This is a genomic window from Streptosporangium sp. LJ11, assembly GCF_051918945.1.
Taxonomy (GTDB): domain Bacteria; phylum Actinomycetota; class Actinomycetes; order Streptosporangiales; family Streptosporangiaceae; genus Streptosporangium.
Map to the genome: position 1 here is coordinate 1 of NZ_JBPXMB010000032.1, position 56107 is coordinate 56107.

General features: G+C 72.6%; 51 protein-coding genes, 3 tRNA genes and 2 pseudogenes (1 of these 56 cut by a window edge). 25 read left to right on the top strand and 31 right to left on the bottom strand.

What is annotated here, in order from left to right; genetic code table 11:
* Together ACTOQ3_RS36140 and ACTOQ3_RS36145 are read right to left on the bottom strand one after the other, a co-directional pair.
* On the bottom strand, positions 1-188 hold a 188-nt coding region (locus ACTOQ3_RS36140; RefSeq protein ID WP_440087978.1), incomplete at its 3' end, for an ATP-binding cassette domain-containing protein.
* Between the two features lie 232 nt (positions 189-420).
* The gene (locus ACTOQ3_RS36145) at positions 421-1734 is read right to left on the bottom strand and encodes an ROK family protein (protein WP_440087980.1); all 1314 of its coding nucleotides are present in this window, start codon (positions 1732-1734) and stop codon (positions 421-423) included.
* Positions 1735-1976: 242 nt separating this feature from the next.
* Here ACTOQ3_RS36145 and ACTOQ3_RS36150 point away from each other — a divergent pair, with 242 nt between their 5' ends.
* A complete protein-coding gene (locus tag ACTOQ3_RS36150) occupies positions 1977-3260 on the top strand; it encodes an ROK family protein (protein WP_440087982.1) in 1284 nt (427 codons plus the stop codon).
* Positions 3261-3300: 40 nt separating this feature from the next.
* Here the strand turns inward: ACTOQ3_RS36150 and ACTOQ3_RS36155 are convergent, their stop codons facing one another.
* Genes ACTOQ3_RS36155 through ACTOQ3_RS36170 form a run of 4 tightly spaced genes read right to left on the bottom strand, consistent with a single transcriptional unit; the run spans position 3301 to position 6788 of the window.
* On the bottom strand, positions 3301-4266 hold the full coding sequence (locus ACTOQ3_RS36155) for an isopenicillin N synthase family dioxygenase (RefSeq protein WP_440087983.1): 966 nt from the start codon (positions 4264-4266) through the stop codon (positions 3301-3303).
* 25 nt (positions 4267-4291) lie between these two features.
* Positions 4292-4741, bottom strand: coding sequence for an STAS domain-containing protein (locus ACTOQ3_RS36160; protein ID WP_440087985.1), 450 nt, complete (start codon positions 4739-4741; stop codon positions 4292-4294).
* Complete coding sequence (locus ACTOQ3_RS36165; protein WP_440087987.1) at positions 4738-5988, bottom strand: PP2C family protein-serine/threonine phosphatase; 1251 nt, start codon at positions 5986-5988, stop codon at positions 4738-4740. The genes ACTOQ3_RS36160 and ACTOQ3_RS36165 overlap by 4 nt, the downstream gene beginning before the upstream one ends.
* The gene (locus ACTOQ3_RS36170; RefSeq protein WP_440087989.1) at positions 5988-6788 is read right to left on the bottom strand and encodes an alpha/beta fold hydrolase; all 801 of its coding nucleotides are present in this window, start codon (positions 6786-6788) and stop codon (positions 5988-5990) included. The genes ACTOQ3_RS36165 and ACTOQ3_RS36170 overlap by 1 nt, the downstream gene beginning before the upstream one ends.
* A gap of 148 nt (positions 6789-6936) precedes the next feature.
* Here ACTOQ3_RS36170 and ACTOQ3_RS36175 point away from each other — a divergent pair, with 148 nt between their 5' ends.
* Both ACTOQ3_RS36175 and ACTOQ3_RS36180 read left to right on the top strand, forming a co-directional pair.
* A complete protein-coding gene (locus ACTOQ3_RS36175; RefSeq protein ID WP_440087990.1) occupies positions 6937-7227 on the top strand; it encodes a hypothetical protein in 291 nt (96 codons plus the stop codon).
* Positions 7228-7377: 150 nt separating this feature from the next.
* The gene (locus tag ACTOQ3_RS36180) at positions 7378-7881 is read left to right on the top strand and encodes an NUDIX hydrolase (RefSeq protein ID WP_440087991.1); all 504 of its coding nucleotides are present in this window, start codon (positions 7378-7380) and stop codon (positions 7879-7881) included.
* Positions 7882-7945: 64 nt separating this feature from the next.
* Here ACTOQ3_RS36180 and ACTOQ3_RS36185 read toward each other — a convergent pair.
* The 3 genes from ACTOQ3_RS36185 to ACTOQ3_RS36195 form a co-directional block, all read right to left on the bottom strand.
* Positions 7946-8018: transfer RNA gene (locus tag ACTOQ3_RS36185), tRNA-Leu, on the bottom strand.
* Positions 8019-8176: 158 nt separating this feature from the next.
* Positions 8177-8249: transfer RNA gene (locus ACTOQ3_RS36190), tRNA-Pro, on the bottom strand.
* Between the two features lie 120 nt (positions 8250-8369).
* Positions 8370-8441, bottom strand: a tRNA-Gly gene (locus tag ACTOQ3_RS36195).
* A gap of 798 nt (positions 8442-9239) precedes the next feature.
* On the opposite strand from ACTOQ3_RS36195, the gene ACTOQ3_RS36200 reads away from it, so the two are divergent.
* A complete protein-coding gene (locus ACTOQ3_RS36200) occupies positions 9240-10211 on the top strand; it encodes an alpha/beta hydrolase (RefSeq protein ID WP_440087992.1) in 972 nt (323 codons plus the stop codon).
* Here the strand turns inward: ACTOQ3_RS36200 and ACTOQ3_RS36205 are convergent.
* Positions 10188-11306, bottom strand: coding sequence for a hypothetical protein (locus ACTOQ3_RS36205; protein ID WP_440087994.1), 1119 nt, complete (start codon positions 11304-11306; stop codon positions 10188-10190). The genes ACTOQ3_RS36200 and ACTOQ3_RS36205 overlap by 24 nt on opposite strands.
* 301 nt (positions 11307-11607) lie before the next feature.
* On the opposite strand from ACTOQ3_RS36205, the gene ACTOQ3_RS36210 reads away from it, so the two are divergent.
* Genes ACTOQ3_RS36210 through ACTOQ3_RS36240 form a run of 7 tightly spaced genes read left to right on the top strand, consistent with a single transcriptional unit; the run spans position 11608 to position 19103 of the window.
* The gene (locus ACTOQ3_RS36210; RefSeq protein WP_435290283.1) at positions 11608-11832 is read left to right on the top strand and encodes a hypothetical protein; all 225 of its coding nucleotides are present in this window, start codon (positions 11608-11610) and stop codon (positions 11830-11832) included.
* 35 nt (positions 11833-11867) lie between these two features.
* Positions 11868-12989: a radical SAM protein gene (locus ACTOQ3_RS36215; protein WP_440087995.1), complete on the top strand. Its 1122-nt coding sequence runs from the start codon at positions 11868-11870 to the stop codon at positions 12987-12989.
* A 5-nt stretch (positions 12990-12994) separates the two neighbouring features.
* Positions 12995-13813 carry a sugar phosphate nucleotidyltransferase gene (locus tag ACTOQ3_RS36220; RefSeq protein ID WP_440088094.1) on the top strand — a complete coding sequence of 273 codons (819 nt, stop codon included), beginning with the start codon at positions 12995-12997 and terminating at the stop codon, positions 13811-13813.
* Complete coding sequence (locus ACTOQ3_RS36225) at positions 13810-15060, top strand: DUF6365 family protein (RefSeq protein ID WP_440087996.1); 1251 nt, start codon at positions 13810-13812, stop codon at positions 15058-15060. The genes ACTOQ3_RS36220 and ACTOQ3_RS36225 overlap by 4 nt, the downstream gene beginning before the upstream one ends.
* Before the next feature lie 7 nt (positions 15061-15067).
* On the top strand, positions 15068-15979 hold the full coding sequence (locus ACTOQ3_RS36230) for a radical SAM protein (RefSeq protein ID WP_440087999.1): 912 nt from the start codon (positions 15068-15070) through the stop codon (positions 15977-15979).
* Positions 15976-17277 carry a polysaccharide pyruvyl transferase family protein gene (locus ACTOQ3_RS36235; protein ID WP_440088001.1) on the top strand — a complete coding sequence of 434 codons (1302 nt, stop codon included), beginning with the start codon at positions 15976-15978 and terminating at the stop codon, positions 17275-17277. The genes ACTOQ3_RS36230 and ACTOQ3_RS36235 overlap by 4 nt, the downstream gene beginning before the upstream one ends.
* Entirely contained in the window at positions 17274-19103 is a 1830-nt protein-coding gene (locus tag ACTOQ3_RS36240) for a B12-binding domain-containing radical SAM protein (protein ID WP_440088003.1), read from the top strand. The genes ACTOQ3_RS36235 and ACTOQ3_RS36240 overlap by 4 nt, the downstream gene beginning before the upstream one ends.
* On the opposite strand, the gene ACTOQ3_RS36245 is transcribed toward ACTOQ3_RS36240, so the two are convergent.
* The 4 genes and pseudogenes from ACTOQ3_RS36245 to ACTOQ3_RS36260 form a co-directional block, all read right to left on the bottom strand.
* The gene (locus ACTOQ3_RS36245) at positions 19014-21851 is read right to left on the bottom strand and encodes a helix-turn-helix transcriptional regulator (RefSeq protein ID WP_440088004.1); all 2838 of its coding nucleotides are present in this window, start codon (positions 21849-21851) and stop codon (positions 19014-19016) included. The two genes, ACTOQ3_RS36240 and ACTOQ3_RS36245, sit on opposite strands and share 90 nt — an antisense overlap.
* A gap of 2 nt (positions 21852-21853) precedes the next feature.
* Positions 21854-22711: an ABC transporter permease gene (locus ACTOQ3_RS36250; RefSeq protein ID WP_440088006.1), complete on the bottom strand. Its 858-nt coding sequence runs from the start codon at positions 22709-22711 to the stop codon at positions 21854-21856.
* Positions 22712-22817: 106 nt separating this feature from the next.
* Positions 22818-23771: an ABC transporter ATP-binding protein gene (locus ACTOQ3_RS36255; protein ID WP_440088007.1), complete on the bottom strand. Its 954-nt coding sequence runs from the start codon at positions 23769-23771 to the stop codon at positions 22818-22820.
* A 245-nt stretch (positions 23772-24016) separates the two neighbouring features.
* Positions 24017-25180 (bottom strand): annotated as a pseudogene (locus ACTOQ3_RS36260) (RNA-guided endonuclease InsQ/TnpB family protein); the annotation flags it as partial.
* 134 nt (positions 25181-25314) lie between these two features.
* Between ACTOQ3_RS36260 and ACTOQ3_RS36265 the strand changes: the two are divergent.
* The 7 genes from ACTOQ3_RS36265 (at position 25315) to ACTOQ3_RS36295 (ending at position 33950) form a co-directional block, all read left to right on the top strand.
* Positions 25315-25983: an iron-containing redox enzyme family protein gene (locus ACTOQ3_RS36265; RefSeq protein WP_440088009.1), complete on the top strand. Its 669-nt coding sequence runs from the start codon at positions 25315-25317 to the stop codon at positions 25981-25983.
* Positions 25983-27173: a radical SAM protein gene (locus tag ACTOQ3_RS36270; protein ID WP_440088095.1), complete on the top strand. Its 1191-nt coding sequence runs from the start codon at positions 25983-25985 to the stop codon at positions 27171-27173. The genes ACTOQ3_RS36265 and ACTOQ3_RS36270 overlap by 1 nt, the downstream gene beginning before the upstream one ends.
* Positions 27163-27351: an aroma-sacti cluster domain-containing protein gene (locus ACTOQ3_RS36275; RefSeq protein WP_440088010.1), complete on the top strand. Its 189-nt coding sequence runs from the start codon at positions 27163-27165 to the stop codon at positions 27349-27351. Before ACTOQ3_RS36270 ends, ACTOQ3_RS36275 begins: the two co-directional genes overlap by 11 nt.
* Before the next feature lie 12 nt (positions 27352-27363).
* Complete coding sequence (locus ACTOQ3_RS36280; RefSeq protein ID WP_440088012.1) at positions 27364-30372, top strand: ATP-binding protein; 3009 nt, start codon at positions 27364-27366, stop codon at positions 30370-30372.
* Positions 30369-31196 (top strand): S8 family peptidase, encoded by an 828-nt coding sequence (locus ACTOQ3_RS36285; protein WP_440088014.1) that lies wholly within the window; start codon positions 30369-30371, stop codon positions 31194-31196. Before ACTOQ3_RS36280 ends, ACTOQ3_RS36285 begins: the two co-directional genes overlap by 4 nt.
* Positions 31180-31833 carry a GAF domain-containing protein gene (locus tag ACTOQ3_RS36290; protein WP_440088016.1) on the top strand — a complete coding sequence of 218 codons (654 nt, stop codon included), beginning with the start codon at positions 31180-31182 and terminating at the stop codon, positions 31831-31833. Before ACTOQ3_RS36285 ends, ACTOQ3_RS36290 begins: the two co-directional genes overlap by 17 nt.
* A 128-nt stretch (positions 31834-31961) precedes the next feature.
* Complete coding sequence (locus ACTOQ3_RS36295; protein WP_440088017.1) at positions 31962-33950, top strand: BTAD domain-containing putative transcriptional regulator; 1989 nt, start codon at positions 31962-31964, stop codon at positions 33948-33950.
* A gap of 296 nt (positions 33951-34246) precedes the next feature.
* Here ACTOQ3_RS36295 and ACTOQ3_RS36300 read toward each other — a convergent pair whose 3' ends face one another.
* The 6 genes and pseudogenes from ACTOQ3_RS36300 to ACTOQ3_RS36325 all read right to left on the bottom strand — a co-directional run bounded on the left by ACTOQ3_RS36300 (position 34247) and on the right by ACTOQ3_RS36325 (position 38691).
* The gene (locus tag ACTOQ3_RS36300) at positions 34247-35392 is read right to left on the bottom strand and encodes a helix-turn-helix domain-containing protein (RefSeq protein ID WP_440088018.1); all 1146 of its coding nucleotides are present in this window, start codon (positions 35390-35392) and stop codon (positions 34247-34249) included.
* Between the two features lie 114 nt (positions 35393-35506).
* Entirely contained in the window at positions 35507-36001 is a 495-nt protein-coding gene (locus ACTOQ3_RS36305) for a hypothetical protein (RefSeq protein ID WP_440088019.1), read from the bottom strand.
* A gap of 196 nt (positions 36002-36197) precedes the next feature.
* Positions 36198-37157, bottom strand: a complete 960-nt coding sequence (locus tag ACTOQ3_RS36310) for a phytanoyl-CoA dioxygenase family protein (RefSeq protein ID WP_440088021.1) — start codon at positions 37155-37157, stop codon at positions 36198-36200.
* A gap of 78 nt (positions 37158-37235) precedes the next feature.
* Positions 37236-37745 carry a GNAT family N-acetyltransferase gene (locus ACTOQ3_RS36315; protein ID WP_440088022.1) on the bottom strand — a complete coding sequence of 170 codons (510 nt, stop codon included), beginning with the start codon at positions 37743-37745 and terminating at the stop codon, positions 37236-37238.
* Between the two features lie 140 nt (positions 37746-37885).
* Positions 37886-37984 (bottom strand): annotated as a pseudogene (locus ACTOQ3_RS36320) (IS5/IS1182 family transposase); the annotation flags it as partial.
* Between the two features lie 206 nt (positions 37985-38190).
* Positions 38191-38691, bottom strand: a complete 501-nt coding sequence (locus ACTOQ3_RS36325; protein WP_440088024.1) for an SMI1/KNR4 family protein — start codon at positions 38689-38691, stop codon at positions 38191-38193.
* A 126-nt stretch (positions 38692-38817) separates the two neighbouring features.
* Between ACTOQ3_RS36325 and ACTOQ3_RS36330 the strand changes: the two genes are divergently transcribed.
* From ACTOQ3_RS36330 to ACTOQ3_RS36345, 4 genes are all read left to right on the top strand, one after another.
* Positions 38818-39204: a hypothetical protein gene (locus ACTOQ3_RS36330; protein WP_440088026.1), complete on the top strand. Its 387-nt coding sequence runs from the start codon at positions 38818-38820 to the stop codon at positions 39202-39204.
* A gap of 306 nt (positions 39205-39510) precedes the next feature.
* The gene (locus ACTOQ3_RS36335) at positions 39511-40074 is read left to right on the top strand and encodes a hypothetical protein (protein ID WP_440088028.1); all 564 of its coding nucleotides are present in this window, start codon (positions 39511-39513) and stop codon (positions 40072-40074) included.
* A gap of 327 nt (positions 40075-40401) precedes the next feature.
* Positions 40402-40536, top strand: coding sequence for a hypothetical protein (locus ACTOQ3_RS36340; RefSeq protein WP_440088030.1), 135 nt, complete (start codon positions 40402-40404; stop codon positions 40534-40536).
* A gap of 257 nt (positions 40537-40793) precedes the next feature.
* Positions 40794-41141, top strand: coding sequence for a hypothetical protein (locus ACTOQ3_RS36345; protein ID WP_440088031.1), 348 nt, complete (start codon positions 40794-40796; stop codon positions 41139-41141).
* A 127-nt stretch (positions 41142-41268) separates the two neighbouring features.
* Here ACTOQ3_RS36345 and ACTOQ3_RS36350 read toward each other — a convergent pair whose 3' ends face one another.
* Together ACTOQ3_RS36350 and ACTOQ3_RS36355 are read right to left on the bottom strand one after the other, a co-directional pair.
* A complete protein-coding gene (locus ACTOQ3_RS36350; protein ID WP_440088033.1) occupies positions 41269-42246 on the bottom strand; it encodes an aldo/keto reductase in 978 nt (325 codons plus the stop codon).
* An 88-nt stretch (positions 42247-42334) separates the two neighbouring features.
* Complete coding sequence (locus ACTOQ3_RS36355; protein WP_440088035.1) at positions 42335-42592, bottom strand: DUF1918 domain-containing protein; 258 nt, start codon at positions 42590-42592, stop codon at positions 42335-42337.
* A gap of 111 nt (positions 42593-42703) precedes the next feature.
* On the opposite strand from ACTOQ3_RS36355, the gene ACTOQ3_RS36360 reads away from it, so the two are divergent.
* Positions 42704-43081 carry an ArsR/SmtB family transcription factor gene (locus tag ACTOQ3_RS36360; RefSeq protein WP_440088037.1) on the top strand — a complete coding sequence of 126 codons (378 nt, stop codon included), beginning with the start codon at positions 42704-42706 and terminating at the stop codon, positions 43079-43081.
* A gap of 120 nt (positions 43082-43201) precedes the next feature.
* Here ACTOQ3_RS36360 and ACTOQ3_RS36365 read toward each other — a convergent pair whose 3' ends face one another.
* From ACTOQ3_RS36365 to ACTOQ3_RS36385, 5 genes are all read right to left on the bottom strand, one after another.
* Complete coding sequence (locus tag ACTOQ3_RS36365; protein ID WP_440088039.1) at positions 43202-43654, bottom strand: VOC family protein; 453 nt, start codon at positions 43652-43654, stop codon at positions 43202-43204.
* 74 nt (positions 43655-43728) lie between these two features.
* Positions 43729-44643: an ABC transporter permease gene (locus ACTOQ3_RS36370; RefSeq protein WP_440088041.1), complete on the bottom strand. Its 915-nt coding sequence runs from the start codon at positions 44641-44643 to the stop codon at positions 43729-43731.
* Complete coding sequence (locus ACTOQ3_RS36375) at positions 44640-45839, bottom strand: ABC transporter permease (RefSeq protein ID WP_440088042.1); 1200 nt, start codon at positions 45837-45839, stop codon at positions 44640-44642. Before ACTOQ3_RS36375 ends, ACTOQ3_RS36370 begins: the two co-directional genes overlap by 4 nt.
* Positions 45836-47485, bottom strand: coding sequence for an ABC transporter ATP-binding protein (locus ACTOQ3_RS36380; RefSeq protein ID WP_440088044.1), 1650 nt, complete (start codon positions 47483-47485; stop codon positions 45836-45838). The genes ACTOQ3_RS36375 and ACTOQ3_RS36380 overlap by 4 nt, the downstream gene beginning before the upstream one ends.
* A 1-nt stretch (position 47486) precedes the next feature.
* Positions 47487-48596 carry a BMP family ABC transporter substrate-binding protein gene (locus ACTOQ3_RS36385; RefSeq protein ID WP_440088045.1) on the bottom strand — a complete coding sequence of 370 codons (1110 nt, stop codon included), beginning with the start codon at positions 48594-48596 and terminating at the stop codon, positions 47487-47489.
* Positions 48597-48866: 270 nt separating this feature from the next.
* Between ACTOQ3_RS36385 and ACTOQ3_RS36390 the strand changes: the two genes are divergently transcribed.
* Positions 48867-49379 carry a ribosomal protein L7/L12 gene (locus ACTOQ3_RS36390; protein WP_440088047.1) on the top strand — a complete coding sequence of 171 codons (513 nt, stop codon included), beginning with the start codon at positions 48867-48869 and terminating at the stop codon, positions 49377-49379.
* Between the two features lie 100 nt (positions 49380-49479).
* On the opposite strand, the gene ACTOQ3_RS36395 is transcribed toward ACTOQ3_RS36390, so the two are convergent.
* Entirely contained in the window at positions 49480-50226 is a 747-nt protein-coding gene (locus ACTOQ3_RS36395) for a FadR/GntR family transcriptional regulator (RefSeq protein ID WP_440088048.1), read from the bottom strand.
* Positions 50227-50505: 279 nt separating this feature from the next.
* Between ACTOQ3_RS36395 and ACTOQ3_RS36400 the strand changes: the two genes are divergently transcribed.
* Complete coding sequence (locus ACTOQ3_RS36400) at positions 50506-51885, top strand: APC family permease (protein WP_440088050.1); 1380 nt, start codon at positions 50506-50508, stop codon at positions 51883-51885.
* Positions 51886-51922: 37 nt separating this feature from the next.
* Here ACTOQ3_RS36400 and fdhA read toward each other — a convergent pair whose 3' ends face one another.
* From fdhA to selA, 3 genes are all read right to left on the bottom strand, one after another.
* Positions 51923-53146 carry a formaldehyde dehydrogenase, glutathione-independent gene (gene fdhA, locus ACTOQ3_RS36405; protein WP_440088051.1) on the bottom strand — a complete coding sequence of 408 codons (1224 nt, stop codon included), beginning with the start codon at positions 53144-53146 and terminating at the stop codon, positions 51923-51925.
* 202 nt (positions 53147-53348) lie between these two features.
* Positions 53349-55271, bottom strand: a complete 1923-nt coding sequence (locus tag ACTOQ3_RS36410) for a SelB domain-containing protein (RefSeq protein WP_440088052.1) — start codon at positions 55269-55271, stop codon at positions 53349-53351.
* A gap of 45 nt (positions 55272-55316) precedes the next feature.
* On the bottom strand, positions 55317-56107 hold the 3' portion of the coding sequence (gene selA / locus ACTOQ3_RS36415; RefSeq protein ID WP_440088054.1) for an L-seryl-tRNA(Sec) selenium transferase. It continues 508 nt past the right edge of the window; 791 of the gene's 1299 nt are visible here — the last part of the coding sequence; its start codon lies beyond the right edge, outside the window; it ends in the stop codon at positions 55317-55319.

The following is a 56107-nucleotide window of genomic DNA, read 5'->3' on the forward strand; positions in this document are numbered from 1 at the left end:
GGCTGGTGAGCGCCCGCCAGAGTCTTGATCAGCGTGGACTTCCCGGCGCCGTTCTGGCCGAGCAGGCAGTGCACCTCGCCCGCGCGGACCTCCAGGTCGACGCCGTCGAGGGCGCGCACTCCGGGGAACTGCTTGACGATTCCTCGCATCACGAGGAGGGGTGCCGAGTCGGTTGACGGCTCCGGCATGGGGGGCCTCCGTGGATCTTCACGACAGAATCTCGATGGGGATTTTGCTGCGAACTTCTATGACAAAAGGGACTTAGTCGACAAAAGGGATCCCGCCCGTCCGGCCGGGCCGGACAGCACCAGCGTGGCGCCGCCGAGGTCGGCGTGAACGACGGCGTCACGAATCCGGTTTTCCGGTCGGACGGACGGGATGCTCAGGGGGCGATACCGGGTTCTCACGAGGTATGGCGTCTCATTCGCGCTCCTTCTCGGGTGCCGGTGTCGCCAGGCGGACATCGATGGCGGTGGGGTTGGAGAGCACCCTCTCCGTGACGATCCCGGCGGCGCCGCGCGAGGCCGCGCCGAAGCCGAGATCGGAGGCGACGAACTCGCAGCGGGCGACGGATCCCTCCACGCCCAGCCGCTTCAGCTCCGCCTGCGCGACCGGGATGAGCCGGTCGGCGAGCTTGGCGAAGTAGCCGCCGATGACGATGACGCGCGGGTTGAAGAGGTTGACCAGCGTGGCCGAGCCCCGCCCGAGCCAGCGGCCCACCTCTCCGATGGCCAGGTCGACCCTGGGGTCGCCGGCGGCCCAGCGCAGCTCGATCTCGGCCAGCCGCTCCTCCGGGTCGCGCATCACCCCGTCGTGCATGCCGTAGGCGTGGTCGGGGGTGGCCATCCGGACCAGCGCCGCCAGGCCGACCTTCGTCTCCCAGCAGCCGATCCGGCCGCAGCCGCAGCGCTCGCCGGAGGGGTCGACCATGACGTGGCCCACCTCGCCGGCGAAGCCGTCGGCACCGCTCAGCAGGCGCCCGCCCGAGATCACGCCGCCGCCGATGCCCACCTCGCCGGTGAGGTAGACGAGATCGGCCGTACCGGCCGCCACCCCGGAGGTGTACTCGGCGAGGGCCGCCAGGTTGGCGTCGTTGTCCACGCTGATCGGCACGTTCGGGGGCACTCCGGCGCGGACCAGCCACTCCGCCACGGGGACGCCGTACCAGCCGAGGTTGGGGGCGACGTCCACGGTGCCGGTGGCGGTGTCGACGAGACCGGGGACGGCCACGGTGATCCCGGCGATCCTGACCTCCAGGACGTCGAGCTCGGCCATCGCCTCCCCTATCACCCGGGCCAGCTCCGTCAGGGAGCGCTCGGAGTCGCGGCCCATGGCGTCGAAGCTCACCCGCCGGTCGATCAGCACCCGGCCGCCCAGGTCGGTGGCGAAGGCGGCGATGTAGTCGACGTTGACCTCGAGGCCGAGGGCGCCGACACCGGCGCCGTCCAGAGCGAGGGCCAGCCCGGGGCGGCCGACGGCGCCCGCGTGCTGTGGCCCGATCTCCTTGAGGAGGCCGCGGGCCTGCAGCTCGCTGACGAGGCTGGTGACCGTGGTCTTGTTCAGGCCGGTCTCCATGGCGACGACCGACCTGGAGCGCGGGCCGTACTCGCTGACGTGACGCAGCACCAGGGACAGGTTGGACCGGCGCACCGTGGCCTGGTCGGCGGGGGTGCCGGCCGACCTGTTCGAGCTCGTCGAACCGCCGTTGCGACTGCCGGTCCAGCTACGGTGCACGCCACTCCCTCAATTAATTTGCATGACTGGCCGAATTAAAGGCTCAGTTCGGACGGGGGCGCAAGGTCCGAAACGTTTCGATCTACGTAACGTTTTCGTAACACGATCGCCCATTTACTCCGGTTACGTCACACGAACGACAGATATCGAGTTGTTACCGGGCTCGTGGTGCGCGCCAGGACACCTCTGTGTTACAAATCCAATTAATTTCTATCCGAGACAAATAAAAGCCAGGTGACCGTGTGATCCAGGAGCAGCACCAGGCCCGCACGGTGGGCGGCGCGCCCCAGGCCGCGGGTCACGCCTCGCTCCGCCGGACGAACCTCTCCCTGGTCCTGCGCCACCTGCGCGAGCACGGGTCCACCTCCCGCTCCGACATCGCGGAGGCCACCGGCCTGCACCGGGCCACCGTCTCCAACCTGATGGTCGAGCTCCTCGACCGGCGGCTGGTCCAGGAGGTGGGCGTCGACCACGCGGGCGCGGTCGGCCGCCCCCGGCGGGCGGTGGCGTTGCACGGCGCGCACATCGGCGCCCTCGGGTTGGAGCTCAACGTCGACTACATCGCCGTGCACGGCGTCGACCTCGGAGGCAACGTCCTGGTCGACCGCCGCCTGGGCTTCGACGCGGCCGGCAGCGGCCCCAGCCGCTCGCTCCGCGAGCTCGGCCTCACGGCCCGTGACGCCATCGAGGAGATGACGCGCGCCGGGGCCGCCCCGGCGGGCATCGGGGTGGCGGTCCCCGGCCTGGTCGACGTCGACCACGGGGTGGTGGCCTTCGCCCCCAACCTCGACTGGCACGACGTGCCGCTGGCCGCCCGGCTGTCCTCCGCCCTCGGCCCGCTGCGCGTGCCGGTGACGGTCGACAACGACGCGAACCTGGCCGCCCTCGCCGAGTACACCTCCGGGGTGGCGGCCGGTACGGCCGACATGGTCTACCTCACCGGCGAGGTCGGCGTGGGCGGCGGCATCATCGTGGACGGCGGGCTGCTACGCGGGGCGGACGGCTTCTCCGGCGAGGTCGGGCACCTGCCGGTCGACCCGAGTGGCGGGCGCTGCGGCTGCGGGCGCTTCGGCTGCTGGGAGACGAAGGTCGGCCTGGCCGCGCTGGTGCGCATGGCGACCCCCGAGCGGGCGTACGGCCTCGGCTCCGGCCCGGTGCCCGATCCCGAGGAGCGGGTGGCCGAGATCGCCCGCGACCTCGCCGCCGGCGACAGGCAGACGCTGGTCGCGGTCGCGGAGGTCGGCCGCTGGCTCGGGCTCGGCGGCTCGATACTGGTCAACCTCTTCAACCCGCGCGTGATCGTCGTCGGCGGTTACTTCGCCACCCTGGCCGGCTGGATGCTCCCCTTCGCGCAGGCGGAGCTGGAGCGCCTGGTCGTCGCGGGCCCCGCGGCCCGCTGCCGTTTCGTCGCCTCCGACCACGGCTTCGGCGCGGCCTCCCGGGGTGCCGCGAACGTGGTGATCAACCAGATCGTCAACGACCCCACCGCGATCATGAGGCCCGCGCCGCAGCCCTCCGGAGCCTGAGGCTCGCGGTCCCCTTCGGAGCGGCCCCCCTAGCGCGAGGTCAGAGCACGTCCTCCCGCAGCCGCGGGAAGACCTTGGAGACCTTGGCCAGCAGATACTCACCGTAGGTTCCGGTGAAGACGCGCAGGTCCTGGCCGTCCCAGCGGGCACGGCCGCCGCCGGCGGCCTCCCGCGAGGGCAGCGGGGGCACCTCCGCGTCCCAGGCGGGGTCGAAGAAGAACGGGAACGACAGCCTCTCGTTCCCGCTGACGTTGCGCACCCGGTGCGGGGTCGAGCGGTAGAAGCCGCCGGTGAGCCTGTCGAGCATGTCGCCGATGTTGCACACGAAGGTGCCAGGGATCGGCGGAGCCTCGATCCAGCCGCGGCCGGCGTGCACCTGGAGCCCCCCCCCGTTGCGGTCCTGGGCCAGCAGGGTGAGCAGGCCGTAGTCGGTGTGCTCCCCCACCCCCCACCCGTCGGAGGCGGGCGGGGCCGGAGGGTAGTGGAAGATCCGGAACAGCACGGTGGGGTCGGCGGTGTAGCCGGTGGCGAAGTAGTCCTCCGCGAGCCCGAGGCTGAGCGCGACGCCACGCATGACCGACTGCCCGAGATCGGTGAGCCGGTCGAGGTATTCGAGGACCGCCTCGCCCAGCTCGGGCACCCGGGCGGGAAACAGGTTGCGGCCGTGCAGCGGCAGCCGGGCGCGGGGGTCGTCCTCGGGCAGCTCGGTCCCGAAGTAGACGCCCTCCTTCAGGTCGGGACGACCGGAGGTGAGCTCGCCGCCCACCGGGAAGAACCCTCGCCAGGCACGGCCTCCCCGCTCCATGGAGATCTCCGCCTTCACCTCGGGGGGCAGCGAGAAGAAGCGGCGGGCGGCGGTGTCGAGGCGGTCGAGCAGCGAGGGCGGCACCCCGTGGCCGGAGACGTAGAAGAACCCGGTGTCGCGGCAGGCCCGCTCGATCTCGCGGGCGACCCGCTCGCGTTCCGCGTGGGACCCGCCCCGCACCAGGGCGCTGACATCGATCACCGGTAGCCGCTCCACCTGCCCATCATCACCCATCGGTCCGTCGCCGCGAGGCGTCGGCGTCGGCGGCGTCGGGGTCGAGGTCGGTGGCGTCGGGGTCGGGGTCAGGGTCGGCCGCGGCGGGGTCCGCGAGGGCGTGGGAGTCCGGGAAATCCGTTTCCAGAGGGTGGGAGACGGCGAAGACCTGGTCGAGGCCCACGATGCGGAAGACGCGGGCCAGGTGATCGGGGATGGCGGCCAGCACGATGCCGGCGTGGGCCTCCAGGGCACGGTTGCGGGCGACGAGCAGGACGGTGATGCCGCTGGAGTCGCACGCGGTGAGGCCCGCCAGGTCGATGACGAGCCGCTGGCCCGGCAGCGGGGCGATGCTCCGGAGCGCCTCGCGCAGCCGGGGCGCGGTGAGAAAGTCGAGCTCACCGGCCACCTCGAGCACCGGGCCGGTGCCGGTGCCGCGGGTGGCGACCCTCAGCTCGCTCATCGCTCCTCCTCGCCGGCCGGGGCGGGAACGCCGAGGGCCAGGACGGCGGTGTCGTCGTCCAGGCCGTCACCGAAGGAGTCCAGCAACTCCTTCACCGCGGCGATGGCGCCGGTCGCGGTGGTGGGGGCGAGGGCCGCGGCGAAGTCCCGCAGGGCCTCCTCACTGTGGCGGTTGCCCTCGGCGTCGACGCGGGCCTCGGTCAGGCCGTCGGTGTAGAGCAACAGGGTGTCGCCGGGCGCGAGCCTGGTGGTGGTGGCCGCGAAGCGCGCGTCGGGCAGGACTCCGACGAGCAGGCCGCCGGGGGTGGGCCGGTAGTCGGCCCCGCCGTCGGCGCGCATCAGCAGGGCGGCGGGGTGGCCGCCGCTGGCGAGGGTGAGGGTGAAGCCGTCGCCGTCCGGGGTGAGCAGGCAGAAGATGACAGTGCAGTAGCGCAGGTCGTCACCGGTGTACTCCTGGCGCAGCACGGTGTTGAGGGTGGCCAGCACCTCGACGGGGTCGGGGGCGTGGACGGCCGCCGCGCGCAGGGTGTAGCGGGTCAGGGAGGTCAGCGCCGCGGCTCCGGCCCCCTTGCCGCACACATCGCCCAAAAAGGCACCCCAGCGGCCGTCGCCGAGGGGAAAAAGGTCGTAGAAGTCTCCACCGACCTGGTCGGCGGAGGCGATGTGGTAGTGCGCGGCGGCCTCCAGTCCGGGCACCGCCGGGAGGACCGCGGGCAGCAGGCTGCGCTGCAGGGTGGTCACCAGGCGCTTGAGGCGCTCGCGCTCGTGCTCGGCCTCCTGGCGGGCGCGCAGCAGCTCGCGTTCGTAGGCGCGGCGGTCGCGGGCGTCGAAGACGGTGGTGCGGATCAGCAGGGGCTCGCCGTCGGTGCCTGTCTTGAGGACCGAGGTGACCAGCACCGGCAGCCGGGTGCCGTCGGCGGCCCGCAGGTCCAGGGCGACCCCGCCGAGCTCGCCCTGCATGCGCAGCAGGGGCGCGAAGTGCGTCTCGTGGTACAGCTTGCCGCCGACGGTGAGCAGGTCGCTGAAGCGACGCCGGCCCACCAGCTGGTCGCGGGTGTAGCCGAGCCAGGTCAGCAGCGTGGTGTTGATTTTGGCGATCTGACCGTCCAGGAGAGTGGACAGGTAACCGCACGGCGCGTTCTCGTACAGGTCCTCGGCGCTGTCCTCCAGCAGCGCGTTGAACCGTGCCCGCGGGACGCTGTGGTTACCGGAATCAGTCGGTCCGGGAACGGCCCCGGTGCCCGACATCACCGGTCGGCCGCGAAGGAGGCGATCGCCTGGGCGGTGGCCTGCGGGGCGCTCAGCTGCGGACAGTGCCCGACGGCGTCCAGGGTGACCAGCCGGCTTCCGGGAATCCGGGCGTGCACGAACGCCCCCACCTCCCGGGGGGCGATGACGTCGCTGGCGCATTCGAGCACCAGCGTCGGCAGCTTCACCTTGGCCAGGTCTGCGCGGTTGTCGGACAGGAACGTGGCGCGCGCGAAGACGGACGCGATCATCGGGTCGGTGCGGCAGAAGCTGTTGGTCAGCTCCTCGCCCAGTTCGGGGCGGTCGGGGTTTCCCATGATCACCGGTGCCATCGCCGCCGACCAGCCCAGATAGTTGCTGTCGAGGGATTCCAGCAACTCCTCGATGTCGGCCTCGCTGAACCCGCCCCGGTAGTCGCCGTCGTCGAGGTAGCGCGGCGAGGGGGTGAGCAGGACCAGCTTGGCGAACCGGTCGGGCTCGCGTGCCGCGGCCAGCACTCCGATCATGGCGCTGACCGAGTGCCCGACGAAGATCACCTGCCGGAGGTCCAGTTCCCGGCAGATCCGCAGTACGTCGTCGGCGTAGCCGTCCAGGGTCGCGTACCGCTCGGCCTGCCAGGCCGACAGGTCCGACCGGCCCATCCCGACGTGGTCGAACAGCACCAGGCGAAACCTCTCGGCCAGCGTGGGCACCACCAGGCGCCACATGTTCTGGTCGCAGCCGAACCCGTGCGCGAGCATCAGCAGCGGTCCGTCTTCCTTGCCGACCATCACCACGTTGTTTCTGCTCTTTGCACCCATTGGCCCATCTTTCCACCTGCCGTGACCCCGCAGGAGAATCCGGCCGCACCGCCGGGACCGCGACCCGGACCGAACCGGCGTCCGCCCGGCCGGGCACTCGCTCGCACCGGCCCTTGTGGGATGGCGGGACCGGGCGTACGGTCCGGCCATGGACGTCGTTCACCATCCGCGCGTGGCCTGGGAGGGCGCGCGTACCTTCGTCAACGCCGCCGACGGCAACGTCTACTGGTGGCTCAGCGACATGCTCGGGCGCTCCCTCGGCGCCACGCACCAGACGAGACTTTCCGAGACGCGGCTACGCCTGCAACGCGAGGAGGCCTGGCCGGCCGAGACGGCGGCCTGGCGAGTACGCCTGGAGGAGATGCTGCACGCACGGCCTGACCTCGCACCGGTCGTGCTCCAGCTGGTCGCGGACACCTCGCGTCGCCTTTCTCCCTGAGGACGGGCGCGCTCTCCCTGAGGACGGGCGCGCGAAGGGCCGGACTCCCGCCGAGGGCGAGTGTGCGAGAAGCCGCACCGCGAGTCGGGGGCGGGACAATGCGAGGCTGGGGCGGGGCAGGGCTGGGCGATCCCTTCTACGATCGGGGACGTGACCGCCCCCATCTCACGTTCCAGTGCCCGGATCCTGCTGGTCGACGCCGACGAGCGCCTCCTGCTGTTCCGGTATCCCGCACCCGCCCAGTGGCCCGTCGAGCACTACTGGATCACGCCGGGCGGAGGAGTGGACGACGGTGAGACGCTGGTCGCCGCGGCGGTCCGCGAACTGCGCGAGGAGACGGGACTGGAGGTCACGGAAGAACACATGGGGTCCGTCGTGGCCCGCTCCTCCGGCCTCACCTGGTTCGGCGACATCCGGGTCGCCGCGGTCGACTCGTTCTTCTTCCTGCGCGTCGGCGAACACACCGTCGACGTCTCGGGACAGGAGGAACTGGAGCGCTCGGTGATCTCGGCGCACCGCTGGTGGACCCGGCACGACCTCCTGACCACCCGCGAAGCGGTCTTCCCCCTCGGCCTGGGGACCCTGCTGGCCGGTTTTCTGGCCGGAGACCTCCCCGCCGAACCCATCCTGCTCCCCTGGCACCACGACGAGTAGTGCCGGGCCGGCGGCGACGGGCGGGTGCCCGAGCACTCGGGCACCCGCCCGTCGCCGTGTCGCGTGCCGCCCCAGGGATTCGAACCCTGATCACCCAGGTCCTGAACCTGGTGCCTCTGCCGTTGGGCCAGAGCGGCCGGGCGTGCCTCGCGGCACGCCGGTGTCACGATGTCGCCGTACTGCTCGTACTGCTCCTGCTGCTCTCGTGCTGCCGTGCCGCTCCTCTCGCTCGTCATGCTCGTCTCGCTGTGCTGCTCGTGCTCGTGTCGCCCGTTTCCCCGCATTGTTCGTGTCGTCGGAACGGCAGGGCTCGAACCTGCGGCCTTCCGGTCCCTGGCCGGATGCTCTTCCTGCTGAGCTACGCCCCGTCACGCGTCCGGGCCGGCTGGCGTGGGCCGTACCGGACGCGCCGCGGTCCTGCCGACCGGGCGGGGGTCGCCACTCCCGTCGCCGAGTCCCAGTCCCATGCCCCGCTCCCGCGAGGGCAGAGCCGCAGCGGGGGTTCGAACCCCGTCCTGCCGGGTGGAAGCCGGCTGCCTTACCGATTCGGCCTCTGCGGCGTGTCTCCGGGAATCTCCCGGGGTGAATCCTTTCGCGCCCTCCGGGGAGAGTGCGTGAACGAATTCGTGTTCAACGTGCTGCACTGTGGATTTGTCGAAATCGGGAGACAGGCTCCCGCCCGCGGTGGTCAAAGCGGTGTCGTCTGGTTCCGGAAATGAAGAAACCGCCTGGACCGGTGTCTCGGGCGGCTCGGTGGTTTCCCTCGCGAGGGTCATCCACCTGGCCGTCCGGGGGCCGGAACACTGCCGCCGAGCAGCGGGAACGCCTCAAGCCCTCCCTGCCACACCGGTGATGCGCCGTAATTCACCGTCGTTCCTCTCCAGAGTGCGGAGCGGGTGCTCCGGCTTTTCTCCATTGAAGGGCAAAGGCGGCTTCCGGCGCCAATGGTTTTATCCGCCCTTTCCGTCGACGGCGTTTCTCGCGACCGATGTGGAATTCACCGGTCGCGGTCATGCCGGACCGGCTCGGATGGGCTCGGATGGGCTCGGATGGATTCGGATGGGCTCGGCCCGTCTCGGCGACCTTCGCGCCACGGGTCCGGGGCGGCCGGATCCGTCTCGCCGGTACCCGCGCACGCCGCCGCCCGCGGTCGCGGTCGCGGGTGCCCGCACGATCGACGCGGAGTCACACCGGTTCTCGCCCGCAGCCCGCAGGCCCGCAGCCCGCCGGTTGGCGGGCGGCGGGTCCCCCATCGCGGCCACCTTGCGGTTGTGAGGGAGTGCGGGGCTCACGCATGATCGACGGAAGGAGCCGATCGCGCGAACCGGCCCCTCTCTTCTTCTGATTAGGTGAGTGACATGGCGCTTCATCCCAATATCGATCCCGGACTGGCCGCCGTCCTCGAGGCGAACCCCCTGCCCGCCATGGACCTCGGCGCCCTGCGGCCGGAGGACCTGCCCGGCCTCCGGGTCCAGATGGACGCGGCGCGTGCGGCGATGGCCCCGCTCGCTCCGGACGAGCGGGTCACGATCGAGGACCGGACGGTCCCGGGCCCCGACGGCGATCCCGACATCCGGCTGCGGATCTACCGCCCGGCCGGGCAGGAGGGTGCCGTCCCCGGTCTGTACTGGATCCACGGCGGCGGGATGGTCATGGGCGACGTCGAGATGGAGGACGCGCGCCTCAACGAGTACGTCGCCGAGCTGGGATGCGTGATCGTCTCGGTCGACTATCGCCTCGCGCCGGAGAACCCGGACCCGGCGCCGGTCGAAGACTGCTACGCGGGCCTGGTGTGGACCGCCAAGAACGCCGCCGAGCTGGGCATCGACCCGGAGCGCATCGCGGTGAGCGGGATCAGCGCGGGAGGCGGCCTCGCCGCGGGAACCGTGTTGCTCGCGCGCGACCGCGGCGGCCCGGCCCTGGCGTTCCAGCTCCTGATCTGCCCGATGCTGGACGACCGCAACACCTCCCCCTCCAGCCACGAGTTCGTCGAGGCGATCGTGTGGAACCGGGCGGCGAACCTGCTGGGCTGGAAGGCTCTGCTGGGCGAGCGGGCGGGCGGCGACGACGTCTCCCCGTACGCGGCCCCGGCCAGGGCGTCCGACCTGTCGGGCCTGCCTCCGGCGTACATCGACGTCGGCGAGTTGGAGGTCTTCAGGGACGAGTGCTTCGACTACGCCCTGCGGCTGGTGCGGGCGGGCGTCTCCACCGAGTTCCACCTCCATCCGGGGGCCTTCCACGGCTTCGACGCGATGATCCCCGAGGCGGAGATCAGCCGCCAGGCCGCCGCCGAGCGGGTGGTCGCGCTACGCAGGGCCCTGTTCGGCTGACGGCCCGCCCGCCCGCCGCGGCGGCGGCGAGGCCCGCATCTCCCTGGCGGGCGGGGTTCCCGGGGAGGCCGGCGGGGACCCCGCCGGCGCGACCTCCGGAGGGTCCGGCGGCGAGGTTCCCGGGGAGCCGGGCGGCGGGATCAGCGCCAGCGCGCGAAGGAGCGGGTCGCGCTCGCCGCCGGCGCGCCTCAGCATGTGCCGGCAGATCCCGCAGATGCCGGAGAACTCCCGGTGGGCGAGGTCACGGTAGCGAGGCAGCGCGGTCAGCGCTCCGGTGCCCAGTGAGCCCAGCACCGCGAGGAACGGGTCGGCGGCGAGGTCGGCGAGCGCCCGGCGCACCCCCTCGCGGTCGCCGGCCAGGCGATGCAGGTCCGGGGGCCCGGCCCCCATGATGACGTTCTCGTCGCAGCAGGCCGAGATCCGCCCGTCGTAGCGGACCGTCGGGGTGTGCGCGATCGCACACCGGCCGAGCCGCTCGCCGGTCACGCGGCGGGGAGCGGGGAACAGGCCCCGGGCGCGGCCGTACGGCAGGGGCGCGACCGGGTGGATCTCGGCGCGATCGGGCCATCCGGCCCCCAGCGCGCCCGCGAGGAGATCACGCGCGTCCTCGATCTGGGCGGGGTCGTCCAGCACCTGGGCCACGAGCCACGCGCCCGCGTCCGCGACGGCTCGGGCCGCGGCGGCCACGGCGGCGCGCGGGCTCGTGTGGTGGGCGTCGACGCCCAGGACGACGCAGGCCGACCTGCCCAGGACGGACCGGATCCATCCGGGGGGATCTCCCCCGGCCCCCCAGTGACCGCTGGTGTAGGGGACGAGCGCCTTGCCCGACTCGTGGATCCTCCGGGCGGCGTAGGTGAGCCCGCGCCGCTCCGTGAACGGCTCCCCGCCGGAGACGCCGACGACCCGCAGGTCCTCGTCCGCGCAGAGCCCCTCGACCATCTCCTCGAAGAGGGCGTGGTCGGTGATGCGCGGGCCGTCGGTGCGGGAGTCGACCGAGCAGTGGGCGCAGCCGACGGGGCAGCGGTCGGTGATGAGGAGCAGCGCCGACCTCCCGCGTTGCCGCCGCAGGGCGTCGAGCTCGCCGAGCCTGAGCATGCCCTGACGGTACGCCGCCCGCGCCGCGCGGCGGTCGCCCGGCGGAACGGACGGGCCACCCCGCGCGGCCGCTTAGGCCGTTCCCGCGGAAATCTAGGCCGGTCGGCCGTACGCGTAGGCCGAGGCCCGCGCCGTCCTGTCCGCGGGGACGCGGCGATCAGCCGTCCGGCACCGGTCCCTCCGTCTCCCGTCCGGCCCGGAATACGCCTGCCAGGCGGTGGTTCGGGGAGCGCCGGATTCGTAACTTGATCACGTGGGAAGCCCGACCGGCCCACGAAACCCCGTCCCATGGGAGGGACCAATGAGCGAGTCTCCACGCGTCCGCGATCTCGTGCAGCGCGCCGCATCCGACCCGGCGTTCGCCGAGCAGCTGCTCAGCAACCCCGAGTCGGTCGCCACCGAGTACAGCCTCGGCACCGACCAGATCGACCAGATCAAGGAACTGGCCGGTGCCGGCCTGCTCCAGCCCGCCGTCCAGGCGCACACGGTTCCCGTCAAGGAGCCCGGTGGTGGTGGCTACTACTAAACCGCGCGGCCACTACTAGCTCTCCAGGGGGTGTCGTGCACTTCAACTCGATACTGGTCAGCGTCACCGAGATCTGCACCGTAGGCTGCCGGCACTGCGGTTTCACCGGCTCCACGCGGGACCGCCAGCCGACCGCGGACGACATCGGGCGCTGGGTGGCACAGGCGTGCGACAGCGGCATCCCGGAGATCATCTTCACCGGCGGCGAGCCCTTCCAACGGTTCCGGATGCTCAAGTCCGGGGTCGGGGCCGCCGCCGGCCATCCCGGCGCACCGCGGATCTCGGTGTTCACCAGCAGCTTCTGGGGACGCTCGCCCGCCGCGGTGGACAAGATCCTCGGGCAGTTGCCCGGCCTGACCCGGCTGTTCCTCAGCACCGACGTCTACCACCAGGAACGCGTGCCCACCCAGCACGTGGTCAACGTGATCGAAGGGGCGATCGCCCGGGAGATCCCGGAGATCAGCCTGTGCATCACCATCGCGGAGGACCACGAGGAGGAGCAGATCCGGAGCCTGTACCGGCGCTTCGAGGACCGGGTGCGAGTGCACGTGGACCGGGTGATCCCCACGCCGTTCATCAAGACGGCCCACCAGGTGGGCGTCCCCCCCGACCCGGAGAACTTCTCGGCCTCCTGCTATCTGGAGACCCCGCTGATCAATCCGAACGGCGACCTGTCGGCCTGCCACATCGGCAAGGCCGGGGCCTACGTCACGCTGTCGGACCTGGCCTACTTCATGGGCAACCTGCACGAGAAGTCGTTCCGGGAGATCCTCGACGACGCCGACCACAACTACGAGTACCAGTTCCTGCGCGTGTACGGGCCGCAGGGCGTGGCACGGATGGTCGCGTCCTCCCCCGCGGTGCGCAAGCTGTTCAAGGGGACGAACTTCACCAACGGCTGCGACCTCTGCTACAAGCTGCTCCGCTCGCTCGACGGGCGGGCCAGGCTGCGCGAGATCGCCGCCGACCCGTTCCAGCGCGAGCTGATCGACGCCGTCCGGCTGGTCCGGTTCGGCGAGCGGGCGCCGGACCCGCGGCGGCCCGCGCCCGGCGGCCCGGCGGGCCCCGCCCAGCCCGCGCCCGGCGCTCCCGTGTCCGTGGTCGGTGTCCCCCTGCCGCTGATCGACGCTCCCCAACCAGTAAGGAGTGGCATGTGACGAGCATGAACCTCGTCGGACTCGTACCCGCCGCCGGCCGGGGCACCCGGATGGCCCCGCTCCGCTACCCCAAGGAACTGCTGCCCATCGTGTACGAGCCCGCCGAGGGCGGCGCCCGGCTGCGTCCCGTCGCGGAGTACGCGCTGGAGTCGCTGGCGGGAGCGGGGGTCGCCAGCGCGATCCTGGTGGTGGCCCCCTGGAAGCTGGAGGTCGTCTCCTACATCGGGGACGGGCGCCACCTCGGCGTCGACGTCGCCTACCTCTTCCAGGAGGAGGCGCGCGGCCTGGCCTGCGCGCTCGACCTGGCCCACGGGTGGACCAGGGGACGCGACGTCGTGTTCGTCATGCCCGACACGATCTTCACCCCGTCCGACGCGCTGTCGCGGCTGCTCGGCGTCTACGAGCGGACGGGCGCGGACCTCGCGCTCGCGGTCTTCCCCACGCCCGACGCGCACCGGCTGGGCCCGGTGGTCGTGCGCGGGGACCGCGTGCACCGGGTCTTCGACAAGCCCGCCGACCCGCCTGTCATGAACACCTGGGGCGCGGCGATCTGGGGGGACGCCTTCGCGAGGCTCCTGCACGAGGAACTGCTCCGGGACATCGGCCGGGGCACGGTGAACGGCACGGTGAACGGCACGGTGAACGGCACCGCGGGCGGTCCCGCGGGTGAGCCGGTGCTCGGGCACTACTTCGACCTGGCGGTCCGCAACGGCCTGCGGGTCCGGGCGGCCGAGTTCCCCGGCGGCACGTTCCAGGACGTCGGCACGCCGTTCGGCGTCCGCAGGTCCCTGGAGGGCCCCTCACTTCTGGCGGTGAGCCCGTGAGACTCCTGTTCTTCGCGATGAGCAGCGCCGGGTACGGCGAGACGCTCATCGGCATGTCGCTGGCCCGCCAGCTCAAGCCGGCCGGGATCGAGTGCTTCTTCATCGTCGAGCCCATGTCGGAGAGGCTGCTGCGCGGCAGCGGGTTCCCGTACCTGGTGCTCGACAACTCGATGCGCGCGTTCGCGACGCTGCTGGTGGACGAGACGGTCCGCGAGTTCCGCCCGGACGCGATCATCCTGTCCGACTACTTCACCTACTGCGGCGTGTTCCCCAAGCGCTACGGCGTCGACCCGTGGTTCATCGAGCGGTACGGCCTGCCGATCATGCCGATCGACATCTGGGAGTGGGCCGGAACCGACTTCGCGGTGGACGTCTTCCACGGCAAGTCGATGGGCGTCAGCCGGAAGATCATGGACATGCCCGCCCACCTGCGCCCGGCCCCGATCTGCCACCTCGAACCGGAGCCGGGCGCGTACCCGTTCCGGCTGTGGGAGGGCAACGAGCGGGTCAGCCGCCGCACCCGCCACCACCTGCGCGAGACGTTCGGCATGGCGCAGGAGGACCGGATGGTGCTGCTCGCGGTGGCCGGCTGGCAGCAGGACAAGTACGCCGACGAGAACGGCGACCGGCTGGCCGACCAGGTCCCCGAGCTGATGGTGCACTACCTGCGGCAGCTGCCGCCCAGTGCCCGCTTCGTGTTCGTGGGCAGCGTGCCGACGGTGCTGGCGGGGCTGGCCGACCGCGCGCACGTCATCCCGGCGTGTTCTCCGCACCGGTTCAACGTGCTGCTGGGCTCGGTCGACCTGGTCCTGACGCTCAACCTGCCCGCCACCACCCTGGCCAGGGCGGTGCTGTCCGACATCCCCGGGCTGGTGCTGACCAACAAATTCGACGTACCGGATAAGCCGGACATCGACCGGGTGGAGGCGGAGCTGGGCGGCCTGTCGGAGGACGTGCGGTCGTGGCTGTCGCGGACCCTGCCCATGTATCCGTTCCGGATGTGGCCGCTGGGGTTCCACGGCTTCCTCGACCCCATCCTGGCGAACAACCCCTACATGTCGACGTTCGCCCACGCCGAGCTGCTCGACGAGCCCGCCGTGCTGTCGGCGCTGCACGGGGTGCTGTACGACCGCGGGGTCCAGGACGATCTGGCGCGCGAACGGGCCGCGTACCTGGAGAAGCTGACCGATCATCCCGGCACCCCCGAGGTCTTCGCCTCGGCGGCGAGCCGCCTGGGCCTGGTGTGAGGTGGACATGAAACAGCTGAGCATGCACGTGACCGACCTGTGCAACGAGAAGTGCGGCTTCTGCGTCGTGGGATCGCCACTGGCGAAGTCCGACAGCGTGGAGTACGAGGACCTGATCCGCTTCCTCGTCGAGAACTCCGGCCAGGACTACACGTCGGTGAACCTGCACGGCGGGGAGCCGACGATCCACCCCCGCCTGTTCGACCTGCTGCGCACGATCAGGCTGCTGGAGTACCCGCGCGTGGAGATCCAGACCAACGCGCGGCGCCTGAAGGACCCGGAGTTCACCCAGCGTCTCGCCGACAACGGGGTGGAGCTGTTCGTGGTCTCGCTGCACGGCTCCACCTCGGTCGTCCAGGACTGCCTGACGCAGACGCCGGGCGGGTTCGACGAGACGATCGAGGGCATCCGCAACGCCAAGCGGTCGGGCGTCGCGGTGCGGACCAACACCGTCATCACCCGGCTCAACATGGGCCGGCTGATGGACATCTGCCGGCTCTGCGTCGACCTGGGGGTCGACCACGTCAACATCTCCAACCTGCACCCGGTGGGCAGCGGCTTCTTCGCCCTGGACATGCAGGCGCCCACGGTCGCCGAGACCCGGACGCACCTGCTGCCGGTGATCGAGATGATGCTCGCGTCGCCGGCGCGGCTGACGCTGGAGGGCTTCCCGCTGTGCGTGGTCGCGCCGCACGAGGAGCTGGCCATCGAGGACGGGACGCGCTCGATCCGGATGATGTACCAGGGCAGTGTCGTGGACGACTACGACGCGTTCATGGACGACGAGATGCGCTCGTACGGGCCGCCCTGCGACGGCTGCCCGCTGCGGGCGCGGTGCGGCGGCGTCTACAACGAATACTCCGAGCGACGCGGCTGGGAAGAGTTCGGTCTGCGCCGGCCGTCCCCCATCGGCGGGTGACCGGGGTGTCCCGGCGGATCGCGATCTGGGCGGGCGGCAGCCTGCCCAACGTCGGCGACCGGCTGCTGGCGGCGGTGACCGAGGCCCAGCTGTCACGCCGCCTGCCGGACGCCACCTTCCGGCACTTCTGCCCGTGGAGCACCGGGAGCGGCCCCGCGCCGCTCCGGGTGGACCGGGACGGGCGCTGGCCCGGCGCGGGTTCGTTCGACGCCGTCGTGATGGCGGGCGGCCTGTGGAGCGGCCCGCCGTTCCGGCACCCGATCATGCAGGTGTTCTGCCTGGGACCCGACCCGGGGGCGTTCGATCCGGGCGTGTGGGTCGCCTGGCACGGCGTGGGCCTGCAGGACGGCACCCCGGCGCCCGCGCGTGACGACTGGCGCGGCTACCTGGGGGCGGTCCGGGAGCGGATCGACCACCTGACCGTGCGCAGCGAGGCCGCGGCCCGGCGGATGGACGCCGCGACCGGCGTGCCGGGCACGACGGTCGTCCCCGACCCGGCCTTCGCTCTGGAGCCGCTGGAGCCGCCGCCGCCCCGGGCCGCCGGAACCGGGCGGCGCCGCCGTCCGCTGATCGGTGTCGCCGTCGGCGCCCCGGGGGTGACCTCGCAGCTGGTCACCCACCTCGTCGGCCGCAACCTCGCCGCGCGCGGCGCGGCCGACCCTGCGCTGTGCGTGCCGCCGGAGCAGGTCATGGCCGAGGCGTCGGGACCCGGGGAGCGCGCCGCGGCGCTGGGATTCGTGACGGAGCTGGGCCTCACCCTGATCGAGCTGGCCTCCTTCGCCGACATCGAGTTCATCACGGTGCCCAACATCTACGGCGACGAGGAGGCCGGTGCCAGGTTCGCCCGGGCGGTGCCGCGCGCCCGCGTCCGGGAGCTCCGCCTCCCCGGCGTCTCCGACGGCGGCGGCGTGTCCGGCGCGTCCACCGGGGCCGGCGAGCTCACCGAGGCCTTCGCCCGCTGCGACCTCGTCCTCGTCTCCCGCTACCACAGCGCGATCCTCGCGCTGCGCGGCGCGACCCCGTTCGTGGCGGTCGATCCCTTCTGGAGCCGCCGCAACGGCACGAGCAAGCTGCACGAGCTCACCGCCGAGCTGGGCATGGCGCACCGCTACTGGACGCACCACGGCACGCATCCCACCGAGGACCTCCTCGGGATCGTGGAGCGCGCGCTGGACGACGACCCGATCGAGGCGGCCGCCTACCGGGACACGCACGCGCGGGCGACGGCCGCCTTCGACCGGCTCGCCGAGGGACTGCGCTCCGCCCGGCCGAGAGTGACACTGGGGAGATCGTCATGACCCTGAAGGCCGTACTCGTCTACTCCAACGACGACGGGTTCTCGCTGGGGGTGGAGCTGATCCGGGCGGCCGTGGCCGACCGGGTCTCCCCGTCGGAGGTCGAGCACCGGGTCTGGTTCCACGAGGACGTGGGCAGCCTGGCCGAGGACTACCTGGGGCACTACAACGCGTTCATGGCGCGGCTGTTCGACTACCGGCCGGACGTGATCTCCTTCTCCGCGTTCGTGTGGAACCACGACGAGTTCACCCGGATGGGGCGCATCGTCAAGCGGCACCTGCCGGACTGCCGCGTCGTGTGGGGCGGCGCCCAGGCCAACTCCCGGCGGATGGCCGCCCACCTGCTGCGCGAGTACCCGTGGCTGGACCTGGTGCTGCGCGGCGAGGCCGAGGAGGCGTACCCGCGGCTGCTGGAGACCCTGGCGCGGGACGGCGACCTGGGCGCGGTGGCGGGCGTCACCCGGCGGGACAGCGGCGAGCCCGTGCACAACGACGACCCGCCCGACGTCGACCTGGGCGCGCTGCCGCTGGTCTTCACCGCGGACAGGCTCCCCCTGGAGCCGATCCTGCGGCGCAGGCCCGACGCGGTCCTGGCGTACGAGACGGGCCGGGGGTGCCGGCAGAAGTGCAAGTTCTGCCTCTACAGCGCTCCCAAGCTCCGCGCGTTCCCCATGGAGCGGATCGAGCGCGAGCTGGCCTACCTGCTGGACGGGGGCATCCCCTACCTGCGGATGTGCGACGCGCACCTGGGCATCTCACGGCACCGGGCCATGGAGATCTTCGAGATCGTCGCCGAGCACAACCGGGGGACGGTGGTGGACGTCTACCCGGACGTCAAGCACGTCGACCTCGACTACGTGCGGGCGATGAACCGCGCAGGGTGCCGCGTGATCACCCTTGGCATCCAGTCGTCGGACGCCGACACCCTGCAACTGGCGGCCCGCAGGTTCGACCGGGGACGGTTCGCCCAGGCCGCCTCCCTCATCCGCCGCCACCACAACCACGCCCTGGCCGCGGACATCATCATCGGCATGCCGGGCGACAACGCGGACAAGGTTCGCGACAGCGTACGGTTCGCCTACGAGAGCGGCGTGGAGAAGGTGCACTTCGCACCGTTGATGGCCTTCCCGGGGACCGACTTCTTCGAGTACGCGGAGCAGTACGGAATCGAGTTCCTCGACTTCCAGCCGCCGCTCGTCGTCCGGTCGCGTGGTTTCAGCGCCGAGGACTACCAGCGGGCGATGGTCTTCGCCGGGCGGGTCGAGGCGCTCCAGGACGCCGCGCCCACGCTGCTGCGCTGCCTCATCGCGGTCCCGGGCTGCGACGTCGCGGCCTGGGCCGAGCGCCTCGACCTGGGCTCGGGTGCCGACCCGGTGCCGCGCGTCGAGGAGGCGGACCTGCCGCCCGAGGTGCGGAGCCTGCTGCTCGACGGGCTCGCCTGGGACGCCGCGGTCCGTGCCCAGCGGGCGACGACGGCGCAGGACCCGCCGGGGCTCACCGACGACGCGCTCGTCGAGGGCGTCACGCCGGACGCCGTCCACTGGGCGGACCACCCCGTCCACCTGCTGCTGCGCGACTTCACGCTGACCTTCGACGCGCTGGCCCGCGAGCGACAGGGCTACCTGTTCCCCCGGGGCGGCGCCGTGGGCTACCCGCTGGGCGGGCCGCTGCTGGCGGCCTTCGAGGCGGCGGCCCCGGGGATCACGGTCGGCGAGTGGCGGGACAAGACGCGGGCGGGCTCAGCCACCGAGCTGACCCGTGAGGTATGTGACTCCGCCTTCAGGATCCTGCACGCCACCGGGGTCGTCACGCTGCGCGGGGAGGATTGAGTCTTGGCCGGGGTCCCAGCCGGGGTCCCGGCCGCGCAGGGATCTGGCCCGCGAGTCGTACTCGCGGGCCAGATCCCTGCGCGAGGACAGGCCCAGCTTGGCGAACACGCTGGACAGCTGGGCCTGCACCGTGCGGGGCGACACGAACAGCTTCGCGCCGATCTCGCGGTTGGTCATCCCGCCGGACGCCAGCAGGGCCACCTGGCGCTCGGCCCTGGTCAGGGCCGCCCAGCCGACCCCCTCCCTCCGCGGCCCCCGGCCCCGCCCCGCGTAGGTGACGGCCTGTCCGACGTCCAGTCCGGTGCCTTCCTCCCACAGGGCGGCGAACCCGCCGGCGCCCAGCGCGGCCCGCACCCCGGCCAGGTCCGCCTCGTGCTGCGGCGCCACCGCCGGGGGCCGCGACAGCCCCAGCCGGTCGCGCAGCGACTGGGCCGCGCCGAACAGCCTGGCGGCGTGCTCGTGGCGGCGGTGCCCGGCCGCGAGCCCGGCCATGGCCTCCAGCGAGTCGGCCGTCTGGGCGCGCAGCCCCATGGCGGCTCCGGTCCGCAGCGCCGCGTGGTGCGCGGAGGCGGCACGGGACGGATCGTCGCGCCGGGTGACGCTGCCGAGGGTGAACAGGCAGCGCCAGGCGAGCGGACGGTCGTCGGTCTCCCGGGCGCGCGCCATGGCCTCCTCGGCGAAGGTGAGGGCCGCGGAGGCCGCGGAGGCACCGCCGGAGCCCAGGATCGCGGTGCCCAGCCCGGCCAGCCCCATGGCCGCCAGCCGGGCGGCGGTCCGCTCGCCCACCTCGACGACCTCCGAGAACACCTCCCGCGCCGCCTCGTACTCGCCGACGTCGAGCAGCATCCTGCCGAGCGTGTCGAGGCAGTCCCCGAGCAGCGGCGGGGAGTCCGCGGAGCGGGCGATGCGGACCGCCTCGGCGAGCCGCTCCCTGGCCGGTCCGTAGTGGCCGCGACAGGCGGCCACCTCCCCCAGCCCCCTGAGCACCGCGGCCCTCCCCCAGACGTCGCCCATCCGGTCGGCGGCGGCCAGACTCTGGCCGAGCGCGCTCTCGGCCTCCGCGTACGCGCCCTGGTAGACGGCCACCTGCGCCAGGGCGAGCAGGCCCATCTCCAGGTTCAGTTCCGAGCCGCGCCTGCGGCCGACGGCGACGCACCGCTCCAGGGCCGCGCGGGCCCCGGCGAGGTCGCCGGAGGCGAGAAGGGCGCGGCCGAGCAGGAAGAGGGGCACGCCGCTCCACGCGTGGCCCATCGGGGCCGTGCCCCGGGCGGCGAGCTCGGTGAGGGTGCGGCCCGCCGACGCGGGCTCGCCCATCGTCCGCAGGCCCGCCAGCACCGCCAACGCCCGCGTCTGCCCGGCCTCGTCCCCCAGCTCGCGGAACATGGCCAGCGCCCGGCGGCAGGCGTCCGTGGCGTCGGCGTACTCGCCCAGGGCGCAGGAGAGCACCGCGCCGCTCAGCTCCGCGGCGGCCAGCACCTCCGCGCGGACCACGCCGCCCGCGGAGACCAGCGAGGCGATCCAGCCGCGCCCCTCGCGCGGGCGGCCCCGCAGGATCCAGTACGTCTCCAGCGCGCTCGCCAGCCGCGCCCCGACCGTCGTCGGTCCTCCGGACACGCACCAGCGCAGCACCGCCCGCATGTTGGCGTAGGCGGCCTCGACGCGTTCCAGGTGCGGCGCGGCGGCGCCCGTGGCGAGCGCCTCCGCCGCCCGCTCGGCCAGTGCCGCGTAGTACTCGGCGTGGCGCGCCCGCACGGTCTCGGTCTCGTCTCCGGCACGCAGTTCCTGCCGGGCGTAGGCGCGCACGACCCGCAGCAGCCGGTAGCGGGTCACGGCGCCACCGGTGTCGCACTCGACGAGGGACCTGGACACGAGCATGGCCAGCAGGTCGACGACGGCGTCCGGCCCGATGCCCGCGCCCGCGCAGACCCCCTCCACATCGTCGATGACGAACCCGTCCTCGAACACCGCGAGCCTGCGCAGCAGCAGCCGCTCGCCGCCGGGCAGCATCTCGTGGCTCCAGCCGATCGCCGCCTCCAGCGACCTGTGCCGGGGATGGGCGGTGCGGTTCCCTCCGGCCAGCAGCCGGAGCGGGTCGTCGAGCCGCTCGGCGATCTGCGCCGGCGACAGCATGACGGAGCGGGCCGCGGCCAGCTCGACGGCCAGCGGCAGGCCGTCGAGGCGGCGGCAGATCTCCCGCACCGCGTCCGCGGTCTCCGGGGTGGCGGGCCGCCCCTGCGCGGCGGCGCGCTCGGCGAACAGGCGGGCGGACAGCACCCCGTCCAGCGGGGCGAGGCGGCAGGTCACCTCGCCGGGGACGCCCAGCGGCTCCCTGCTCGTGGCCAGCACGCCGAGCCCCGGGTGGGTGCCGAGCAGCTCCGGGACGACCACGGCGCACCGGTCGGCGACCCGTTCGCAGGTGTCGAGCACGAGCAGCGAGGGCCCCTCGCCGGGGACGACGCCGAGATCCGCGAGGCCGGAGCCTCCGGGACCGCCCGCGAGGCCGGGGCCGGGGGGAACCGGGACGACCTGGCCGTCGAAACCGGCGGCCAGGTCGCGGAACCAGACGCCGCCGGGATAGGCGTCGGCCCAGGCGCGGGTGTACGCGTGTGCCATCCGGGTCTTGCCGACCCCCGGAGCGCCGGTGAGCGTGACCAGCCGCGCCGAACCGAGCAGGTCGCGCAGGCCGGCGAGTTCGGCGTCGCGGCCGACGAGGTCGCCGGACCAGTCCCGGGGCAGGTCGCCGCCCACCGCTAGGCCACCAGACGCCGGGAGAACGACCGCAGCGACAGCGCCCCCGTGGTGAGCGTTCCCGCGGCGAGGACGGCCAGGGCGACCACCTCGGGCATGTGCGGGACGGCGGGACTCAGCGCGCCGCGCAGCGCCTCGCTCACGTAGACGAGCGGGTTCGCCAGGACGGCCGTCTGCAGCCACGGGATCGCCTCCAGGGCCGCCCAGGGATAGTACACGCAGCCGAGCATCATGAGCGGGACGATGAAGATCGCGAACAGGGTGCTGAGCTGCTGGGGCGGGAGCAGCGTGCCGATGAGCAGGCCGATGCAGGCCGTGAGGAGGGACGACAGCACCAGGACCGCGACCAGCAGCGGCCAGCGCCCGAAGTCGATGTTCGGGGCCTCTCCCGGCGCGTGCACGAAAAGCACCGCGAGGAAGACCACCACCGCCGCGATCATTCCCTGGATCGCGCCCGCGACGATCTTCTCGACGCCGACGACCCAGACGGGGATCGGGGCCAGCGCCCTGTCGTCGATCTCCTTGGTGTACGAGAGCTCCATGACCAGCGGGGTCGTCACGGCGAAGATGCCCTGGAGCACGATGCCCGAGGCGACCAGGCCGGGGACCAGGATCGTGGCGAACGTCTCCGCGCGCCCGTCCGCGGAGAGCCCCTGGCCCGCCCCGTACCCGATCCGCGGCAGGACCACGGCGAAGACGAAGATGAACAGGACGGGCTGTACCACGGTTCGGGCCATGAAGGAGCGCAGGTCCCGCCGCAGCACCCGCAGGTCGCGGGCGAGCAGCGCGCCGAAGGTGCGCGCGTAGTGGCGTGACGCGGCCGGGGGCGCGGCCGGGGGCGCGATGGTCGATGCCGTCATCGAATCTCCTTGAGCGTGGAGACCCCGGGCCTTGGCCCCGGGGCGGAACCGCGGCGCGGTGGCCGCGTAGTTCGGGTGGTTCGGAAGGTCTTCCGCGAGGAGGCGGTCAATCCCGGTACTCCCGCCCGGTCAGGGCGAGGAACACGGTTTCGAGGCTGGGCCGGACGACCCGGACGTCGGCCAGCGCCAGCCCGGCGTCCTGGCCCATGCTCACCAGGAGGGCCAGAACGCCCTCCGGGGCCGGGGTGAAGACGCGCAGCCGGTTGTCGGCGACCTCGGCGCCCGCGACGCCCGCCAGCCGCCCGGCCTGCGCGACGATCTTCTCCGGGTCGCCGTCGTAGGTCAGGGTCAGCACGGTCCGCAGGCTGGTGGACGTCTTGAGCTCGGAGAGCGTCCCGCAGGCCAGGACCGTCCCGTGGTCGACGATCGCGACCCTGTCGCAGAGCTCCTCGGCCTCCTCCATGTAGTGGGTCGACAGGACGACCGTCTGGCCCCCGTCGCGGATCTCCCGCAGGATGTCCCAGAGGTTCACCCGGGTCTGGGGGTCCAGGCCCGAGGTGGGCTCGTCGAGGAAGAGGATGTCCGGCCGGTGCATCAGCGCCCGCGCGATCATGATGCGCTGCGCCTGGCCGCCCGACATCTCGGTGACCTTGGACCCGGCGCGGGAGCCCAGGCCGAACCGCTCCAGCAGTTCGGCCGCCCGCCGCCTGGCCTCCCGCGCGGGCAGCCCGGCGTAGCGGCCGCGGAACTCCAGGTTCTCGCCCGCGGTGAGCTGCCGGTCGAGGTTGTTGTACTGGGCCACGACACCGATGCAGCGCTTGACCGCGATGGGGTCGCGCACCACGTCCGCGCCCGCCACCCTGGCCGCGCCGCCCGTCGGGGCGATCCTGGTGGTGAGCATCCCGATCGTCGTCGTCTTTCCCGCCCCGTTGGGCCCGAGGAGGCCGAACAGCTCGCCCCTTCGCACCCGCAGGGTGAGTCCGGCCACCGCCTCGGTCACCCTGGACGAGCTCACGTAGGTCTTGCGCAGTTCGCTGGTCTCGACCGCGACGTCCGCCATGTCCGGCTCCCTCTTCGGCACGTGGCGCCCAGTGTGGGAGCGCCCGGTTAAGGCGCGCCTTGACGATGGTTGGAATCCGGTTTGAGACGTCGCGCCACCCCTGTCCAGGGTGGATATCAGGCATTTCCATACCGGGTTCCAACCGTTATCCAACCGGCCGAGCCGACACTTCGTTCAGACGACGGGAGCTCGTTGACTTCCTCCCTCTTGCAAACGAGGGGGATTCCCACGATCGCCCGTGAGAGTTCCTGCTTCATCGCCGGTCGCCCGCCAGAGAGGACTCTGTGAGGTCTTACACCAGCTCCACAGGCGTTTCACCTCTCCGCCAGCCCGGCGGCGAGGATGTTCTTCGCAGCGTTGACGTCCCGGTCGTGGATGGCGCCGCAGGCGCACACCCAGTCCCGGACGCCCAACGGCATGGACTGCTGGATGGTGCCGCACGCCGAGCACAGCTTCGACGAGGGAAACCAGCGGTCGACGACGACCAGCTCCCGCCCGTACCAGGCTGCTTTGTACTCCAGCATGGTGCGCATCTGGCGCCAGGAGGCATCCGAGATGGCGCGGGCCAGGCTGTGGTTCCTCACCAGGTTGCGCACGGCGAGGTCTTCGATCACGACCGCTTGGTTCTCACGGACGAGACGCGTGGTGACCTTGTGCAGATGGTCGCGGCGGCGATCACTGATGCGGGCATGAACGCGGGCGACCGCGAGTTTGGCCTTGGCGCGGTTGGCCGAGCCCTTCTCCTTGCGGGCGAGGTTGCGCTGAGCCCTGGCGAGTTTGCGCCGGTCGGATCGCTCATGCCGAGGATTGGCGATCTTCTCTCCGGTGGAGAGCGTCACCAACGCCGTGATCCCCGCGTCAACGCCAACCGTGCCGGTCGTCGGGGTGAGCGGCCGGATCGTGTCCTCGCAGAGGATGGAGACGAACCAGCGGTCCGCCGCGCCCTTGGTCACCGTCACCGTGGATGGATGCGCCCCCTCGGGAAGGGGACGCGACCACACGATGTTCAGTGGATCGTCCATCTTCGCCAGCGTGAGCCGACCATCCCGGTAGGTGAACGCCGAGCGGGTGTACTCGGCGCTGTGCCGGGACTTCTTGCGGGACTTGAACGTCGGATACCTCGCGCGCTTGGCGAAGAAGTTCGCGAACGCCGCCTGCAGGTGCCGCAGCGCCTGTTGCAACGGGACCGACGACACCTCGTTCAGAAAGAGGAATTCCTTGGTCTTCTTCCACGCTGTCAGCGCGGCCGACGACTGCGCATAGGAGACCTTCCGGCCTTCCAGCATGTAAGCGCGGGTGCGGTCTTCGAGGGCTTTGTTGTAAACCAGGCGGACGCAGCCGAACGTGCGAGACAGCTCCGCCACCTGCTCGTTCGTCGGGCAGAAGCGGAACCTGAACGCCCGCTTCACGATCTGCGCCGCGCCTCATACTCTGCCGCAAGATCAGGTGACTGTGGGCGTGTATTCGATTTCGGCCCTGTGCAGCACAGTGGCGCGTTTCCTCTCTGGCCTGAAGTCCGGGGTCTCCGCGCTGGAGGTATCCGATGACACCCAGCATCACCTTGCGGGCGAAGATCGACCTGACCGGTCCGGCGCTCCGGAGCGCGGGGAGCTCGCTGTGGCGGGCTCCCGACCCGCGACGGCGCTACCGCGACTACCTGTGCGCGATGCACATGGTCATCAGGGCGTCGGTGCCGCTGTTGCGGGTCGCGGCGGCCAGGTCCGCGGAGCTGGGCGAGACGGAGCTGGCCGGATATCTGGACCGGCACGCGGAGGAGGAGGCCGGCCACGACGACTGGCTGCTGGAGGACCTGGCGCTGATCGACCCCTCTGCGGAGGACGCGCTGCGCGGCACGCCGCCCCCGTCGGTGGCCGGGCTCGTCGGGGCCCAGTACTACTGGGTGCTGCACCACCACCCCGTCGCCCTGCTCGGGTACATCGCGGTGCTCGAGGGCGAGGCCCCCTCCCCCGCGCTGCTCGAACACATCGAGCGGAGTACGGGACACCCCCGGGCGGCGTTCCGCACGCTGTGGCGGCACGCCGCGCTGGACCCCGGGCACCGTGAGGACCTCGACCGGATGCTCGACGGCCTGCCGGCGGTGCGGGAGCGGCAGGACGCCGTCGGGACCAGCGCCCTGCACACCGTGCGCGCGGCGGCCGAGCTGCTGCGCGAGCTGGCCGGCGAGCCCGCCGAGGTGCTCTCGTGCACCTGATGGACATCCTGGCGCTGCGCCCCGTACCCGCCGCCGCGGTGCTCATGGCGATCACGCGGCGGTGCCCGCTGCGCTGCCGCCACTGCTCGACCGGCTCGCTGCCCGCCTCCGAGGAACACCCCGGGAAGATCTTCCAGCGCTTCGCCGGGACGTTCGCGCCGGGGGACGGGCCTCGGCTGGTCATGCTCACCGGGGGCGAGCCGCTGCTCCGGCCCCGCCTGGCCCGTTCGCTGGCCGAGACCGCCGCCCGCGGCGGTGCCCGCACGATGATCCTGTCGGGCATGTTCTTCGCCCCCCGGGTGCCCCCCGCCTCCGGCGAGGCGGTCCGGATCCCTCCCGCGATCGACGCGGCGATCGACGCGGCCGACCACTTCTCCGCCAGCCTGGACGCCTTCCACGAGGAGCAGGTGCCCCGGGAGAGCGTCTTCGCGGTCATGCGGGCGCTGCTGGCGCGGGGCAAGGACCTCAGCTTCCACGTCACGGGGACCGGGCCGGGCGACCCCTACCTGCGCGACGTCACCGCGGCGATCCGGCGGGAGTTCGGCGACCGGGTGCCGATGCTGGTGGGCCGGGTGGGGCCCGTCGGCCGGGCCCGCACCGCCGCGCTCGCCATACCCTCGCTGTCCTCGCTCCCCACGGCGACGGGGAGCGAGGCCGTGCCCGGCCCACCGGCCGGGACCGCCTCGCGCACGGCGCCCGCCGGGGCCGCCGGAGCGGTGACGGCCCCGGAAGCCGGCCCGCCCGCCGGAACCGCAACCGCCGGGAGCGCGCTGCCGTGCGCGATGGCCGCCTGGCCGACCGTCGGGTTCGACGGGACGATCACCGCGTGCTGCAACCAGGACGTCGTCGACCACCGTCCCGTCCCCCGTCACCTGCGCCTGGGACACGCGGGCACCGACGACTGGGGCACGGTCAGGCGGCGCTGCCTGGAGTCCGGCGTGCTGCGCGCCCTGAGAACGTACGGTCCGCTCTGGCTGGCCGGCGCCCCGCCGGAGCGGGGGTACTGCGAGACCTGCCGGAAGCTGGACGTGCCGCCCCCCGCCCCGACGCCCGCCGCCGCCTTCATGGAGCGGCAGGTCCGCGACCTGCAGCTGGCCGGCGGCGGCACGGGGTTCGCCAGGCGGTACGGATGCCCTCCCTACGACGACCTCGTGTCACTCGGCCACCCTGAGAGGGACCATGACTTTTGACCCTGTTCACGAACTGGCCCGCGCGGGGATCGACCTCACTCTCGTCAGCCCTGAGCAGCGCGAGGTCGTCCTCGCGCTGAGCGAGGCCGAGGTCGCTCTCCTGGCCTCCATCCACGAGCGGCTGAGGGACAGCGCCCCCGAGGTCGAGGCCCACATCGTCGGCGGACTCCTGTTCTGATCGGGGACGATCATGCGATGCCCTTCCTGCCTGGCCGAGACGCCGGGGCCGCCCCGGTTCTGCCCGTCGTGCGGCACGCGCCTCATCGCGCCGGCGGCGGAGGCGCGCAAGATCGTCACGGTGGTCTTCTGCGACCTGGCCGAGTCCACCGCGCTGAGCGAGCACCTGGACCCCGAGTCGCTCCGCGCGGTCCTGATCCGCTACTTCACGATCATGCGCGACCAGCTCGCCTGGCACGGCGGCACCGTGGAGAAGTTCATCGGCGACGCCGTCATGGCCGTCTTCGGCGTCCCGGAGCTGCACGAGGACGACGCGCTGCGCGCCGCCCGAGCGGCGGTGGACATGCAGGCGGCGCTCGAACGGCTCAACGACGACCTCGAACGCGACCTGGGGATCCGCCTCAGGGCCCGCATCGGCGTCAACACCGGCGAGGTCGTCACCTCGGGTCACGCCCACGGCGATCAGGCGCTCGTCGCGGGCGAGACGGTGAACGCCGCCGCCCGGCTCCAGCAGCTCGCCGGGCCGGGAGAGATCCTGCTCGGGCCCGAGACGTGGCGCCTGGTGGGCCCCTCCGCGGTGGGCGTCGCGGTCGGGCCCCTGGAGCTGCGCGGCAAGCGGCGTCCGGTCGTCTCCTGGCGGCTGGACTCGATGCGCTCCGACGACCCGGCGGCGATCCGGCGGTTCGACATCCCGTTCGTCGACAGGAGGGAGCCGCTGCACGAGCTGGACGGCATCCTCGACGGGATCATCAGCCGGCGTCACTGCCGCATCGTGACCCTGCACGGCGAGGCCGGGGTGGGGAAGACCCGGCTGGCGCGGCTGTGGGCCGAGCGCGCGGGGCAGCGGGGCGTCCTCGTCGGTTCCGGCCGCTGCCGCCCGTACGGCGCGGGCGGCACGCTGCTCGGGGTGGCCGACGCGGTGCGCGAGCTGGTGACGGTGGGCACGCCCGACCCCGAGGCCCTGGCCGTGCTCCGCGACGGCCTTCTGAAGGACGGCACCCCCAATCCCTCCCCGCAGGAGACCTCCTGGGCCCTGCGCAGCGTCCTGGAAAGCCTGGGGCGTTCCACATACGTGCTGATCGTGCTGGACGACGTGCAGTGGGCGGACGGCCCGGTCTTCGACATGCTCGGCGACCTCGCCGAGGAGCTGCGTGACACCGCGATGATGGTGCTGTGCGTGGCCCGCTCCGACCTGTTCGACCGCATGCCGGACTGGCAGCCCGCCTCCCGGCTGGCCCTGCCCCGGCTCGGACCGGCCGACTCCCGGCTCCTGGTCTCCCAGCTGGCCGAGGTGACGGCACACGACGGCACCCTGCTGGAGCGGATCGCCGAGCGCGCCGAGGGCAATCCCCTGTACCTGGAGCAGCTCGTGGCCATGCTCGGCGACGGCGGGGAGCCGCACGGCCTGCCCCTGACCGTGCACGCGCTCATCGCGGCCCGCGTCGACAGGCTCGGGCCCGACGCCAGGGCGATGCTGGAGTGCGCCACCGTGGTCGGCAGGGAGTTCAGCGTCGAGGAGTTGCGGGCCGTCTCGGGAGCCGACGAGCCGGACGAGCTGCTGGAGGAGCTCGGGCGCAAGTCCTTCGTCGAGCACCGCACGGAGGCGACGTTCCGGTTCGCCAGCGGCCTCATCCAGGAGGTCGTGTACGGCGGCATGGCCAAGCGCCGGCGGGCCGAGCTGCACGAGAGATTCGCCGATTGGCTGGCCGTGGGAGAGGCCGGGGACGAGGCCGTCGGCACGCACCTGGAGCGGGCCTACCGGCACCGCGCCGACCTGGGCCCGCCCGACGACCACACCGTGCGGCTGAGCGGCGCGGCCGCGGCCCGGCTGTCGGGGGCGGGCACCCTCGCGCTGCGCAGGAGTGACCTGTCCAGGGCGGAGAAGCTGCTCAGCAGGGGTGCGGAGCTGCTGGGGCCCGCCCATCCCGGCTGGCCGCAGATCAGCGGGCGGGTCGCGGAGACCGCGATCACCCTGGGCGACGTCGAGCGGGGGCGGCTGCTGCTCACCGAGGTGCTGGAACGCGCGACGGGCGACGCGGACGCGCTGGTGGCCGCGCACGCCTCGCTCTACCTGAGCCACTTCGACCCCGCGGGATCCTTCGAGGTCGCGCGCCGGGCCATCCCGGTCTTCGAGACGGCCGGCGACGACCTGGGGCTGGCCAGGGCCTGGACCATGGTCGCCCAGGAGGCTCAGGGGCGCGGCAGGTTCGCCGAGACGAGGGGGATGCTGCAGCGCGCCCTGGGGTACGCCGTGCGGTCCGGCGCCGAGCTGGAACGCGCGACGATCCTGGGCAACATGGCCGCCTCCCTCTGGCTCGGCCCCGAGCCGGCCCCCGTCGCCATCTCCCGGTGCCGCGACCTGCTGGCCGCGCACGGCCGGGACCGCGGGACCGTACGTGCCGTCGTCCGCTGCCCGCTGGCGGTCCTGCTGGCCACGCGGGGGAAGTTCGACGAGGCCAGGGCCACCCTCGCGGCGGCCGAGCGGTCCTTCGCCGACCTGCGGCACGCGTACGCCGACGCGTTCATGCCGATCTTCTCCGCGGCCGTCGAGTCGCTGGCCGGACGCTGGGACGTCGCCGGGGACCTGCTGCTCCGGGCGTGCGCCAGGGCAGAGGCGCTCGGCGACGCCCAGCTCCTGGTCACCGCCTCACGCGATCTGGCCGGCACGCTGCTGCGCCGGGGGGACCTGGCCGGCGCCGAGCGGTGGGCGGGCACGGCCCTGGAGGGCTCGCCGGGGGACGCGCCGATGAACACGGCCGAGCTGCACGCGATCCGGGCCGAGGTGCTCGCCGCCCGGGGGGCCGGGGCCCCCTCCCGCGAGCTCATGGACCTGGCCCTGCGCGAGGCCCGCGGCACCGACTCCCCCACCTGCCGCGCCACCGTTCTACTCGGCAACGCCCGCAGCCTCGCCCTCCTGGGGGCGTACGAGGAGAGCGGGGCGGCCGCGCGCGGCGCGGCGGCCGAATTCGCGGCCAAAGGACACCTGGTCGGCAAGGGCTGGGCGTCGGCGGTGCGGCGATGACCGCCCCCCCGGACCTCACGTGGCGGCTCGGTGCCGAGGACGACATCACCGTGTCCGCCGCGGGCAACGCCGCCGTCACCCCGGAGTGGGCGTGGCAGGACGCCACCGGGCGCGGCGTGCGGGTCTGCGTCGTGGACAGCGGGGTCGACCGTGACCATCCGATGCTCGCCCCGGTGCACGCGACCCACGCCGTGGTGACGGGCCCGGACGGCAAGGCCGTCGTGCGGGAGAGCGACGGCGCCGACAGCTGCGGGCACGGGACGGCGTGCGCCGGGATCATCCGCTCGATCGCGCCCGGGTGCGAGCTGCACAGCGTCCAGGTGCTGGGAGCGGGGTTCTCGGGAACGGGCGACGCCCTCGTCACCGGGCTTCGCTGGGCCATCGAGCAGGAGTTCGACGTGGTGAGCCTGAGCCTGTCGACCAACAGGAGACACCTGGCCGAGCCGCTGCGCGAGCTCGGCGATCTCGCCTACTTCCGGCGGACGGTGCTCGTGGCGTCCGCGCACAACCTGCCGGTGGAGAGCTTCCCCTGGCGGTTCTCGTCGGTGATCTCCGTGGGCAGCCACGCCGAGGACGATCCCGGCCTGATCCTCTACAACCCCCGCCCGCCCGTGGAGTTCTTCGCCCACGGATCCGACGTGGAGGTGGCCTGGCCCGGCGGCGGGAGCACCCGGTGCACCGGGAACAGCTTCGCGACCCCCCACGTCGCGGCCCGGTGCGCGCTGATCCTGAGCAAGCACCCCGGGCTGACGCCCTTCCAGGTGAAGACCGTCATGTACCTGACCGCTCAGAACGTGAGGAGGCCCGATGACAGGGAACGGTGAGATGGTCGCGGCCATCTCCGCCGCGGTCGCCGGCTCGGAGAGGGAACACCGGCTCCTGCTCCAGTCGATCGTCGACACGGCGCGCGTGATCTTCGGCGCCAAGGCCAGCTCGATCTTCCTGGTGAACGAGGAGCACGGGGACCTCGTCTTCGAGGCGGTCTCCGGCGAGGGCGAGCAGGTGCTCGTCGGGCGGCGCTTCCCCGCCACGCGGGGCATCGCCGGGTGGGTGCTGAACGCCAGGGACGCGCTGATCGTCGACGACCTCTCGGCGAGCACCGTGTTCGCCCGCGACATCGCCGAGTCGACCGCGTACGTGCCGGGCGGGCTCATGGCGGTGCCGCTCGTCCACGACGACGAGGCGCTGGGGGTCCTGGAGGTCCTGGACCCCCACCCGCAGGCGCGGGCGAGCATCGACGAGCTGGCACTGCTGACGCTCTTCGCCTCGCAGGCCTCGGCGGCGCTGCGGATCGTGCAGCGCAACCGCTACGCCCGGCGGGTCCTGGACGGCACCGGAGCCGAGTTCGGCGACCTCGTGTCCATCGTCTCCGCGCTGGCGGGCGGGACCGCGGAAAGACGGCAGGCCGGACTGCGCCTGATCGGCTCGCTTCACGAGCTCCTGGTTGACAACCAGACCTGACCAATTCAGGCAGTATTCACCCATTTACTAATACTAAAGCGCATATATCATGACAATTCCATGAGGCCGCCTCACGAAACCCGATTAGCCTTCCGAAGTCGCCTGACCAGTCAATGGAGAATTCCGCCGTGGGTGCAACCGCAGTGCGTGAGGAGGCAGAGGCGGGAGAAACCACCTTCGCCGTGCTCGGCCCTCTCGAGGCCCGCCGCAACGGCAGTCTGGTTCCACTCGGGCCCTTCAAGCAACGCGTGCTCCTGTCCCTGCTGCTCTGTCACGCCAACAGGATCGTGCCGGTGGACCAGCTCAGCACGGCGGCGTGGAGCGAGGAGCCGCCCCGGACCGCTCTGAAGAACGTCCAGGTCTACGTGTCCGCGCTGCGCAAGAACGTGCTCGGGACGGCCAACCGCGACCGGTTGACCTACCGCCCCCCCGGCTACCAGCTGCGGCTCGGCCCGCAGCACCTCGACATCCTGGACTACGAAACCCTGGCACGCAGGGGCCGTCAGTACCTGCGCGACCGCGAGATCACCAAGGCGGTGGACCTGCTGCACGAGGCGCTGAAACTCTGGCGGGGCGACCCCCTGCCCGACATGGCGCAGGTGCCGCTGATCAGCGACGAGCTCTCGCGGCTGCACAGCGAGCGCATGTCGGTCTACGAGGACTGGGCGGAGGCGCAGCTCATCCTCGGACACCATGCCCACATCATCGACTCTCTGGAGGAGAACGTCCGGAGCCATCCGCTCAGGGAGCGGCTGCGCAGCACGCAGATGATCGCGCTGTTCCGCTGCGGGCGGCAGTCGGAGGCCCTGGCGCAGTACGAGGACATGCGCCAGACACTGGCCAGGGACCTCGGGCTGCAGCCCAGCCCGGTCCTCGAACGGCTCTACCGGGCGATCCTCGCGGGCGCCCCGTCCCTGGACAGCCCGCCCTCCGGCGGCCCGCAGCACCTCGGCGCCACGCTGGTCGGCGGCCCGCGGCGCAACGGCGCGGCCTTGCTCAGGGCGCGCTCCTCGACCGGCAACGGCCATGACGTCATCGCCCACCTCAGCCAGCTCCCCCGCGACCTGGCCGACTTCACCGGCCGCCGCGAGACCGTCCAGGACATCCTCGACGTCTTCCGCGCCCGCCGGCACAGCCCGCCGGTGGTGATCTCCGGCCCGGCGGGAACGGGGAAGACGGCGCTGGCGGTGCACGCCGCCCACCTGCTTCGCGAGCGCTTCCCCGACGGACAGCTCTTCGTGCGGCTGCGCACGGCGGGCGGCCGGGAGCGCTCGATTCCCGACGTGCTGGCCGAGATCCTGCGCACCTGCGGCTTCGACGGCGACCCGCCGCGCCGGGCCGGCGAGCGGGTCGCCGCCTGCCGGGCCTGGCTCGCGGAGCGCAGCATCCTGCTCATCCTCGACGAGGCGTCGACCGCTGCGCAGATACGGCCCCTGCTGCCCGGCACCGGCGACAACGGAGTACTGATCACCGGCAGGAGGCGCCTGAGCGCCCTGGAGTCGGCGCACCACGTGGCGCTGGAGGGCTTCACCCCCGAGGAGGGTGTAGAGCTGCTGCGGCGGACCGCCGGCGCGGAGCGCGTCGACGCCGACCCTACGGCGGCCCTGAGCGTGGTCGGCACCTGCGGCAACCTGCCCCTCGCCGTCCGCATCGCCGGAGCGCGGCTGGCCGCCTCCCGGCACGTCCTGCTCCCCCTGTTCGCCGACCGCCTCGCCGACGAGCACTCGCTGCTGGACGAGCTGTCGGTGGACGACCTGTCGATGCGCGCGTGCGCGGCCACCTACGAGCGCGACCTCGGGCCCGACCTGTGGGCCTCGCTGCGGCGCCTGGGCGCGCTGCCGACCGGCGAGTTCACCGTCGACGACCTGGCGGCGCTGATCGGCTCCGACGCTCGGCTCGCCGCGGGCGTCGCCGACAAGCTGGTCGAGGCCCACGCCGTCACCGCGGAGTCCCGGCCCTCTCCGGTCTACCTGATCGCCGACTGGCTGCGCCTGTACGCGCGGGAGCGGCTGGAACGGGAGGAGTCCGCGACTCAGCGCACGGCGGCCGAGAGGCGGCTCCGCAGGGCGCGTGCCCGCACCCGGCCGGGCCCGGTGACCGATTCCCGGACCCGATAAAAGCGCGTCAAATACAAAAGGGCCCCTAAAAGGTCTTCCCGTATTTCCCTTAACGGGCCGAGCCTCGGCGGCCACTCCGCGGGAAGCCGAAATGCCGGGATGCTCGGGAGAACCGGTAAAGGGAATTTTTCCAGGACCGAAAATTCCGGCATCCCTTTTGCCCATCTCGCTCACTCCGCCCGTCCCGCTTTTCCGGCCTCGGAATCACCGACCGGTGCGGTCGGGGCGTCCCCACCGGGCTCCGCCTCCGCCCGCGGCCTTCCACGGCTTCGACGCGATGATCCCCGAGGCGGAGATCAGCCGCCTGGCCGCCGCCGGGAAGGTGGTCGCGCCGCGCCGGGCCCTGTTTCGCCGGCGGAGGGACGCAGGCGTACCAGCCGCATGGCCAGGTGAGCCCGGAGCCTGCCCGCGGAGTCGGCGAGGGAGAAGCCGAGGACGGCCTCCGCCCGTGCGATGCGCGCGGCCAGCGAGCTGTGGTGCAGGTGCACGGCGACGGCGGCCCGGCGCACCGTGCCCTCGGCGCACAACGCGCGCACCGCCTCCAGCGCCTCGGCGCCGTACGGCCGCCGTGCGAGCTCCTCGACGGCTCGCACGTCGGGCAGGGCGGCGATCTCCTCGTCCGGCACGTGGGTGGCGAACAGGGCCAGCGCGCCGAGATCGGCCCAGTCGACCACCCGGTCCGCAGGGTGCGGGCCGGTGAAGCGCAGGGCGGTTCGGGCCGCCGCCCAGGATTCGGCGGCCCCGGCTCCGCGCGTCTCCGGCCCGACGCCGACGCGCCAGGTGTCCGGTGTCCGGGGCAGTTCGCCGGGCCCGTCGATCGCCGGGCCGACCAGCAGCGCCACGGTGTCACCCAGCCGGGCGGCGCGGACGTGGCGGTCGGCGCCCCGCAGCCGGGCGGCCACGGCGGCCCCGTCGCGGCCCTCCCGGTCGTCGTCGGCGAGCACGGCGAGCACCTGGAGGGGGTCGGCGGGGGCGAAGCCGAGCAGCCGCAGGGCGCGTGCCCGCTCGGCCTCGCCGGCGTCGGCCGACAGGACCAGCTCCACCAGGGCGGGGTCGGTGCCTGCCCGGGCCTGGGCGGCGGCCCGCTCCAGGGTGACCTCCGCCGCGCCCGCGAAGCGCTCCAGGACGATCTCGTCGAGGCCGTGCGCCGTCCCCCCGCGTTCCATCCACACGGCGCCGAGTTCCGAGCCGAGCCGGCGGTGGATCGCCGGGCCGGGAGGCTCGTCGCACGGCTCGGGCACCCCGCCGGGAACGACCCGCGTCCGCCCGCCGGTGACCGCGTCGACGAGCCCGACCGGGCAGTGCGCCAGGCGCGCGGTGGCCTGGAGCAGTACCGGGACGCCGGCGTGGTTCCGTACCAGCACGTCGAAATAGGCGATGACGCGGACGGCGCTCTCCGCGTCGGAGTCGAGCGCCGACAGTCGCAGCAGTAGTCCCTGCACGGCTCCACACTAGGTCGCCGCCCGCGTTCCCGGCCAGAACAGCGCACATCAGACGGCTCACACCGCGCATGAAACACCATAAAGGGCATACCGGACAGCGGGTCGGACGGCCGGTCAGCGCAGCACCGGATAGTTGGCGCGGATGAGGCCGTGCGGGTCGCGGGAGCGCTTGACGTCGCGCAGCCGGGCCAGCACGTCACCGGGGAACGCGGCCGCGGCCCGCTCACCGGGGCTCAGCGAGGTGTAGGGCTTGCGTCCGCTGGTCCGCGGGACCAGCGTGCCGGTGATCCCGTCCTGGCGGGCCCGTACGGCGCCGGCGGCCTCGGGCGAGGGCGTGAGGCCGAACATGGCCAGCAGGTACGGCTCGGCCAGGTGCCCGCAGGCGCCGCCGTCCTCGGCCGGACGGGACAGGGCGCCGCCGAGGTGGCGGATCTGCACGCTCAGCAGCGGTTCGATCGGCGCGGCCAGCAACGTCGCCGCGACCGCGTCGTCCAGGTCGGTCAGCAGCTCCCCGGTTCCGCCCGGCCCCCGCCGCGAGGGCCTCCCCATGACGACGATCCTGGAGGCGATGCCAGGGGGCCGGCGATCGTCGGCTTCAACGGCTCGCACGGTCCCGAGGAGATGGTCACCGACAAGGCCGACGGGCTGCTGGTCAAGCCGCGCACCAACGCCGGCCTCGCCGCCGCCCTCATCCGCGTCACCGGCCGGCCGGGGGCGCTCTGGCGACCGCCACCTACGACGTGGAGTCCGTCGGCGCCAGGTTGGACGCCCTCCTGGAGGAGTTGCCGACCCGCCACGACGGCACCTACGTCAAGCCGGCGCCCGCGGTGCCGGACTCCGGCGGGGATGGGATCGCCTCGCGCCAGGGCGACAGATCGAGGCCCGGATACCGAAGCGCCATGGCAGCGAGCGTGTCGGGTGTCCAGAAGGCGTGACCGGGCGGCGGGAACCCGAAGAGCTCGAGCTGGCGTCGCGAGGCCCGCTCGACGAACCGGTACCAGGCGGGCTCGTGGCTGCGATCGGCCCAGGCTTGACGCTGACCCCACTCGGCACCGGCCGGCCGGTAGTTCACATGCATGCTGTAACGGGCGCCTCGCGCGGCGGTCAGTGCCGTGCCCCGGTGGAAGGTGCCGAGCTGGAAGGCGACGACGGTCCCCGCCGGCCCGGCGGCCGACACCTCTGCTTCGTAGAGCTCCGGGCTGCCGCCGGTGCGGACGAACCCGTTCTCGCTGCCGGCGGCGTCGTCGCGCGGATACCAGTTGGGTCTGGCCGGCAGATCGGCGGTGTGGGTGCGGGAGACGAGATGGGGCGGCCCGAGCTCGTCGGGGACGTCTGCCAGGTAGACGAACATCTCCAGCTGCCGGCAGCCGGGGGTGTCGCTGGGCACCAGGATGGTGTGGTTGAGATAATCCCGGTGCATGACCTGGTCGTAGTCGGCGGCACCGGTGTATTTCGCCCAGGCCTCGGCAGAGTAGATCCGAATGTCCTGATCTTCCAGCAAGGCTTCGGCCAGCCGCGACAGACGCGGGTGCACCGCCAGAAGGCTCAGCTCGACGCCGGCGAAGGGAAAGGCGTCGATCCCGGCGAACTCGTCGCCCAGGAAGCGCTCACGACGTGCGTCGCCGCCGCCGTGGAATCCTTCGGCGGAGGGAAAGAGCAGTCCCAGCTCGCCCGCGGCCGGCGCCAGCTCGTCGGCGGGGATGAATCCTGGAAGGACGACGAACCCGTGCGTGCGCCAGGCGCGTGCCGCGTCGTTGAGATCCACTGACACACCATGCACCGCCGTGGCCGTCTCGTGCAGCCCGTTTTCCCCGGAGCAGGTGGGCGGCCGCCCCTGCCGGGCTCAACCGGACGGCGTGACCGAGGACCACACACCGAACCACTGCTCGGTGCCGTACTCCTCGAACCGCTCCACCTCGGTGAACCCCAGCTTCGCCGCGAGGCGCATCGAGCGGTCGTTGGCGGTCTGGGTGCTGAGTACCACCGGCTCGCCGGGAAGCGCGCCGGTGACCCAGTCGAGTGCCGCCGCGCACGCCTCGGCGGCGTACCCGCGGCCCCACGCCTCCGGCAAGAACATGTAGCCGAGCTCGGCCTCACCGCCATCCGGGCGGACGTGACCCGGACGCTCGGCGTCGCGCCGGTCGATCTCTATGATGCCGATCATCGCCCCGTCGAGGTCGACCGCGAAAAGGCCGGGGCGCCGCCTGGGCACGGCGGGCAACGCACGTTCGAGCTCATCACGCGGCCGAGGGCCACCGATGTAGGTGCCCACCTCGGACGAGGTGAACAGTTCGATGAGCGCCGCACGGTCCCGGGCCTCGGGCTCACGGAGCACGAGCCGTTCAGTTCTCATCGGGGCAGGTGGCCAGGCGACGGGACCGAGTTCAGCCATGGCGGGCAACCTACCGCACACCCGTGAGGGCGATCCGAAAGAGAAGGCCTGGCCGGAGTGGGTGACCCGCGTCCTCAACGGAGATCAGGACACCTGACACCGACGGCCTGGATGTGACGTCGGCGCAGATAGGTGCGGTTGGCGCGAGAAGAGTAGACCTTGCCGGCGGCCACCGCGCCCGGGCGGGTGCGCGGACGACCGACGGATCAGGTGGTATGAAGTGGACCAAGGCGCGGGAGTTCGCCTGCGCGAGGAAGAACGAACGCCTCTGCGATCAACGCAAGTCAGGCTGTCGCGAGCGTCGATGTCGGCTGACGATCTGCCGTGTCCAGCGCATGTACCAGTCCAGGAACGGCACCGGTTCGCTCCAACCCCCGTGCAGACGGCCCGACGGTTCGACATCCCTTCAGGGGGCCGACGGCCACCAGTCCATGTCCTTCACCCATCCCATCTCGGTGAGCCAGACGGTGCCGGCGTACTCACCGTTCATGGCGAGCATGCTGATCCACGAGCATCCATGGCTGCACAGGAACATGGTTCCGGGCGAGGGCTTGTCCATCGACAGGGTGGGGTCTGCTCCGTCGCCTGCGAGGCGCCGCAGTTGCCGCACATCATCCCGGGTCACCGGGAAGGGCTCCCACGGGTAGGCGGCGACCTCGGGTTCCTCCCGGAAGTACCCACGCTCCCGTTGGGTCTCTTCCACGATCCGATGCAGGTCGAGCAGGCGACCGGGAGAGACTCCCCGGCCGAATCGCAGCAGGAACGACCGGAACTCGTCAGGAAGCGGCGCGCCGATCACTTCCTCAAGGGCCACAACCTCGGATTCCGGCAGAGGAACAGCCGTTGAGAGATCAGCGAGCCGGGAGAGTTCAGCGGCCATCTCATCCAGGCCGATGTCCGATCGCATGACTTCTCCCTGCCGAAGGTCTCAACGCGCACAGGCTAACGGCGGCGAAGAGCAGGTGGCTGCGCTCGGTTTCGGGCGGCGTGCCTCGGCATCCCGCCACGGGCGGGGTGGTGCGATACTCGCCGAATGCCGCTCTACATTCCTCGAGAGGACGTCAGCTACCTCGGTGGCGCCGTACCGATGCTGGTTCTCGTCTCGACCGGCCCGATCGAGCGGCTTCCCGTTCTCCGGCTCGACGCGGGCAGGCCGTTGCCGTGTGAGGGCTGGCAGCTCCTCGCCGGTCTGACCGCCTCGGTGGTCGACGGTCCCGGTGATTCCGGGATCTTCGTCGAAGGCATCGTCGGTCCCGAGGAGGCCGAGGAGCGCTTCGCATGGCTGGAGGCCGTGGACCGTGCCGGTGGTGCGGTCGTGCTGGTCGTCGACTCGCGCAGTGCGGTGGACGACTGGGCTGTCATGGCCGAAGGCGAGAAGGCCCTGGGCGGCTTCGTGCCCGCGGTTCAGCGGGACGGGTGACCGCCGGGAGGCAGAACCAGCAGCCGTCTCGGGACAGCCGAGGTCTGGTCGATCGTGCTAACGCTGTTGCTGACAACATCTCTGGACGTGAGTGGACGTCCACAGAAGACGATCAAGTGTGAGATGGCTCTGAGCAGGGCTTGCTGACACCTGTGGACGCCGGTGGACGATCTCGAACTGGCTACGGATCAGAAGATCACTTCGTTCAGTCCGCCGATGGCCCGAGAGAGCCATGTCTTGAAGCCTGTGTCGATCAAGTCGTTAGGGTCACTGCCGAGCCCCTCTCACCGCCAAAAGGAGTCTCTCGTGGCTGCCCCCACGTCCCGGCTGCTGCTGACGATGGACGATGTCGTCGGCGCGCAATACGGAACCTTCAGTCTCATGAACGAGGACGGCGCTGGAAGCATCCCGGACGACGCCCCGCCACAGGATCCGAACGCCTATGGCGATTGGGTGGAGTATCAACCACACTTTCGGCTTTGCATAAGGTCGTCGTTCGACTCGCACACCCTGGCCGTGCGGTTTGAGCTGTGGGAGGGTCCACCGCCAGAGCCGCGCTTCGAGGTCGGAGCCGTTCAAACCAAAACGTGGACAGGGCCGTTCCATGCAAGCCGGGGGCGGGTGTACGCGACGGAGATCGTGGATCCGGGAGAGGACCATCGTGTCTTCGACCTCGGTGCGACGGGCGTTGAGTGGCGGGTCCGCGTCATCCTGCGCAAGCTCGTCGACCACGATCCCGAAGATGACGTCGACCTCGACGGCTGGGACCCGTTGGCCGACGACGACGGGGACGACAACGCCGGCGACGGGCCCGGCAGCCTGGAAGAAGTGGTGTTCCAGTTCTGGACGCCGGCTGCACCGAATTTATAAGACCCCATGCCGGTCACTCGTCATGAGTTCGCCCGAGTGGCCAACCGATGCGGAGCATATGCGAAACGATCAAGAGTAGGGGGATCATCCCGCAACGGCCTGATCCGCACCGAGCCCGGCATGGGCAGCTTCGTGACCACACCCGAGGAGCGCCGGGAGGCCGCGCCCACCGACGAGCCCGAGTAGGTGAGCCTCACGGCGTCCTCGCCCTGATCCGAGCCGGCGTCAGCAGTGGACTGACGGCCGTGGTGTCGCCGGCCGAACTCGCCGCGCGTGCGACACAACCGGGATCATGGGCCCTCCTGTGGTGAATCACAGCCTCAACTCATGTTGTACCCGGAGAACATCGCGATCGGCCTGGAGCAGCCCGAGGTGAACGCCCTGGTGACCGGCAAGTTCGTGCTGGAGGTGACCGAGGACGCTCGACTCCGCAGCGGATCTCACCGACCGTCAGGCCGCTGAGGTGGAGCGTGGGTCCGTGGCCCCCGCCTGTCCAGTCCTTGGCGTGCGGTCTCCCTTTCCGCTTGCGCACTGCGGAGACCACAGCGGAAATGACGGTGGGGAACGTAGCCTTCCGGCTGCCATGACGAAAGAAAACTCATGCCGACGAGCCTGACCTTCCGGCTGTTCGGTCCGCTGGAGGTCGCCGGCGAGGCCGGTGACCCGCTCGACCTCGGCACCAGGAAGCAGCGTGCCCTGGTGGCGATCTGGAACCGGCGGTGGCGAGCGGGTTGCTGGCCGAACCGCCTGGCGGCCCCGACTACCGCTTCTCCCACGCCCTGGTGCGCGACGCGCTGCTGTCCGGGCTCGGCCGCCTGCCGCGGGCCCGGCTGCACCTGCTTGCGGGCGAGTGCCTGGAGACCAGGCCGGGCACCGAGCCCGCCACGCTGGCCCACCACTTCGCCGCGGCCGTCAGGGTCGGCGGCGCGGCCAAGGCGGTGGAACACGCCTCCCGCGCGGCCGGCCGGGCCCGGGAGCACGCCCGCGAGGCGGCCGAGACGCACCGGCGGCTCGGCCTCGCCTACCTGGAGGAGCGGAGCCTGCGGCTGCTGGCCCGCCTGAGCTGATCCGGCCTGCCGGCTCCCGGCCGCTCTGGCCTGTTCCCTCAGCCGCTCCGGCCTGCTGGCTCCCGGCCGTTCCCTCAGCCGCTCCGGCCTGTGCCGGACCGCCTTGGTCTCCGGGCCGTCCGGTGGGTCACCAGCGCTGGTGGACCTGCGGACGGATCAGCTCGTCGTAGATCTCCCGCACGCCCGCGAGGGTGGCCTCGGGCAGCGGGTCCACGGCGGCGGCGGCCGCGTTGGCGCGGGCCTGCCCGGGGTTGCGGGCACCGGGGATGACCACGGAGACGCCGGGCTGGTCGATGATCCAGCGCAGCGCGAACTGCGCCATGGTGGTCTGCGGCGGCACCAGCGGGGCCAGGCGGCGGACCGCCTCCAGGCCGGTGGCGAAGTCGACCCCGGAGAAGGTCTCGCCGACGTCGAAGGACTCGCCGTGCCGGTTGTAGGTACGGTGGTCTTCGGCACCGAAGACGGTGGACTCGTCGTACTTGCCGGACAGCAGGCCGCTGGCCAGCGGGACGCGGGCGATGATGCCGACCCCTGCCTCGGCCGCCGCCGGGAGCACCCTCTCCAGCGGCTTGAGCCGGAAGGCGTTGAGGATGATCTGCACGGTGGCCACGCCCGGCCGGGCGATCGCGGTCAGCGCCTCGTCGCAGGTCTCCACGCTCACCCCGTAGGCGGCCACGCGACCCTCCTGGACGAGGGTGTCGAGGTCGTCGAAGACCCTGTCGGTCGCGTAGACCGGGGTGGGCGGGCAGTGCAGCTGCACCAGGTCGAGGGTGTCGACGCCGAGATTGGCCCGGGAGCGGTCGGTCCACGCCCGGAAGTTGTCCAGGGTGTAGGCCGACGGCTCCTGTGCGACGCGGCGGCCCATCTTGGTGGCCACGGTGAGCCCCGGCCTGGCCTTGATCAGCTGCGAGACGATCTGCTCGCTGCGCCCGTCGCCGTACACGTCGGCGGTGTCGACGAAGGTGACCCCGGCGTCCACGGCGGCGTCGAGGGTGGCCAGGGCCTCGTCCTCGCCGACCTCACCCCAGTCGGCCCCCAGCTGCCACGCGCCGAGCCCGACGACACCGATCCGCCTGCCTGTTCTTCCCAATTCGCGCTGTTCCACATCAGCGATCGTAGCCCGCGCGACGCATCGGGAATCACCGGCACCCGGGCGTGGCAGGCAGGCGGGACGCGCGGCGCGGGCCCCGGACCTACCTCGGCACGCTCGGCATCACGTGGGCGTCGGGGCCGGGGAAGACGAGGCTTTCGTGCTCGTCGCCCTCCCAGCGGACCACGTAGGGCGGGCTCCCGTCCTCGTGGCGTAGCTCGATGATGAATCCGATCTTGCGGGGAGCGCCGTCGTGGGCGCTCTCCACGATCAACTTGTCGCCTACGGTTGCCTTCACTGTGGCCTCCTGGATCAGCTGGATCAGCAGGGTGCCGGCTCTCCGGCCGTCCTCCCCTTCCATGCCATCACTCCGTGGCGCATTCGTCCAGGTCAGGAGCATGACAAGGTCGGCCGGACCGCCCCGTAGGCTTCAGACTTTACTTATATAAGCCGATCCTGAGACAGTGAGGTCATGCACGCGCTCGACGTTCTCGGCGATCCGGTCCGGCGCCGGATCCTGGAGCTGCTCGCCGACGGCGAGCTGGCGGCCGGTGAGATCAGCGCCGTGGTGCAGGAGGAGTTCGGGATCTCACAGCCCGGCGTCTCCCAGCACCTGCGCGTGCTGCGCGACAACGGGTTCGCGACGGTACGCGCCCAGGGGACCCGGCGGCTGTACGCCGTCGATCCGGCCCCGCTGCGGGAGGTGGACCGGTGGCTCGACCGCTACCGGCACTTCTGGAACCAGCACCTCGACGCCCTGGGCACCGAGATCGCGAGGGGAAGGCGGGAACGTCGCCTCAGGGAGGCGGAGAACCCGCCGGCTCCGGACGTGGCCGGGCACGGCCCCTGACCCCCGTCCAACGCCCCCTCGCCTCCGGCCCCCGTCCGTCTCCCCCTTCGCGCCCATGACCACGTCGGACTCCCCCGCCGAGAGCCCTCTCCCCAGGAAGGGGGATCCGGATCTCCCCGCTCAGGAGGGGTCCGCCCACAGCCTGCGTACCGTGGCGAAGACCCGCTGGTTGTGGGAGATCTCGACGACGTTGCCGTCGGGGTCCTTCAGGGCGCAAATGTAGCCGACCGGGTCGGGCATGTCGCGGGGCTCCCAGTGCAGGCGGCCCAGCTCGCGCGCCCGCTCGGCGATCTCCTCGACGTCGGCGCGCTCGGGCACCTCGATGCCGAGGTGCGCGAACGGCGTCAGCAGCCCCAGCCGCCCGCCCCTGTCCTTGTCGAACGAGACGAGCACCAGGACCATCGGGGTCTCGGCCTGTCCCTCGTTGGAGAGCCAGGCGCTCTCCCCGTCGGCGTCCTGGAAGCGCTCGACGACCACCAGTGGCGTCAGCGAGGTGTAGAACGCGATCGCCTCGTCGAGATCGCCCGTGGGCAGGGCGACATGCGTCCACCGCGCCCGGGTCAGATCACTCATGAGGATCCTCCGCTTCCTTGGGGCCGATCCGGGCGATGTGCGCCGACCCGGCCGGCCGCCGGTGTCCGGGACCCTCAGGTGGGGCCCCGTTCGAAGGGCCGTCCCAGCGCTTCCGGCTCGCGGCGCCGGTTCGTGAAGAGCAGCATCGCGAGCAGCGCGACCAGGTACGGCGCCGCTATCAGCAGTTGTGAGTTCAGCGTCAGGCCCAGCGCGGGCAGCGCCAGGCGCATGGCGTCGGCCAGGCCGAAGAGCGCGCAGCCGAGCAGGGTGCGTCCCAGCCGCCAGCCGCCGAAAATCACCGCCGCGATGACGATGTACCCACGACCGGCCGTCATGTTCTGGTTGAACGAGCCGACCTCGCCGACCGCGAGGTACGCGCCGCCCAGCCCGGCCAGCGCGCCGCACCACAGCAGTGCCTGGCGGCGGCGCGCGTTGACCCGGATGCCGGTGGCGTCGGCGGCCCTCGGACGCTCGCCGACCGCCCGCAGCTCCAGGCCCCACCTGCTGCGCTCGACCAGCCACCAGGTCAGCGGGACGATGACGACCAGCAGGTAGACCGGCCAGCGCTCGACGAACAGCGGGGCGCCGATCAGCGGGATGTCGCGCAGCCAGGGGACGCTGACCTGCGACACCTGGTGGGAGCCGAAGTCACTGATCGTGATCAGGTAGCCGGTCAGCCCGAGGACGAGGGCGTTGAGCACCAGGCCGGCCACGAAGGTGTTGATCTCCAGGCGGTGGGAGAGGTTGCCGTGGACGAGACCGACCAGGAGCCCGATCAGCACGCCCGCGACCAGCCCGGCGGTGGCGCTGCCGGTGGCGTCGGCCGTGGCGACCGAGCCGAACGCGGCGCCCAGCATCATCGCCTCGACGGAGATGTTCATGGTCCCGGCCCGCTCGGCGAGATACTCCCCGCACGCCGCGAAGGCCAGTGGCACGGTGAGCCGTACCCCGCTGGACAGGATGGTGGAGACGTCGTCCGCGGCGATCATCGGCCGGCCCCCTCCGCGACGGGCGCGGGGCGGTGCCCGGCGCGCGCGGCGCGGACGCCGCTCCCGCGGCGCCGGAGCACGGCGATGACGGCGGGCGGGGCGACGAAGGCCAGCACCAGCAGGGCCTTGACCACGTCCACGACGAACGGGGGCACCCCGGTCGCGGCGAGGAAGCCGCCGCCGGAGCGCAGCACGCCGAACAGCAGGGCGACGGGTATCGCCGGCAACGGCCGGTTGCGGGCGATCAGGGCGACCAGCAGGCCGTCCCAGCCGATGCTCATCGCCATGCCGGGCTGCAGCCGGTGGACTCCCACCGGGCTGGTCAGCAGCACGGCCCCGGCCAGCCCGGCGAAGGCACCGGAGACGGCCAGCGCCGCGCCGCCCAGCGCGCCGGCGCGCACCCCTGCGTGCCTGGCGGCGAGCGGGTTGAGGCCGAGCATGGTGAGCCGGAACCCCCACCGGGTGCGGGCGATCACCGTCGCGACGATCGCGGCCGCGGCCACCGCGATCGGCAGGCCCCCGTTGACCTGCAGGTCCGGGTACTCCCCGATCGAGCCGAGCAGGGCGCTGTCCGGCAGCGGGTTGGACTGCGGCGCGACGACGGCGTCGCCGACCCGCGACTCCCGCAGCAGCCACGGCGTGTTCACCGCGAACGCGACGAGCTGCTGGGCGACGAAGGTCATCAACAGCGTGCTGACCACGACGTCGACGCCGCGCAGCCGGTACATCAGCGAGCTGAGAGCGGCCCACGCGCCACCGGCCAGCGCGGCGGCCGCCAGCACGGCCACCAGCAGCGCCGGGCCGGTGACCGCCAGGCGCAGGCCCACCCAGGCGGCGAGGAGGGCGCCGACGAGCAGCTGACCCTCCTGGCCGATGTTGAACACGCCGGACCTGGCGCTGACGCACGCGCCCGCGGCGACGAGCAGCAGCGGCGCCGCGTACAGCAGGGTGGAGGTCCAGGCCGCAGGGTCGGCCACGCTGCCCTGGAGGAGGGCCCGCACCGACGCGAGGGGGGAGCCGCCGGTCACGGCGACCAGCAGCGACGACAGGGCGAGCGCCGCGGCCACGCCCGCGACGGTCGCCAGGGCGGTCCACCGGCCCGGCGCGCCGGGACCGGGGACGAGGAGGGCGAGCAGGCGGCGGCCGGACGGGTCCGGGCCGGGATTTCGGCTGGGGCTTCGCGGGGTTCCGTTCACGCGGCCACCCCGCCCACCAGCATTCCGAGCCGCTCGGCCGTGGCCTCCCCCGCGGGCAGGACGCCGGTGATCCTTCCCGAGGAGATCACCGCGATCCTGGAGGCCAGCGTCATGACCTCCTCCAGCTCGGTGGAGATCAGCAGCACGGCCGCCCCTCCCGCCGCGACGTCGCGCAGCCGCCGGTACACGTCCTCGGTGGCGCCCACGTCCAGCCCGTGCGAGGGCCGTGCCGCGACCAGGACGGCCGGGCGGGCCGAGAGCTCACGGGCGAGCACGACCCGCTGCCGGTTGCCTCCCGACAGGTCGCGCACCGGGGTGTCCGTCGACGGGGTGACGATGCCGAACTCGGCCACCAGGCGGCGGGCCACGGCGCGCACCTTTCCCCGGTCGAGGAACACCCGGCCGCTCACGGCGTCCAGCGACTTCATGACCAGGTTCTCGGCGACGCTCATGTCCAGCACCAGCCCGGAGCCGTGCCGGTCCTCCGGCACGACGCCGAGCCCGGCGGCGTGCAGCGCCCCCGGGCGGTGCGGATCGACCGGCCGCCCGGAGATCTCGACCGACCCGGAGTCCGGTACGACGAGCCCGGACAGCAGGTCGCCCAGGGCCGACTGGCCGTTGCCCTCGACCCCGTACAGGCCGACGATCTCACCGGGGGCGACGTCCAGGCTGAGATCGGACAGGACGGGCACGCCGTCGAGGGTGAGGGTCAGGTCACGCAGCCGCAGCGCGGGCGCGGGCGCCGGGACCCCCGCCCTCCTCTCGTCCGCCTCACCGGTTCGGCGCTCCTCGGTCGCCGTCTCGTTCGCCGTGGTCTTCCCGGCCGCGGACCCGCGCGCCCCGAGGGGGCCGGCCGGCAGCAGGCCGAGGGCGGCGGCCTCGGTGCCCAGGGAGACCTCCCTGCCGACCATCCGCCGGGCCAGCTCCCGCGGGTCCGTCTCCGCGGTGGCGCTCCGGAAGACGACCCTCCCCCCGCGCAGCACGGTCACCCGGTCGGTGGCCGTGGTGATCTCGTCCAGCTTGTGGCTGATCAGGATGACCGCGCGGTTCTCCGAGCGGACCGCGCGGCGCAGCACGCCGAACAGCTCCGCCGACTCCGCCCGGGTCAGCACGGACGTCGGCTCGTCGAGGATGAGCACCGCCGGGTCCCGGCGCAGGCACTTGATCAGCTCGACCCGCTGCCGCTCGCCCGCGGAGAGCCGCGCCACCCTGGCCAGCGGGTCCACCGGCAGGCCGTAGCGCCGGGAGATCTCCCGTACCTGGTCGCGGGCCACGGCCTTGTCGATCTTCCCGGTGTCGCCCAGGATGACGTTCTCCCAGACCGTCAGCGGGTCGACCAGGCTGAAGTGCTGGTGCACCATGCCGATGCCGAGCGCCGCGGCCTCCCTCGGACCGCCGATCTCGACGGGCTCGTCATGGCGCAGGACGGTTCCGGCGTCCCGCCGGACGAGTCCCGTCAGGATCTTCATGAGCGTCGACTTGCCGGCCCCGTTCTCGCCGAGCAGGCCGTGGATCTCGCCCTGGTGGACGGTGAGGTCCACGGCGTCGCAGGCGACGACCGGGCCGTAGCTCTTGCTGACTCCCCGCAGCCGGAGGGCGGGCACCGGCGGCGGGGTGAGGTCCCTCGCCCCTTCGTCTTCCGTCACGTCAGGAACCGAGCCTCTTCACTTCCGCCTTGGGGTCGATCCTCCCGCTGCCGACGTCGGCGATGAACGTCTTCAGCCTCTCCTCCTGCTCGGGGGTGGGCTCGCAGATCCTCACGGTGGGGAACGGGTCGACGCCGAGCCTCCAGACCTTCTCCACGCCCATCCGCAGCTTCGCCTCGGCGAAGTCCTCCAGCGCGGCCCCGAAGTAGTCTCCGGGGCTGAAGAGCACCGAGATGTCGAACGTGGGCGCGGTGGAGGCGCACCGGTCGGTGCCCGGGGTGAGGGTGAGCACGCCGTTGGCGTCGGCCAGCTCCGCCGACGCGTCGGTGGCACCGCCCAGGTAGGGGTAGACGACCTTGACGCCCTGGCTGATCTGGGCCTGGGTGGCCTCCTTGGCCTTGGCCGAGTCGTTGAGGTCGCCGCTGTAGGTGACCGTCAGCGTGGCCTCGGGGACCACCAGCCGGATGCCCGCCCGAAAGGCCCTGGCCGCCGCGGTGGTGAAGTCGACCTCGGGGCCGGTCACGAACCCGGCCTTGGTCACGCCCTTCTCCTTCATCAGCAGGCCCGCCGCGTACCCGGCGGCCAGCAGGCTCTGGTCCGCCTCGTCGGTGGAGAGCATGATCCTCGGGGTCTGCGGGATGTTGTCGGACGAGGGGACGTACCAGGCGGTGCCGGCGCACGCCGGCTCCTCGGAGGCGGGGATCGCGTCCCTGAGGTCCGCGGCGCCCAGGGCCACCATGTCGACCTTCTGCCGGCACAGCGCCCGCGCGGCGTTGAGCGCCTCGCTGGGGTTGACGCCGCCACGCTTGATGATCGTCCAGCCCTTCGAGGTGGCGAACCCCTCCGCCGTGTCGACGAAGCTCTGGTAGTAGCCCTTGTCGTTGATGTCACCGGGGCTCAGCACCCCGATGACGACCTTGCCGTCGCCGTTGACGTCCGGCTGGCCCGCGAGCACGGTGCCGCCGTCCGCCCTGGCTCCGGTGCCGGCCGGGGCGGGGGTCGCGGCCCGGGGTGCCGTGGCGTCGCCGCTCGCGCACCCGGCCAGCGCCACCGAGGCGAGACAGGCGGTCAGCGCGGCCGTGACCCGGCCCGTTCGATGGAATGCGGCCATGACGATCCTCTCGATCTGATGCGCACGCGCCGCCCACGGGGCGCGGGTGGGGAACGAACCCTGGTCGCGGGAATGGGGGTACGGGCTTGCTGCGGGCAGGTCGGGACGCTGCCATGTGGACGCTGCCATTTAACAGCCGCGGCCGTCCGTCGTGTCCACCGCCCGGCGGCGGAGGGAGAACTCCCGGCGGCGGGCCCCGGCCGGAAAACCTCCCGCTCCGGCTCGCCGCCGCCCCGCACGACCCGCGTGGATCCGGCGTACGATGCGGGCATGCCGAACCTCGGGCCCGTTGAGCTGCTGATCATCGCCGCCCTGCTCGCGGTGGTCCTGGCGATCGTCGTCGGTGCCGTCAAGGCGGCCGGGAACGGCGGCCGGGCGGTCTCCGGAGGCCGGGCGCCCGTCGCGCCGCTCACGCCGTCGACGTCCCAGAGGCTGTACGAGACCGTCACCGGCCTGACGCGCCAGGGGCGCAAGATTCAGGCGATCAAGGAGCTGCGCCAGTACACCGGGCTCGGCCTGAAGGAGTCCAAGGCGATCGTCGACGCCGTGGCCGCGGGGCACGACATGTGGAGCCATCCCCTCATGGGCGGTTTCCGCCCCGCCCGTCCCATGGTCCCGCCGGGCGCCGGTGCCGCGGGTGCCGCCGCTGTCACCGGCCCCGACCTGGCCACTCGCGTGCGCGAGCTCAAGGCCGCCGGCCGCGCCGAGCAGGCGATCTACCTGGTGCGCGGCGAGACCGGCATGGGCGAGCACGAGGCCGAGCTGTTCGTCGACGCCCTCTGAGCCCTCCCGGGTGAGCCCTCCCGAGCTCCCTGTCCCCTCCCGAGCCGCCCCCCTCCCAAGCTCCCAGCACCCCTGCGCTCTCCTCGGGACCGTGGAGCGCTCAGTCCGGTCCGGCCGGCCGGTCCTCGGCGTCGGCGAACATGGTCCGGTGCAGCGCCTCGACGTGGCGGCGGGTGATCTCCACCGCCCTCAGCGGGTCGCCCGCGGCCAGGGCGGCGACGAGCTCGGCGTGCCCGCGGTTGGACTCGCGCAGGTGGTCCAGGGGGAAGGGCAGGTAGTAGCGGCAGAGCTCCCGGGCGACCGCGCCGTACTGCTCCACCGCGGACGGCAGGCCGGTGGCCGCGGCCACCTCCATGTGGAAGCGCTCGTCGCAGGGGCGGAACTCGGCCCAGTTGGAGGCGCGGTCCATGCACGCCACCAGCCGTTCCAGCTCCTCCAGCCGCCGCGGGCCCGGGCGCGTCGCGGCCAGGTGCGCGATGCCGCACTCCAGGAGCAGCCGCTGGTCGATCAGCCGGTGGACGTCGGCGGCGGCCGACCGGTAGGCCTCGATCTCGCGTACCCCGCCGGGCGGAGGCCGCTCGGCCACCAGGGTGCCGCCGCCGCGCCCGCGCCGCCGCTCCAGGACGCCCTGGTCGCAGAGTGAGACGAGCGCCCTCCTTACGGTGATCTCCCCGACGCCGAGGGCGCGGGCGATCTCGGCGGCGGGCGGCAGCCGCTCCCCGGGTCTCAGCAGGCCCAGCTCGACGGCCATCGCGATGCGGGCCCGGACCGTGTCGAGCGCGTTGAGCCGCCTGATGCCGACCAGGGCGGGGGCTTTGAGCACGATGTGGGGGCTGCCGGACGACATGCCACCACCGTACTCATCAAAAAATAGATCATAGTGATCGAAATTGCTTTAAATGCTCATAATGAGATATTTTTATTTCTTGTCGGGAAGCAGGCGTGCCATGTCGCGTCTCCTCCCCACAGCACTCGCCCAGGCGGCTTCCCGGCGGGCCGGGAACGGCTTCGTGGTGTTCGACGTCCCGGGGCGGGCCGGCCGGTGAACCTTCCCTTCCGCCGGGGACGGACCGATCCCTCCCGCCGGCCTCCGGCGGGAGGCCGACTCATCGGGAAGAACCTCGCCATGCCATCCAAAGGACCAGTTCTGTGGCGTGCCCTGACACTCGGCGAGGTCGTGCTGTTCGGCCTGGCCTACCTGACGCCGCTGATCGTCCTGGGCATCTTCGGCATCGTGTCCGAGACCACCGGCGGCGCGACCGCCGCCGCGTACACGCTCGCGCTGGTGGCCATGCTGTTCACGGCCTTCAGCTACGGCAAGATGGCCGCGGTCCACCCGATCGCCGGATCCGCCTACACCTACGTGCGGCGGACCATCGACGCGCGGGCGGGTTTCCTGGTGGGCTGGGCGGTGCTGCTCGACTATTTCTTCCTGCCCATGGTCATCTGGCTGATCGGCGGCGCCTACCTGTCGGCGCAGTTCCCCGAGGTCGCCTCGTGGGTGTGGATCGTCCTGTTCATCATCGTGACGACCACGCTCAACGCGATGGGCATCAAGATCGCGGCCCGGGCGAACCTCCTGCTGATGACCGTCCAGATCGCGGTCCTGCTCTTCTTCGTGCTGCTGTCGATCGGCTACGTGGCCGGCTCGTCGGGGCCCGCCGCACTGTTCGACCTGGCGCCGTTCGACAACCGGGCCACCACGGTCCCCGGCGTCGCGGCGGGGGCCGCCATCGCCGCCTACGCCCTCCTCGGCTTCGACGCCGTCACCACCCTCGCGGAGGAGACCGTCGAGCCGGAGAGGACGATCCCCCGGGCGATCCTGCTCACCGCGCTCGTCGGTGGCGTGATCTTCATCGTGGTCGCGTACTTCACGCAGCTCGTGCATCCCGGCGGCCTCTTCGAGGACTCCTCCTCGGCGGCCTTCGAGATCGCCGGACTGATCGGCGGCAGCCTGTTCGGCGCGGTCTTCCTGACCGGCCTGGTCGTCGCCCAGTTCGCCTCCGGCCTCGCCGCGCAGGCCGGCACCTCGCGGCTGCTGTACGCGATGGGCCGCGACGGGGTGCTGCCCCGCAAGGTGTTCGGCTACCTCCACCCCACGTGCCGCACGCCCGTGTTCGGCCTGGTGATCACCGGTGCCGCGGGCCTGATCGCACTGCGGCTGGACATGGCCACCTCCACGTCGTTCATCAACTTCGGCGCCTTCATCACCTTCGCCTTCGTCAACTTCAGCGTCATCGCCCACTACGTCAGGGAACGCCGCGCGGGCCGGGCGCCGGGGGTGGTGCCGTACGTCCTGGTCCCGGCGATCGGGGCGGGGGTCAACCTGTGGTTGCTCAGCCGCCTCGACGCGCACGCCCTCACCCTCGGCCTGATCTGGCTCGGCCTGGGCCTGATCTATCTCACCTGCCTCACCCGCGTGTTCCGGCGGCCGCCGCCCGACCTGGAGTTCGCCGAGGAGGCGCCCGTCATCGCGGGCACCGCCAACGACCCGCGCCTGTTCTGACAGCCCTGCGGCCCCGCGGCGCGGCCCCGGCCCCGGGTCAGCCGGTCGTGCCGAGCACGCCGTTCGGGTCGAGCACGAACTTGGACGCGGCGCCCCGGTCGAAGTCCGCGTACCCCTGGGGCGCCCGCTCCAGCGGGATCGTCACGGCGTTGACCGCCTTGGCGATCTGCACCCTGTCGTTCAGGATCGCCTGCATCAGGTAGCGGTTGTAGCGCATCACGGGGCACTGGCCCGTGCCGAAGGCCAGCGACTTGGCCCAGCCGAGGCCGAGCCTGATGGACAGCGCCCCCCGCTGCGCCGCCTCGTCGCGGGCGCCCGGGTCGCCGGTCACGTACAGGCCGGGGATGCCGAGCGCGCCGCCCGCGCGGGTGACCTCCATGAGCGAGTTGAGCACGGTGGCGGGCTGCTCCCTGGTGGAGTCGCCGCCGTGGCCGCGGGCCTCGAAGCCCACGGCGTCGACGCCGCAGTCGACCTCGGGCTCGCCGAGGATCTGCTCGATCTGGTCCCTCGGCTCGCCCCGCGACACGTCGACGGTCTCGCAGCCGAAGCCGCGGGCCTGCTCCAGGCGCTCCCTGTTCAGGTCGCCGACGATGACCACGGCCGCCCCGAGGAGGAACGCCGAGACGCCCGCGGCGAGCCCGACCGGTCCCGCGCCGGCGATGTAGACGGTCGATCCGGGCCTCACCCCGGCGGTGACGCAGCCGTGGAAGCCGGTCGGGAAGATGTCGGTGAGCATGGCCAGGTCGAGGATCTTCTCCATCGCCTGGTCCCTGTCGGGGAACTTCAGCAGGTTCCAGTCGGCGTAGGGCACCAGGACGTACTGCGCCTGCCCGCCGACCCAGCCGCCCATGTCGACGTAGCCGTACGCCCCGCCCGGCCGCTCGGGGTTGACGTTCTCGCAGATCCCGGTCTTGCCCTCCTTGCAGTTGCGGCAGCGGCCGCAGGCGATGTTGAAGGGTACCGAGACGAGGTCGCCCACCTTCGTGAACTCCACGTCCGAGCCGATCTCGACGACCTCGCCGGTGATCTCGTGGCCCAGGACGAGCCCGAGGGGCGCGGTGGTGCGGCCACGGACCATGTGCTGGTCACTGCCGCAAATGTTGGTCGCGATGGTCTTGACGATCGCACCGTGCGCCACCTTGCGGCCCACGTTGGCCGGGGGCACCCCCGGCCCCTCCTTGAGCTCGAACCCGGGATAGTCGGTCTCCTGGACCTCCACCTTGCCCGGCCCCTGGTACGTGACGACCTTGTTGCTCGGCATGACGTCCTCCTGTCTCCTCGTGGTGCCCTTCCGCGCGACGCCGGCGGAGCGGGCGGTCATCGTTCGCGAGGGGACGTGAGGGAGACTGTGGCCACCGAGTCCGAACAAGGATGATTTCTCACCTTTTTTCACCATATACCTGCTGGTCGCGGCGGTATCGGGGAGCCGCGCCTCTCCGGGACGCCCCCGGCGAACCGGATGATCAGCGTGGCATCGGGGACCGCCGTCCGGCACGGGCCGGGCAGTAGCGGTGGACCTCGTCGGCCCGCTCGGTGAGCCCCCTGCGGTCGAGGTGTTCCAGGAGCGGCACCGCGACCCTGCGGCTGGTGCCGAGGGCCTGCCTGGCCTGGCTGACCGTGAACGGCTGCGGCAACCGGGCGAGCAGCCGTCCCGCCAGGACGTCCGTACCGGGCAGCAGCACGATCCCCTCGGCCACCCGCAGCAGCGCCCCCGCCCGTACGGCCGCCGCCAGCTCGCGGGGCCCCAGCCCCAGCTCGGCCAGCCGGCCCGCCTCCGGCGCCAGGAAGGGGCGCGCGGACAGCTCGGCGCCGAGCCGCTCGACGGCCCGGACGACCGGCGCGGGCAGCGCCGCGTGGCCGGCGGGGCCGCTCACAATCCGCCCGGCGCCGAGGGCGAGCGGCGGGCGGACGAGCGCCTCGACCAGCCGCCGCTCGGGCAGGGCGAGCTCGTGACGGGCCGCCTCCACCGGCATGCCCGGCTCCAGCGGATGCGCCGAGGCGTGGCGCCGCACCACCTCGGGAAGACGCTGAGCCAGCCTCGACCAGTGCGCCGGATCGGCGTGCCAGTCGCCGCACACCGGCCTTCCCGGGGCACACCCCATGGCCGCCAGGTCTCCGGTGCGCAGCAGGAGGTGGGTCCGCAGCAGGGACGCGGCGTCCGGTGGAGCCTCCGCCAGCTCGGCCGCCCGCTCCCGTGCCGCGCCCCGGCGGCGCAGCCCCGGCGGGCGCGGGTCGAGCACGCTCGCCCGCGCGAGGACCCGCACCTCGCCCCGGCCGCGCCCGGGATCGCGCAGCAGCAGCACGTCGCCCGCGTGCAGGGGGAGCCGTCCGGCCAGGCGCAGCCGGGCGATCCGCCCGCCGAGCGGCCGTACGGCGCACACCACCGCCGCGGAGCCGATGTGCGCGGTCAGCCGTCCCGGCAGGTCACCGGCGTCCCAGCCCCCGGCGGGCGGTGGAAGGCCCCGCTCCCGGGATCCCCCCGCCCGGGCACGCCCGCCCTCCCGCCACGGGCCCCCGCCCACGGAGCCGTCCGCCCCGGGGCCACCAGGCCGCCACGGATCCCCGCCCACGGATCCGGCCGGGCTCAGGCGCACGTCGACCAGGTCGGTGTACGTCCACCCGCCCGGGGTGACCAGGGCCAGGCCACGCCCGGCGGCGCCCTGGCCGCGCAGGTTGAGCGCGACCCTGGCCACGCCGGTCACCGAGGTCACCGGCTCCTTCAGGCACTCCATCGCCCGCACCCGCGCGGGCACGCCGTCGAGGTCCAGCTCGTCCCCGGCGCTGACCGTGCCCGCGGGCAGGGTCCCGGTCACCACCGTCCCGCTGCCGCGTACGGTGAACGCCCGGTCGATCCACAGCCGTACCGGCGCCCCGGGATCGGGTACGGGCAGCCCGGCCGCCAGCCGGTCCAGTGCCCGCCGCAGCTCGTCGAGGCCCTGCCCGGTGCGCCCGCTCACCGCCAGCGCCTCGGCCCCGCCCAGGCCGCCCGCCGCCAGGCGGGCCCGTGCCCGCTCGACGGCCGGGGCGGGGTCGGCGAGATCGGCGCGGGTCACCACCAGCAGGCCGTGCCGCACCCCGAGGGCCTCCAGCGCCACCAGGTGCTCCTCCGACTGCGGCATCCACCCCCCGTCGGCCGCCACCACGAACATGACGGCGGGCGCGGGACCGACCCCGGCCAGCATGGTGGCGAGAAAGCGCTCGTGACCGGGTACGTCGACGAAGGCCAGCCGCTCCCCCGACGGCAGCTCCGTCCAGGCGTGGCCGAGCTCGATCGTCAGCCCCCGGCGCCGCTCCTCGGCCAGCCGGTCGGGCTCCATCCCGGTGAGCTCCCGCACCAGGGTGGACTTGCCGTGATCGACGTGGCCCGCCGTGGCCACGACGTGCATCAGCCGCCCGCCCACGCCGCACGCGCCGACCGGCCGTCCCGGCGGTCACACACGCCGGTCACCCACCCCGAGAACGGCTCCCAGCACGTCGCCGTCCCGGCCGGCGGGCACGGCGCGCAGGTCGAGCAGGAGACGGCCGCCCTCCACCCGGCCGACGACCGCGGGCTCCCCGGTCCGCAGCGGCACGGCGAACCTCTCGGGCAGGCTGATCGCGGCGCTCGGCAGCCTCACGCCCGGCGCCCCGCCGCCGCCCACCGCCGCCTCGCTCGGTACGGCCCTCGCGTCGACCCCGGCCCCGGCCAGCCGGTCGGCGAGCGCGGCGGCGCGCTCGCCCAGCAGCGCGGCGTCGGCGTGCAGGGCCTGGTGGACGGGGGTGGCGGGGCCGCGCAGGGTGGCCTCCAGCGCGGCCAGCGCCAGCTTGTCCACCCGGAGCGCGCGGGCCAGCGGGTGTCTCCTGCACCGCTCGACCAGGTCGCGGCGGCCCAGCAGCAGCCCGGCCTGCGGACCGCCGAGCAGCTTGTCGCCGCTGGCGGTGACCAGGTCCGCCCCGGCCTCCAGGGCGCTCGCCGCGTCGGGCTCGCCGGGCAGCAGCGGCTCCCGCGCGAGCAGGCCGGAGCCGATGTCGGCCACGACGGGCACGCCGAGCCCGGCCAGCTCGGCGGCCCCGACCGAACCGGCGAAGCCCTCGATGCGGAAGTTGGACGGGTGCACCTTGAGGACGAACCCCGTCTCCGGCCCCACGGCCGCCCGGTAGTCGGCGTAGGAGGTGCGGTTGGTGGTGCCCACCTCGCGCAGCCGGGCGCCGGTGGAGACGAGCAGGTCGGGGATCCGGAACC

Bases quoted from the DNA above. Each gene is read 5' to 3' on its own strand.
- ACTOQ3_RS36365 (WP_440088039.1), bottom strand. From the start codon at position 43,654: ATGAGTGATCTGACCCGGGCGCGGTGGACGCATGTCGCCCTGCCCACG.
- ACTOQ3_RS36210 (WP_435290283.1), top strand. From the start codon at position 11,608: ATGAGCGAGTCTCCACGCGTCCGCGATCTCGTGCAGCGCGCCGCATCC.
- ACTOQ3_RS36355 (WP_440088035.1), bottom strand. From the start codon at position 42,592: ATGGAAGGGGAGGACGGCCGGAGAGCCGGCACCCTGCTGATCCAGCTG.
- ACTOQ3_RS36340 (WP_440088030.1), top strand. From the start codon at position 40,402: ATGTTGTACCCGGAGAACATCGCGATCGGCCTGGAGCAGCCCGAGGTG.
- ACTOQ3_RS36385 (WP_440088045.1), bottom strand. From the start codon at position 48,596: ATGGCCGCATTCCATCGAACGGGCCGGGTCACGGCCGCGCTGACCGCC.
- ACTOQ3_RS36240 (WP_440088003.1), top strand. From the start codon at position 17,274: ATGACCCTGAAGGCCGTACTCGTCTACTCCAACGACGACGGGTTCTCG.
- ACTOQ3_RS36205 (WP_440087994.1), bottom strand. From the start codon at position 11,306: ATGCTCAGGCTCGGCGAGCTCGACGCCCTGCGGCGGCAACGCGGGAGG.
- ACTOQ3_RS36250 (WP_440088006.1), bottom strand. From the start codon at position 22,711: ATGACGGCATCGACCATCGCGCCCCCGGCCGCGCCCCCGGCCGCGTCA.
- fdhA (WP_440088051.1), bottom strand. From the start codon at position 53,146: ATGCCGAGCAACAAGGTCGTCACGTACCAGGGGCCGGGCAAGGTGGAG.
- ACTOQ3_RS36255 (WP_440088007.1), bottom strand. From the start codon at position 23,771: ATGGCGGACGTCGCGGTCGAGACCAGCGAACTGCGCAAGACCTACGTG.
- ACTOQ3_RS36230 (WP_440087999.1), top strand. From the start codon at position 15,068: ATGAAACAGCTGAGCATGCACGTGACCGACCTGTGCAACGAGAAGTGC.
- ACTOQ3_RS36290 (WP_440088016.1), top strand. From the start codon at position 31,180: ATGACAGGGAACGGTGAGATGGTCGCGGCCATCTCCGCCGCGGTCGCC.
- ACTOQ3_RS36410 (WP_440088052.1), bottom strand. From the start codon at position 55,271: ATGCACGTCGTGGCCACGGCGGGCCACGTCGATCACGGCAAGTCCACC.
- ACTOQ3_RS36400 (WP_440088050.1), top strand. From the start codon at position 50,506: ATGCCATCCAAAGGACCAGTTCTGTGGCGTGCCCTGACACTCGGCGAG.
- ACTOQ3_RS36160 (WP_440087985.1), bottom strand. From the start codon at position 4,741: ATGAGCGAGCTGAGGGTCGCCACCCGCGGCACCGGCACCGGCCCGGTG.
- ACTOQ3_RS36315 (WP_440088022.1), bottom strand. From the start codon at position 37,745: ATGAGAACTGAACGGCTCGTGCTCCGTGAGCCCGAGGCCCGGGACCGT.
- ACTOQ3_RS36390 (WP_440088047.1), top strand. From the start codon at position 48,867: ATGCCGAACCTCGGGCCCGTTGAGCTGCTGATCATCGCCGCCCTGCTC.
- ACTOQ3_RS36175 (WP_440087990.1), top strand. From the start codon at position 6,937: ATGGACGTCGTTCACCATCCGCGCGTGGCCTGGGAGGGCGCGCGTACC.
- ACTOQ3_RS36370 (WP_440088041.1), bottom strand. From the start codon at position 44,643: ATGATCGCCGCGGACGACGTCTCCACCATCCTGTCCAGCGGGGTACGG.
- ACTOQ3_RS36285 (WP_440088014.1), top strand. From the start codon at position 30,369: ATGACCGCCCCCCCGGACCTCACGTGGCGGCTCGGTGCCGAGGACGAC.
- ACTOQ3_RS36360 (WP_440088037.1), top strand. From the start codon at position 42,704: ATGCACGCGCTCGACGTTCTCGGCGATCCGGTCCGGCGCCGGATCCTG.
- ACTOQ3_RS36325 (WP_440088024.1), bottom strand. From the start codon at position 38,691: ATGCGATCGGACATCGGCCTGGATGAGATGGCCGCTGAACTCTCCCGG.
- ACTOQ3_RS36275 (WP_440088010.1), top strand. From the start codon at position 27,163: ATGACTTTTGACCCTGTTCACGAACTGGCCCGCGCGGGGATCGACCTC.
- ACTOQ3_RS36220 (WP_440088094.1), top strand. From the start codon at position 12,995: ATGAACCTCGTCGGACTCGTACCCGCCGCCGGCCGGGGCACCCGGATG.
- ACTOQ3_RS36395 (WP_440088048.1), bottom strand. From the start codon at position 50,226: ATGTCGTCCGGCAGCCCCCACATCGTGCTCAAAGCCCCCGCCCTGGTC.
- ACTOQ3_RS36265 (WP_440088009.1), top strand. From the start codon at position 25,315: ATGACACCCAGCATCACCTTGCGGGCGAAGATCGACCTGACCGGTCCG.
- ACTOQ3_RS36270 (WP_440088095.1), top strand. From the start codon at position 25,983: ATGGACATCCTGGCGCTGCGCCCCGTACCCGCCGCCGCGGTGCTCATG.
- ACTOQ3_RS36200 (WP_440087992.1), top strand. From the start codon at position 9,240: ATGGCGCTTCATCCCAATATCGATCCCGGACTGGCCGCCGTCCTCGAG.
- ACTOQ3_RS36280 (WP_440088012.1), top strand. From the start codon at position 27,364: ATGCGATGCCCTTCCTGCCTGGCCGAGACGCCGGGGCCGCCCCGGTTC.
- ACTOQ3_RS36170 (WP_440087989.1), bottom strand. From the start codon at position 6,788: ATGGGTGCAAAGAGCAGAAACAACGTGGTGATGGTCGGCAAGGAAGAC.
- ACTOQ3_RS36165 (WP_440087987.1), bottom strand. From the start codon at position 5,988: ATGTCGGGCACCGGGGCCGTTCCCGGACCGACTGATTCCGGTAACCAC.
- ACTOQ3_RS36330 (WP_440088026.1), top strand. From the start codon at position 38,818: ATGCCGCTCTACATTCCTCGAGAGGACGTCAGCTACCTCGGTGGCGCC.